The sequence below is a fragment of the Kitasatospora purpeofusca genome, assembly GCF_000718025.1.
Lineage (GTDB): Bacteria > Actinomycetota > Actinomycetes > Streptomycetales > Streptomycetaceae > Kitasatospora > Kitasatospora purpeofusca.
The window spans coordinates 57077-113377 of sequence record NZ_JODS01000012.1 but is presented as its reverse complement, the minus strand read 5'-3'; the positions used below and the strand labels follow the sequence as shown (position 1 = coordinate 113377).

The window sequence follows — 56301 nt, the reverse complement described above, 5'->3', positions numbered from 1 at the left end:
CCCGGGGTGCTGCTGCTCGATCTCGGCATTCCGGTGCAGACCTTCGGGCCGGACTCGCACTACCACGTCACCGTCTGCGCCGACCGGTCGGCCGGACCGGTCCTCGGCGACGGGGTCGGCCTCACCGCCCCGGCCGGGCTGGAGGCACTGCGGGACGCCGACACCGTCGTCGTCCCGGGCTACCAGGACCCGGAGGCGCCGCTCCCCGGCACGGCGCTGGCGGCGCTCCGCGCGGCGCACGCGCGCGGGGCGCGGCTGGTGTCGATCTGCACCGGGGCGTTCACCCTGGCCGCCGCCGGGCTGCTGGACGGCCGCCCCGCGACCACCCACTGGCGCGACGCCGCCGCGCTGCAGCGCCGGTACCCCCGGATCGACGTCCGGCCGAACCTGCTCTTCGTCGACGACGGTGACATCCTCACCTCGGCCGGAGTGACCGCCGGGGTCGACCTCTGCCTGCACATCATCCGGCGGGACCACGGCGCCGCCGCCGCCAACGCCCGCGCCCGGGCGCTCGTCGCCCCGCCCCAACGCCCCGGCGGCCAGGCCCAGTTCGTCGAACGCCTGCGCCCGGACGCATGCGGGGACGAGCTCGCTGCGGTGCGTGCCTGGATGCTCGACAACCTCGCGCTGCGGCAGAGCGTCGACGAACTCGCCCGGCGCGCCCACATGTCCCGCCGGACCTTCATCCGCCGCTTCCAGCAGGAGGCGGACAGCTCCCCGATGGCCTGGCTGACCGCCGCCCGCCTCGACTGGGCCCGCGAACTCCTGGAGACGACCCCGACCCCGGTCGAACAGGTCGCCCGCCTCAGCGGCCTGGGCAGTCCCGCCGCCTTCCGCGCCACCTTCCACCGCCACCTCGGCACCTCCCCGGCGGAGTACCGGGCCACCTTCCGGGCATAGCGCCCGGCGGTGGGCCGGCGGAAACGGCCGGGGTGCATTCCGGATTCCGGGGGCCGGAAATCGGTGCAATGATGCCGACGGGTCCGGCCGGTATCTCCCGGTTTCGTTGAAGGGCGGCTTTTCCTGTTGACGGTGCTGTGCCCGGAGTGTCCGTGCGCCGCTCTTTGCCGAGACTTTCCGTAGGCAGGTCTGGACCACGCGTAATGCCGGTGGAAGAGTGGGCCGCGCCAACGGGGGGCACGAGCCGCCCCGACGACTTTCCAGGGGGAAATCATGCGAATCGGTACCCGTGCGCGCGCGGCCTCGGCGGCGGCCGTGATGGTCGTGGCCGGCCTCTCGTCGGTCATGGTCGGAGCCGGTTCCGCCCAGGCCTCGGCGGCGAGTTGTCCCGCCGGCGGCCAGGTGCTCGGCCCCATCCAGAACATTTCGGTGGGCTCGCAGACGATCGGTAAGTTCTACCTCGGCTGGGACTGCCGGGGTGCCTACACCGAGGTCAATCTGTGGAACACCAACTACGTCAACAACTGGAGTTACGGCCAGGTCACCGTGAAGTCCAGCTCGAACTACTCGGCGAACAACAATCGGCCGATCGCGAACGCAGGCACGTACTGGTTCGACGCCGGCTTCATCCCGGTGACCGGGGTTTCCAACACCCGCCTTTACAAGGGCAACTGGAACTTCACGGCCTACGGCCACTCGTGCTCCGGCGAGACGCCGACGTGGAACTTCTCCAACGGCAGTTACAGCACCGCGGACATGTTCTCGCACTGCAGCTGACACCGTCCGGGCCGGGGTGGCCCCCTTCCTCCGGGACGGGGCCACCCCCGCACGTGCGAGCTGGGTGATCGTCCAGTTCGGCCGGTTCCGGCCGGTGTGCCGCTCCAGTCGTTCCCGTCGGGCGGCGTTGGTGCAATACGGGGGTCGATCCGTCGAGGACACCGGATGCGTGCGGGACTCGTCTCTCCCGGTGCCGGCGGCCGCACTCCGGAAGGAACCCGAACCCCGTGATCCACCGCCCTGCCCGCGCCACGCGTACCGCCGGTTCTGCCCGTCCTGTCCGTCCTGCCCGTCGGGCCCTGCGGGACCGCGGTGTCGTTCCACGGACCGCACCGGGCAGAAATCCTGACGCCGCGTCAGTCAATGCTCAGCTGCTCGCCCTCGACCTGCTCCCGGACATCGACCGTCGTCGGACGGCCGACCTGCTGCGCTCGCGTCGCTGCCGGCCTTCCCCGGGGACGAGCTGGACCCCGCCCGCAGCGGCGGCCACCTCTTCGTCCAGATGGCCGCCGACGACCCGCACGTCGTGGTTCAGGCCCTGCGGACCGTCCGGCGGCTGGCCCGGGGCACCGCCGGCACCCGGTGGCTGATGACGGGCTTCACCCGCGCGCCGGGCCCCGCCACCCGCCCACGTCCGGCTCGCGGCACCCGCGTCCAACGGCGGTGCCACCATGCTGCGTCGCAGTTGGTCGTACTTCGACGGGCTGCGCCAGGACGGCACCCCCGACGCCGGGACGCTCTTCGTCGCCTGGCAGAACGACCCCAGGAGCGCCCTCGTGCCCGTGCAGCGGCGCCTCGCCCGGACCGACGCGCTCGCGCGGTACGTGGTGCACGAGTCGTCGGCCGTGTTCGCCGTGCCCGGCGGAGCGGAACCGGGGGACTGGGTGGGACGGGCACTGCTCGCGCCCTGACCGCCCGGCGGACCCGTTCGGGTGGGGCCCGGGCCGAGGGGCCGTCATTCGGGGCGGGACCGATCGGGTGAAGGACGTCTTCGCAGGTCGGGGCGGGTGTCGCGGCGCGGCGTGATGGCGTGTCACCACCCCGTCGGCGCGGCCGGGGTTGCGAGGGCCGTCGTCCCGGGGCTCCGTGGAGGTGTCAGACCCCGCGGTCCGCGAACCGGACCTCGTCTTCGATCGGAGCCCGTTCCATGCGCAGTACCCAGACCCGTGCCGCCCGTCTCGCCGCCCTCGCCGTCCCCGCCGCCCTCGGGCTGACCCTCCTGACGGGCGCGCCCGGTATGGCCCGGCCCGCCGCGGCGCCCGGCCTCGACACCGCGGCCCAGCAGGCCGGGGTCCTCGGCGCGCTCGCCGGGGTGACGCAGCCGGCCACCGAACTGGTGACGCTGGCCGCGAAGGCGCCGGACGGCAAGGTGTCCGAGGCCGACGCGACCCGGCTGCGGGGCGCGGTCGCCGCCGCGATCGACAAGCTGCAGGCCGCGCTGCCCGCAGCCGCCCCGGCGGCCCCGGTCGCGGCCCCCGGACTGCCCGTCACCCCGCCGGTCGGCGCGCCGGCGGGGGTTCCGGCGTCCCGTGCGCAGGCTGCCCCCGCCGACCTGGTCGCGACCGCCGCCGCGAACCTGAGGAAGTCGGTGGACGAGCTGGCGGCCCCGGCCGCCGCCGCGCCCCCGGCCGTGGGAACCGCCGCCCCGGTCCAGGCCCCGGCGCCCGCCGCCGCCCCGGCCGAGCAGGTCGTCAAGGACACCGTCAACCTCGTCGCCGCGACCGTGCTCGGCAACCCCGCCCTGCCGGCGCCCGACCTGGCGGGTCTGCCCAAGCTCCCGGCACTCCCCGGCGCGACGGGCTGAGCCGCGGCGCCCGACGACGGGACCGGTGGCTGATGAACGGTCATCGGACGTGAGCCGCAGGGCTCGTCGGGCACTCGCCCGCGCGGCGGACTCCGGCATCGCGATCGTGACCCTCCGCCCCGGCGTGCCCGCCGGGGCGGAGGTCGTCCGCCCGGCGGCGTCAGATGTCGGAGCGGCCCTCGCACCCGTCGGTGCCGGTGTCCGCCGTGCCGGCGTCGGCACCGGTCCCGGCTTCGGTACCGGCGGCGGCGCGGGTGAGCGCGGTGTGCAGCCGGCGCACGGCCCGCTCGGCATCGGCGAGGTCGGACGACGAGGGGACGACGGTGCCGAAGGACGACTGCCGGTCGGCGGGCAGCGCGCGCCAGCGCAGCACGGGGGAGAGCGCGGTGCAGGCCTGGGCCAGGTACCAGGCGAGCGGACCGTGGATGCGGGCGAGGGCTATGGCGAGGACGGCGAGGGCCTCGCGCAGGTGCTCCAGGCGGTCGATGGCCGGCAGCCGCTCCTGCGCCGCCGCTTCGCCGACGGCCTCCGCCAGTCCGCTCGCGGTCTTGCGGGCCAGCGCCGCGTCCTCCTCCGTCGGGTCCCACAGGTGCTGGCTCAGCTGACGCTCGGCCTCCGCGCTGAGGTCCGCGATCTGCGCGCTCATGCCCGCATCGGGCGGCAAGGGACGGTAGGTGTTGTGCGGGGGCATGCCATGCCTCTCGTCGGTAGCGCGTAGTGAGCGCGGGGAAGAACTCGGGGAGCGGGCGAACGCGGAGAGGGAACTGCCACGCGGTCTCAACGGTGCAGGCCCGCGGCTCCGCGCACAGCCCCGTGAACGAAGCTCCGGGAGCGCGGGTGGACAGGGAACGAAGCGGCTCGAACCGCTCGCTCCGTCGAGCGGGCGGTGACCCTGCCGCGGCAGCTGGGTAGGCTCGTGCTGGAGAGCACGGGACGGCCGGTGGTGGTGCGGGTGGAGTCGTTGTCGTTCGAGAGCGCGAACGTGGGCGAGACGGAGGAGTTCCTGTCGTCCGCGTACACGCCGATGAGGATCGGCGGGTCCGTCGAGGACGCCAGGGTGCGGATCAGCCGCCGGGCGGCCGGGCCGGTGGCGATGGACCGTCTCGACTTCGGCTACACCATGGCCTACGACGCGGGCGACCTGGGCCGGGTGTGCCTGGTCAGCATGCACGGCGGCACCCTCGCCGACCTCACCGGCGGCCGCGAGGAGGTGTTCGGGCCCGACGAGACCTTCCTCGTCGCCCCGCCCGACCGGCCCTACCGGGGCGAGGTCCGGGCCGCCCGCTACACCATCGCCCTCTTCGACACCGCGCTGCTGGACGCCGTCGCCCCCACCGGCCCGGGAACGCGCCCGCCCCGCCTGACCGGCAACCGGCCGGTCGACAGTGCCGCGAACCGCCGGCTCGCGGCCACCATCGCCTACGTCCGCGACCACGTCCTCGACGACCCGGCGGCCTGCGAGAGCGAACTGCTGGTCGGCACCGCGGCCAGGCACCTGGCGGCCGCCACCCTCGCCGCCCTGCCCAACAGCACCCGCGACACCGTCCGCCCGGCCGACAGCACCGACGCCACCCCCGGCACCGTCCACCGGGCGGTCGCCTTCATCGAGGCCAACGCCGACCGGGACATCGGCCTCGTGCAGATCGCCGCCTCCGCGTACGTCACCCCGCGGGCCCTCCAGTACGCGTTCCGGCGCCACCTGGACACCACGCCGCTGGCCTTCCTGCGCCGGGTCCGGCTCGACGCCGCACACCGCGAGCTGCTGGCCGCGGACCCCCGCGCCACCACGGTGACCGAGATCGCGATGCGCTGGGGCTTCGCCCACCCCGGGCGCTTCGCCGCGCACTACCGCGACGCCTACCGCACCGCGCCGGGCACCACCCTGCACCTGTCCGCCTGAGCGCTCACCGGCGGTGCGGTGCGCCGTTCGGCACCGGCGGTTCAGCGGCGGGGCGGCAGGCGGTGGAGCCGCACCTCGGTGAGCCGCCCGTCGTCCAGCCGGGCGGTGAGGTAGGTGGCGAACGGCTGGCTGCGCCGGTCGGTCGGCGAGCCAGGGTTGAGCAGCCGCAGGCCGCCCGGCGCGAGGCTGTCCCAGGGGATGTGGCTGTGCCCGAAGACCAGCACATCGGTGTCGGGGAACCGGGCCTCGCAGCGCTGCTCCCGGTCCCGGGCGGGGCCGGTCTCGTGCACCACCGCGAAGCGGACGCCCTGGAGTCGCACCCGGGCGATCTCGGGCAGCTGCTCCCGCAGCGCGGCCCCGTCGTTGTTCCCGTGCACGGCGACCAGCCGCTCGGACCGGGACCGGAACAGGTCGAGGGTGGCGGTGTCGACCCAGTCGCCGGCGTGGAACACCACGTCGGCCTCGTCGAGGGCGTCGAGCAGCGCCGCGGGCAGGGCCCGGGCCCGGGTCGGCAGGTGGGTGTCGGAGGTCAGCAGCAGTCGCATCACGGTGAGAACGACCGGCCCGCCCCGGGAGCTCCGGGGCCGTCCCGGGAACCACCCGGTCGGCGTCCCGCGCACGGACGGCCCCGCTGCCGAATCCCCTTGCCCTCGGCGGCGATCGGGGTGATCCTTCGCCAATGGAGATGCCGCCGCGAGTGATCGAGCTGGACGACCTGACCCTTCGCCGTTTCGACCCCGAGGGGGACCGCGCGGAGCTGTTCGAGGTCATCGATGCCGCGCGGGGGCACCTCAGACCGTGGATGACGTGGGTCGACGAGCACAGCCCGGACCGGACCGCCGAATTCCTGGCGCGGCGCCAGGAGGCCTGGGAGGCGGGCCGGGACTTCACCTTCGCGGTGGTGCTGGGAGGGGCGATAGTCGGCGCCTGCCAGCTGTTCCGGCGCGAGGGCGGCCCGGACGGGGTGATGGAGATCGGCTACTGGCTCCACCCGGCGGCCACCGGGCGCGGTGTCGCCACCCGGGCCGCGGGCGCCCTGGTCGCCGAGGCCTTCCGGTTCCCGGGCGTGGAGCACGTCGAGATCGCCCATGACCCGGCCAATCGCGCGAGCGGCGCCGTCGCGACCCGGCTGGGCTTCACCGAGGACCGCCACCGCCCGGCCGGGACCGGCGAGGAGCTGGTCTGGCGGCTGGGCCGCCAGGAGGGGGTGGTCGAGGACGCTGAGGTCGAGAGCGTGGTCGAGGCGAGCGTGGTCAAGGAGAGTGGGGTTCCGGAGGACGTGGTCCAGGACGGGAAATCTTCCGGTTCTCACCCGCCGAAGTGACGGCGTCTCACCGGCGGGTGCTGAAGATCTTCCGGTGGGTGGGGTGTCAGACGGCGGAGCTGCTCGCCGGGTGGCGCTCGGCCCCGACCCCCTCCTCGGTGGCCCGGCACACACTGCAGGTGTGCCACCCCGGCCGGTCCATGCCGGACCGGTGCGGGGCGAGGGTCATCTCGGAGGTGTCCAGCCCGCACAGGGTGCGTGGGCCGCAGACGCCGGAGGCCTCCGCGGGGGCGGCGTGCGCGCGGCGCACCGGCCCCTCGGGATCGGCCGGAGTGAGGCCGGGTCCCAGGACCCGGACATTGGTCGGTGTGTCAGATTCCAGTACGACAACGGTGTCCATCCCCCCACCGTTCCCGTCGGGCCGTCGGGCTGCACCCGCACGTGGCATCCGGACCAACCGGGCGGACGACGGCCGCCGGGGCCACCGGCGCCGGGTCGGGTGCCCGCGCCCCGGCGCCGGTACTACGCTGGCGGGGCCGTCCAGTGGGGAGTGCCCGGGAACATGTTTGTGAAGATCTGCGGTCTGAGCACCGCTGTGGATGTGGCCGCGGCCGTCGCGGCCGGTGCCGACGCGCTGGGCTTCGTGCTGACCGAGAGCCCGCGCCGGGTGGAGCCCGGACTGGCGCGGGAGTTGGTGGCAACGGTGCCCGAGGAGGTGCTGACGGTGGCCGTGTTCCGGGAGGAGCCGGCGGAGTACGTGCGCGCGGCGGTGCGCGCGGCCGGGGTACGGGCGGTGCAGTTGCACGGCAACCACCCGGCGGGTGCCTTCGCGGAGCTGTCCGACCTGGGACTGCCGCTGATCAGGGCCACCTCGGCGGCGAACGCGGCCGGCGCGGACTGCGGGGACTTCGGCGAGGACCTGCTGCTGCTCGACGCACCGGTGCCCGGCGACGGGGACCCGTGGGACTGGGCCGAACTGGGCACCCGCCCGCCGGCCGGGAAGTGGCTGCTGGCCGGCGGTCTCGGCCCGGCGAACGTCCGCGAGGCCGTCGCGGCCGCGAACCCGTGGGGCGTGGACGTCTCCAGCGGGGTCGAGGTCCGGCGCGGGGTCAAGGACCCCGACCTGATCACCGAGTTCGTGCACGCCGCCAAGTCCCGCTGAACCCCGCCGGTCCCGCCCGGGCGCCGGGCGGGACCGACCCTGTGCGCGGGCGCCGGGCCGGAGCGGCGGAACGCGCCCCCGGCCCGGCGGCTCAGTCACCCGGACTGCCCGGCCTCCCCTCCCTTCCGAAGCTCCCCGGGCTCCCCGGGCTCCCCGGACTCCCCGTACTCTCGGGACGCCCGGGTCCGTTGGGCCGGCAGGCCGGTGCGTTCGTTCTGCAGGTCCCACAGCTCCCTGAACCGCCCGGCACCGTCGGCGACCAGTTCGGCGAAGGTCCCCTCCTGGAGGACCCGGCCGTTCTCCAGCACCACGATCCGGTCGGCCACGGCCACATTGGTGAGGCGGTGGGTCACCAGGACGACCGCGCGCTCCCGGGCGACCGACCGCAGGTTCTGGAAGATCCGGTGCTCGGCGCGCGGGTCGAGCGCGGCGGTCGGCTCGTCCAGCACGAGCAGCCCGGCCTCGCGGTGGAAGGCCCGGGCGATGGCCAGGCGCTGCCACTGCCCGCCGGACAACTCCTCGCCGCCCATCCACTCCACCGCCAGCAGGGTGGACAGGCCCCGGCGGAGCTTGGCGACGACGTCGGAGGCCCCGGAGGCGTCGGCGGCGCGCAGCACCGCCGCATCGCCCTCGGGCGTGGGCTGGCCCAGCGTGATGTTCTCGCGGCAGGTCATGGGCCAGCGCGCGTAGTCCTGCGGGACCACGGCGACCTGGCGCCACAGGGCGTGCGGGTCCAGCTCGCGGGTGTCGCGCCCGTCCCAGCGCACCGCTCCGGCGTCGGGGAGGTAGAGGCCGGCCAGGAGCTTGGAGAGGGTGGTCTTCCCGGAGCCGTTCTCGCCGACCAGGGCGAGGATCTCCCCGCGCTCGACGTGCAGGCTCACGCCGTCCAGCGCCTTGCGGTCGGCGGCGGGGTAGCCGTAGCTGAGGTCCTCCACCGCGATCCGCTCCGGTGCCCCTGGCGTTCCGGCGCCGCGCTCGGGCCGGTGGCCGCCGGCGGTGTCGAGGAAGTTCGACCAGTCGTCCAGGTACATGCCGGTGCGGAACAGGTCGGCGCCGTAACCGACGATGCCGCGCAGGCTGGTGCCGACGGCGGCCAGCGCGAACACCGCGGCGCCGCCGCGCGGCAGGCTCATCCGGCCGGTGCTGACCAGCCACAGCATCGCCGCCCACACCAAGGCTGTCCCGAGCCCGGAGGCGGCCGCGCCGACCACCGACACCCTGGCGCTGCGCCGCGCCGCCTGCCGGGAGTTGGCGTCCAGCCGCCGGCCGACCTGGTCGTACTTGCTGAGCAGGAACTCGCCCATGGTGTCGGAGCGGACCTGGTCGGCGTTGCGCTTGAGGTGGATGTACCAGCGCAGGTTGGCCATGATCCGGCGGTCACCGATCGCGGCCCGGTTGGCCAGGAACTGCACCCGGGCGGCGTGCACCGAGGCGATTCCCTGGGGCAGCGCGGCCAGGACCAGCAGCGGGAGCAGCGCGGGGTGGAGCACGGTCAGCACGCCGGCCGCGCCGAGGAGGGAGGCCAGCGAGGCGAGCAGGTTCTGCGCCTCGCCGACGATGTCCACGCAGACTTCGGCGCCCCGGTCGGCGGCCTCCAGCTCGTCGTTGTAGCCGGCGTGGTCGTAGGCGGTCAGCTCGGCCGCGACGGTGGCGCGCAGCACCGAGGCCTCCGCCTCCCGGGAGATCCGCGGCGAGAGGTGGATGGTGATGGACTGGATGGTGATGCCCAGCAGGGACCGGGCGCCGGCGGCCGCCGCGATCACGAGGATCGACGGTGCGGCGTGGGTGAGCTTGGCGCCGACCTGGCCCGGCCCGAACAGGGCCGAGATGGTCCCGGTGGTCGCGAACAGGCCGGCCGCGCCGAGCACGGCGGACACCGCCTGGCAGGTGAGGAGGAGGGCGACGGAGGGGCGGTCGATGCGCCAGCCGAGGCGGAAGGCGCGGACCACGAGTGCGGGCAGTCGGCGGGCCATCGCGCTGACGCTGATCGCCTCGATCGCCTCGATGCGGCGCCCGTCGGCGAGCCACTGCAGTTCCTCGTCGGAGGTCCCGGCCGAGGTCGTCGTGGTGCTCAAGCGTTCGCCTCCTTGTGCGGTCCGCGGGCCGGCGGGGCCGTGACGGCCGGCGGGACGGGCGGGGGTGCGGGCGGGGGTGCGGGGACGGGTGGGAGATGGATCGCCGGGGTCGCCGGGGTGGGGTGACAGGCCACGGGGCCTCCAGTCGCGGAGCGGTGCGCGGACGGGCGGAAGTGCCGGGTCCGGCCATGGCGAAGCAGCACAACTCGGTTGTAAGAAAGTCGAGTTGGCGAATCCGTCACGGGCGGGGTGGGGTCCGATGATGGTGCTGTTCGAGCGCGTCGTTCAAGCGGATTACCCACCGGGCGAGCCCGGGTCGAACGGGGACTTTTCGAGCACGCTCCCGGTGGTCCGGGGCCGCCCCGCGCCGGGGGCGGACGGCGTGTCGGACCGGTGGCCGAGGGTCGGGGCGACCGTCGCCGGATTCACTCGTTCGGATGGTCGAGTGCCGGGGCGGTTTGCGACCCCGTCCAGCCTGACGGCCCGTCGGCGCCGGTGCTCGCGACGGCCGCCCGATCCGACCAACTCCCTTGCGTCCCAGTGGATCCTCGGAGCGGGGGAGCGGCTCCGGCGGATCCCCGGGCGCACGCGGTCGGCGGGCGGCCTCCCTAATTGGTCCAGACCCTCGCAATTGGTCCAGACCTATTGACGTGTCCGGCCGCCCCTCCTACGATCCGGACCGGCACAGCCCCACATGTCCCCCCACCTCACCCAGAGCCGGGCGTCACGCCCCCACGCGTCGGTTTCGTCCCTGGCGCTCGGCGGGAAGGGAGCACAGCATGTTCCGTCGAAGGTCGCGCACCCCGGATCCGCAGCCCCGGGCCACCCTGGAACGCGCAGCCCGGACGTACCGGACCGGCGGCGCCCGGACCGGACCGGGCGCGGTGAACCGCTCCCTCGCGCTGATCAGCGCCGCCGCCGTGATCGGCGCCGGCCTCGTCGTGGCCGGCAATGTCACCGCGGGGGCGGCGGTCCCCAATCTGCTGGCCAACCCCGGCTTCGAGAACGGACTCTCCGACTGGACGTGTTCCGGCGGTTCCGGCGCCGCCGTCGGCAGTCCGGTGCACTCCGGCTCCTCCGCGCTCAAGGCCACGCCGGCCGGCTCGGACAGCGCCCAGTGCACCCAGACCGTCAGCGTGCAGCCCAACTCGCAGTACACGCTGAGCGCCTACGTCCAGGGCAGCTACATCTACCTGGGCGCCACCGGCACGGGCCTGAGCGGCGCCCAGTCCACCTGGACGCCGAGCAGCGCCACCTACAGCCAGCTCAGCGTCGGCTTCAGCACCGGACCGAGCACCACCTCGGTGACGGTCTTCCTGCACGGCTGGTACGGACAGCCCGCGTACTACGCGGACGACGTGGTGCTCAGCGGCCCCGGCGGCACCACCACCCCGCCGACCACCCCGCCCACTACGCCTCCCACGACACCCCCGACGACGCCGCCCACGACGCCGCCGACCACCCCGCCGACTACGCCGCCCACGACGCCGCCGACCACCCCGCCGACCGGTGACACCTGCCCCACCAAGCCCCGCCCCGCGGGCAAGGTGCTCCAGGGCTACTGGGAGAACTGGGACGGCGCCTCCAACGGCGTGCACCCGGGCATGGGCTGGGTCCCCATCACCGACAGCCGGATCGCCGCGCACGGCTACAACGTCATCAACGCCGCCTTCCCGGTGATCCTCTCCGACGGCACCGTGCTGTGGCAGGACGGCATGGACGCCGGCGTCAAGGTGTCGACCCCCGCCGAGATGTGCCAGGCCAAGGCGGCCGGCGCGACGCTGCTGATGTCGATCGGCGGCGCCGCCGCGGGCATCGACCTCGGCTCCAGCACCGTCGCGGACAAGTTCGTCGCGACCGTCGTCCCGATCCTGAAGAAGTACAACTTCGACGGCATCGACATCGACATCGAGACCGGGCTCTCCGGCAGCGGCAGCATCGGCACGCTGTCCGCCTCCCAGTCGAACCTGATCCGCATCATCGACGGCGTGCTCGCCCAGATGCCCGCGGGCTTCGGTCTGACCATGGCCCCCGAGACCGCGTACGTCACCGGCGGCAGCGTCACCTACGGCTCGATCTGGGGCGCCTACCTGCCGATCATCAAGAAGTACGTGGACAACGGCCGCCTGTGGTGGCTGAACATGCAGTACTACAACGGCAGCATGTACGGCTGCTCCGGTGACTCCTACCAGGCCGGCACCGTCCAGGGCTTCACCAAGCAGACCGAGTGCCTGAACAACGGCCTGACCATCCAGGGCACCACCATCAAGGTGCCCTACGACAAGCAGGTGCCCGGTCTGCCGGCCCAGCCCGGCGCGGGCGGCGGCTACATGGCACCGAGCCTGGTCAGCCAGTCGTGGGGAGCCTTCGGCGGCGCGCTGAAGGGTCTCATGACCTGGTCGATCAACTGGGACGGCTCGAAGGGCTGGAGCTTCGGCGACAACGCGAAGTCCCTCCAGGGCCGTTGATGCCCCGCTGACACACCGCCGGCACACCGGCAACGCAAGGGGCCCCGGGAGCACGTGCTGCTCCCGGGGCCCCGTCGTCGTCCTGTTCGGCGAGCCGGGTCAGGCCGGGTCAGACGGTGGCGAGGGACAGCTCGGTGGCCTTGATCAGCGCGACCACGGCGGAGCCGGTGGTCAGGCCCAGCTCGGTCACGGCATCCCGGGTGACGGCCGCTACCCGGGCAACCGTGCGGTTGGGGCAACAGATGCCAGCTGAATCCCCTTGTTCCCCTGGTGGACGCCGCTGTGGTGAGTACCCGGGCGGGTCAGTCGAGCAGGGCGCGGAGGGCCAGGCCGAGGTACAGGAAGATCAGCAGGATCGCGAAGCCGCCGAAGGCGGCGGGCAGGAGCGACTCGGCTCCGCCGAGGCCGACGCCGGTGAGCGCCGGGCGGATCCACAGAAAGAGGAAGGTGGCCAGGACGGGGACGGCGGTCTGGGCGAGGGGCCGCCAGGCCAGGTCGTGCAGCTGGTCCGCTTCCGCCGCGACGGACGGCGGCACCACGAAGCAGACGAAGAACACGCCGAAGAACAGCAGCAGGAACAAGCGCATGCCGCCGTACGTCGTGCCGGTGTCGACGTACCGGGCGAGGTCCGAGGTTCGCACCAGGGGCCCCAGCTGGGGCGCCGACGGGGCCCGCAGGACCTGTACCCGCTCGTCGGTGCGGGGCTCCTCGTAGGTGTCGGCGCCCCAGGCGGTGATCCGGCCGCCGTCGGGGAGCACGAGCTCCAGATCGGAGTCGTAGTGGTTCAGCACGCCGTCGGAGTCCTCGACCGCCTCGGCGTTGGTCACCCCGACCACCGTCGCGGTGGACAGCACCGCGCCCGCGGTTTTGAGCGCGCGCACGTCCTCGCCGCCGTCCATCTCGTGCAGGGCGGCCGGGAGCGCGGCCGCGAACGGCAGCAGCAGGAGGACGGCGGCCAGGCGCACCCGGACCCAGGGGGCCGCGTCGAAGGTCGGCGGCACCCGGGACGGCGCCGGGGTGCGGTCCTTGGACAGGGAGACCCGGCGGCGCTTGCGCCGGGCCCACATCCGGCCGGCCTTGGCCGCCCACAGTGCCGCCACCCGCAGCCAGAGCAGGCCGATACCGATCCGGCCGAGGGTGTCGAGCGTGGTCAGCGGCTGGCGGGTCCCGCCGCCCAGACCGAACGCCCAGACGATCGCGACGGACAGGACCGCCCACGCGCCCAGCGCACTCACCCGCGCCAACCAGACCAGCACGTACCCCACCGCCCCCGATGTCGATCATCCGGGCGGGATCCTCCCACACGAAGGTTTCGGGCCCGCGGTGCGGGCGGGAGCGCTCTCCGGCCCTGGTGAGGGGCGGTCGGTGCCGGTCGGTCAGCGGGTCTCGACGACGACCTTCTCGATCACGACGTCCTGCACCGGCCGGTCGTTGCGGGGGTCGGTCTCCGTGGTGGCGATGGCGTCGACGACCCTGCGGCCGGCGTCGGTGGTGACCTCGCCGAAGATGGTGTGCTTGCCGGTGAGCCAGGTCGTCGTCCCGACGGTGACGAAGAACTGGGAGCCGTTGGTGCCCGGCCCGGCGTTGGCCATCGCGAGCAGGTAGGGCTTGGTGAACGCGAGGTCCGGGTGGAACTCGTCGGCGAACTTGTAGCCGGGCCCGCCGGTCCCGTTGCCCAGCGGGTCGCCGCCCTGGATCATGAATCCCTCGATCACCCGGTGGAAGACCGTGCCGTCGTAGAGCGGCGCCGTGCTCGGCTGCCCGGTGGCGGGGTCGATCCACTCCCGCTCGCCCGTGGCGAGTTCCACGAAGTTCTTGACGGTCCTGGGGGCATGGTCCGGGAACAGCCGGATCTCGATGTCGCCCTGGTTGGTCTTCAGCGTCGCGTACAGCTGTTCCACCATCACAAATCCCTTGCTGGGTCCTACTGGTGCGCCCAGTCTCGCGGGCCGACGGACGGCGCCGGGGCCGGTGGCGCGGGATCTCACCCGTTCGGGTGGTGCAGGGGGTCCGGCCCGGGCCGGGTGCCGGCCGGTCAGAGCGGGTGGCCGGCGCCGTCGGTGTCCAGGCTCTGGGTGTTGAACCTGATCTGCCAGACCACCACCCGCCCGTCCGCGAACTCGCAGACGACGGCGCCGTCCTGCCAGATGCCGTCGGTGTCGTACCACTGACTGCCCGGCGGGTCGCCCTGGTTGAGGTGCACGTCGTGGACGCCGAGGCCGGTGGTGAAGCGCTGGCCGAAGACGTAGATCCGGTCGGCGGAGCGGAGCAGGGGCTCCAGTACGTCGAGCGCGTTGTCGCCGTTGCTGGCCACCCACGGGTACACCGCGACGGGGCGGTTCGGCAGCTTGTGGAGCAGCGCCACCAGCCGGTCGACCACCGTCGGGCCGAACGCCGGCGCGCCGACGGGCTGCTTCTGCAGCAGTGCGACCACCCGCAGCACCAGCCCCCTGAGGGTGCGCAGCCAGTCGGGGTCGCGGAGCAGCGGGCTGCGGGCGTAGTCCAGCGCGCCGGAGCCGGCCGAGGAGTCGAGCCGCTGGAAGCCGCCGGGCAGCTGCTGGAGGGATCCCAGGTCGGAGCGGTGCAGGCCGTCCACCAGCCGGTAGGAGACGCCGACGCTGCCGGGAGCGTCGACGTCGAGGGCGGCCTCGAAGGCGCCGGTGGGCGTCGCCAGGGTCAGATGGCCGTGGTACCACTGGCCGAAGTCGTGCGAGGGGTCGCGGGAGAAGTCCTGGAAGGTGCCGACGGCCACGCCGTACAGGGGAAGGGGCATGGCCCAGGTTCGCACGGCGCGGGCGCGTGCGCGCCCAGGCGCGGCCGGGCGCGCGGGTGACCCTGCCTTCGGGGACCGCGCTGCCCGGGCACCCCCGAGTGCGGGGGCGCCGGGGCAGCGCGGACGGGCTCAGTAGGTGAGCAGGCCCGGGTCGGAGAGGCCGGGGGCGCCGGTCTCGACGTGGCCGGCGAGGCGGCGGACGAAGTCGGCCGTCACGGAGGAGGTGACGGTGACGTCGTACCAGTTGCGGCAGCCGCGCAGGTCCACGGTGTACCCGACGGTCGCGCCGCGGCGGACGGTGACGGTCTGCGGGGAGCCGCCGTAGGCGTTGGCGACGGTGAGGACGGCGTCGGCGCCGGCGGGGTTGGTGAAGGTGAGGTCGAGGTTGCCGGTGGTCGGGTTGTGGCGCGCGGCGACCTCGGGCCCGGCGGTCTTGCCGGGGTTGCGGAAGCGGCGCAGGAAGCCGTTGGGGCCGTGCACGGTGAGGTCGGTGACGCCCTTGGAGTAGCTGGTGTTCCAGGCGTCGGAGATGTTCTTGCCCGCCTCGGCGGTGTAGGTCCACGGGCCGTCGGTGCGGTTGGGCGAGGTGACCAGGAACTGCGCGCCCGCCGCCGCCCCGCCGCTGAAGGTCAGGCGGTACTTGCCGGTCGAGATGTCGGCCGAACCGTCCACGTACGGCGCGTACTTGAGCGGACGGGTGGGCTTGGTGCCGGCCTCCTGCTTCGGCATGGTGCCGACGGCGGGCGGGGCGGGCACGTAGTCCGGGTGCCGGTTGGCGTCCTGCGGGCGGTAGCCGGTGGTGGACGGCAGGGCCGCCGGCGCCGGGTTGGCGGCGGTGAAGTCGAAGGCGGTGGTCAGGTCGCCGCAGATCGCGCGCCGCCAGGGCGAGATGTTGGGCTCCAGCACGCCGAACCGGCGCTCCATGAAGCGGATGATCGAGGTGTGGTCGAAGGTCTCCGAACAGGTGTAGCCGCCGGTGCTCCAGGGCGAGACGACCAGCATCGGCACCCGCTGGCCCAGGCCGTAGGCGCCGGCGCCGTAGCCGACGCTGCCGCCGTAGTAGTCCGCGCCGGTGGCGACGGTCGACAGGCCCTGCGAGGCGGAGGAGGGCGGGAACGGCGGCACCACGTGGTCGAAGAAGCCGTCGTTCTCGTCGTAGGTGATGAACAGCGCCGTCCGGGCCCACACGTCGGGGTTGGAGGTGAGCGCGTCCAGGACCTGCGAGATGTACCAGGCGCCGTAGTTGGCGGGCCAGTTGGGGTGCTCGGTGAAGGCCTCGGGGGCGGCGATCCAGGAGATCTTCGGGAGTGTGCCGGCCTGCACGTCGCGCCGCAGCAGGTCGAACAGGCCGTCGCCCGCCTTGGCGTTGGTGCCGGTGCGGGCCTTGTCGTACAGCGGGCTGCCCGGCTTGGCGTTGCGGTAGTTGTTGAAGTACAGCAGCGAGTTGTCGCCGTAGTTGCCGCGGTAGGGGTCGTTGATCCAGCCCCAGGAGCCGGCCGCGTCCAGGCCGTCGCCGATGTCCTGGTAGATCTTCCAGGAGATGCCGGCCTGCTCCAGCCGCTCGGGGTAGGTGGTCCAGCCGTACCCGGCCTCCTGGTTGCCGAGCACCGGGCCGCCGCCGGTGCCGTCGTTGCCGGTGTGGCCCGTCCACATGTAGTAGCGGTTCGGGTCGGTGGAGCCGATGAACGAGCAGTGGTAGGCGTCGCAGAGGGTGAACGCGTCGGCGAGCGCGTAGTGGAACGGGATGTCCTGGCGGGTCAGATAGGCCATCGTGGTGGCCGTCTTGGCCGGCACCCACTGGTCGTACTTGGCGTTGTTGAACGCCTTGTGGCCGCCGGCCCAGTCGTGGTTGAGGTCCTGGATGAACTGCATGCCCAGGTTGTTCACCTGCGGGCGGAACGGGAGGATCTCCTTGCGGGCGGAGTTCGTCTGGTACCAGACCGGCTTTCCGCTCGGAAGGGTGACCGGGCGTGGGTCGCCGAAGCCGCGCACGCCCTTCATCGCGCCGAAGTAGTGGTCGAACGAACGGTTCTCCTGCATCAGCACGACGATGTGCTCGACGTCCTGGAGAGTCCCGGTGGCGCCGGCCGGGGCGATCGCGGCGGCACGCGCGATGCTCTCCGACAGCGCCGAGAACGCGGCGGTGGCGCCCGCCAGTTGGAGGAAACGGCGCCGGTTCAGCTCAGCCATGGGTGGGAGACCTCTGCCTGTCATGGGGGGTGGAGGAACGGTGCCTGAAGAGGACAGCGGGTACGGGGTACGTCCGGGCCGACCGCCGGTGTCCGGTTGCTGTACGTCAGAAGAACGCCTCGACTTGTATGGACATCCTGTGGCGCCCTCGGGGGAGTGCGGCAGGGGCCGTGCGTCGGTTGTGACGGGCGTCACGCCGCGAGCGGGCGGCGCCGGGGGTAGCTCCAGGGGCGGCCGGGGGTGCGCGGCGGGCCTGCGGACCTGGGCTTCTGTGAGAGGGTCGGCCCATGGAAAAGCGCGTTTTGGGACGAACCGGCCGATCTGTCTCTGTCGTGGGGCTCGGCACCTGGCAGCTCGGCGCCGACTGGGGCGACGTCCGGGAGGAGGACGCCCTGGCGGTGCTGGACGCCTCGGTCGAGGCCGGGGTCACCCTCTTCGACACCGCCGACGTCTACGGCGACGGCCGCAGCGAGCAGTTGATCGGCCGCTACCTGAAGGGCCGTCCGGACGCGGAGGTGTTCGTCGCCACCAAGTTCGGCCGCCGGGCCGAGCAGCGGCCGGAACACTACAATCTCGCCAACTTTCGTGCGTGGTCGGACCGTTCGCGGAGCAATCTGGGCGTCGACCGGCTCGACCTGGTGCAGCTGCACTGCCCGCCGACACCCGTGTACTCCAGTGACGAGGTGTACGACGCGCTCGACACCCTGGTCGCGGAGCAGCGCATCGCCGCGTACGGGGTCAGTGTGGAGACCTGCGCCGAGGCGCTGACCGCGATCGCCCGCCCGGGGGTGGCCAGTGTGCAGATCATCCTCAACGCGTTCCGGCTGAAGCCGCTGGAGCAGGTGCTGCCGGCGGCCGCCGCGGCCGGGGTCGGCATCCTGGCCCGGGTGCCGCTGGCCTCCGGCCTCCTGTCGGGCCGGTACACCGCGCAGACCCGGTTCGCCGCGGACGACCACCGGACCTACAACCGCCACGGCGAGGCCTTCGACCAGGGCGAGACCTTCTCCGGCGTCGACTTCGCGACCGGCGTCGAGGCGGCGGTCGCGTTCGCCGGGCTCGCCCCCGCCGGTGCGACGGCGGCGCAGACGGCGCTGCGCTGGGTCGTCCAGCAGCCGGGCGTCACCGCCGTCATCCCCGGTGCCCGCAATCCCGAGCAGGCGGTCGCCAACGCGGCCGCCGCCGGACTCCCGCCACTGCCGGACAGCACGCTGGCCGCCGTCCGCGAGCTCTACGACGCGCGGATCCGTCCGCTGGTGCACGACCGCTGGTAGGTGCGTGACCGTTGGCTGCGGCTGCGGCTGCGGCTGCGGCTGCGGCTGCGGCTGCGGCTGCGGCTGCGGCGGACGGCCGGGTGGCCGTCCGCCGCGTCTTTCGATGCCCGGATGCTGTCGGTTTTTGGCGTCCGATTTCCGGGTGCTGTCACCCTTGAGGCTTAAATCAGTCGTTTGTCTGGAGTTAACCTGTCATTTAGTAATTAGACTGATTTGCATGCTGTCTGATCATCGCGCACTCCTGGGCTCCGTCACCGCCACGCTGCGCGCGGCGGGGCTCCCGCTGGCCGACGCGATGCTCGGAACCGGTGGTGCCACGGTCTCCGACGGGGTCCACGGCGTGATCGTCTCCTGGCAGGCCGCGACCCGGGGTGCGGCGTCCGACCCGTCCGGCGCGGACGGGTCCGACGGTGCCCGCCCGCAGGGTGGTGCCGCTGTCCGCTCGCGGCACTTCCAGGCCACCCTCCGCGTCGCCGCACTGCTGGCCGAGGTCGGCTTCCACAGTGAGCACCTCGGCGACCGCGTTCTGGTCAGCGGCCGCAGCGCGGGCTGACCTGCCGTTCCGGGGGCACTCCCTCTGTGCCCCGAGCGTCGCGCTCCGGCTGTTGTGATCTGGACGTTTGCGATCCGGACCGGCGGTCCGTATCTTCCTGGAATGAAACGGACCGCTGGTCCGGATCATCTCGGAGGGAGACGTCTGTGACACCCATGCCCGAAAACGCCGGCCTCGCCGCCCGGGGCGCCCGATGACCGCCGCCGCGACCGTCGCCACCCTGGTCGTCGGCGCCACCGGGACCACCGGCAGCCGGACCGTCGCCCGACTGGTCGCGGCCGGTCGCCCCGTCAGGGCCGCCTCCCGCGCTGCCACCCCGCTCCCCGGCGCGGAACCGGTGCGCTTCGACTGGTACGACCGCGCCACCTTCGCCGAGGCCCTGGTCGGCTGCGACCGCGTCTACCTCGTACCCCCGGTGGGGGAGCCGGACCCGGCGCCGGTCATGCTGCCGTTCCTCCGCCTGGCCCGGGCGGCGGGCCTGCGCCGCGCCGTCCTGCTGAGCTCCTCGGCCGTGCCCAGCGGCGGCCCGGCGGTGGGCGCGGTGCACGAGGCGCTGCCCGGCCTCTTCGCCGAGTGGGCCGTGCTGCGCCCGTCCTGGTTCATGCAGAACTTCACCGGCGCGCACCCGCACGCCGAGGGCATCCGCGGCGAGGGGGTCGTCAGGACCGCGACCGGTGGCGGGCGGGTCGGCTTCGTGGACGCCGAGGACATCGCCGCCGTGGCCGTGCACGCCCTCACCGACGAGCCGGCGCCGAACCGCGAACTGGTGCTGACCGGCCCGGAGGCCCTCGGCTACGACGACATCGCCCGGATCGCCGGGGAGGTTCTGGGTCGTCCCGTCGTGCACCGGCGCCTGACGCCGGAGGAGCTGGCCGCCGTGCTGGCCGAGCAGATGCCCGCCCGGTTCGCCGCGCTGCTGGCGGACCTGGACCGAGCCATCGCCGAGGGTGCCGAGGACCGCACCACCGACACCGTCCTGCGGGTCACCGGCCGTCCGGCGAACGGCTTCCGGCAGGTCGCTGAAAGAGAATTGACGTAGCGTCAAGTACGGCTGGTCGCGGCTTGCACCTCGGCCACCCTGCGGGGGGAATCCGCATTTCGTCGTACGACATGTCGCGGGACGCCCGGAGAGGATGGGGTACGGCGCGTTCGCGCCCGACCGGCCGGCGCCGGGCAGTCGCTCCGCCGGCCGTGGTCCTCTCCGCAGGTGCATCGCACCTCCTTTCCAGGCAGGTACTCCGATGAATCTTCGTGTGAATCCCCGTGCCCTGACCGGCAGGCTCCTGCTCGCGGGCCTCGCCGCCACCCTCGGTGGCGTCCTGGTCGCCCTACCCGCCCACGCCGCCGCCCCCGCCGCCGTCGCTCCCGGCGCCGCCACGTCCGGGGCGGTGGCGCCCAGGGCTTCCCTGACCTCGCACGCGCCCGTGCTCGTGGCGCTCTCCAGCGGGATGGACAGCGTCTTCTCCTGGGACGGCGCATCCTGGGCGAAGATCGGCGGCCCGGCCGGCATCGTCGTCAGCGGTGGTGGGGTCGTGGCCGTCGTGCGCCCCGAAACCGGGGACGTCTACCGCTGGACCGGCGGGACGACCTGGCTCCGGATCGGTGGCCCGGTCCGGCAGTTGGCCATCGACGACACCGGCACGATCTACGCGATCAGCGCCGACGGCCAGTCGGTGCTGCAGTGGCTGTTCGGCACGAGTTGGGGGAAGATCGGCGGCCCGGCCGAGACCATCGTGGCGGGCGGGGCCAGTACGCTGATCGCCACCGACCCCGTCACCGGCGACGTCAGCCGCCGGGGCATGAACGGGTGGTACCGGATCGGTGGCCCCGGACGGGAGTTCGCCGTCGACAGTGAGGGCTGGGTCTACGGGATCAGCCCCGACGACTGGGGCGTGTTCAAGTGGAGCGGCGCCGGCACCGACTGGATCAGGGTCGGCTACCGGGCCACCTCGCTCACGGCCGGAGCGATGGGCACCGTGGTCATCACCAACGCCGACACCGGGAGCGCCCTGCGCTACAGCGGTTCCGGCACCGACTGGTACTACCTCGGCGGCTATGCGATCGAGTTCGTCGTGGACGGGCTCGGGCGGATCTACTCGCTCGGCGCGAGCAGCGACCGCCGCATCTCCCGCTCGCTGGGCGGCGGGGCCTGGGAGCAGATCGGCGGTCCGGCGAGCTGGCTCGCCGCCTCCTGAGCCCTGTGGGTCCGTGAGTCCGTGAGTCCGTGGGCCCGTGCGTCCGTGAGTCCTTGAGTCCGTGTACGAGTGACGGGTGAAGTCCGGGGCCCGGTCCTCCCTTCGGGGGCGGCCGGGCCCCGTGCTGTTCCGGGCGGGTCGCCGGAGCGCGGGGCCGGGGAGTTGTGCGCACACCCTTGACGGTGAAAGTAATGTTCCTTAACTTAATGCCCGCGCCGCCTCCTCCCTCCGCTCCGTCCCCCACCTCATGGAGCCCCCAGTGTCCGCAGGCTTCACCCGAAGAATCGGCCTCTTCCAGGCCACCACGATCAACATGAGCCAGATGTGCGGGATCGGCCCGTTCGTCACCATCCCGCTGATGGTCGGTGCTTTCGGCGGCCCGCAGGCCGTCGTCGGCTGGATCGCGGGCGCACTGCTCGCGCTCGCCGACGGCCTGGTATGGGCCGAACTCGGCGCCTCGCTCCCGGGCGCCGGCGGCACCTACGTCTACCTGCGCGAGGCCTTCCAGTACCGCAGCGGGCGGCTGATGCCGTTCCTGTTCGTGTGGACGGCGATGCTGTTCATCCCACTGATCATGTCGACCGGCGTCCAGGGCCTGGTGCAGTACCTCTCCTACCTGTGGCCCGGCATGACGACCGGGCAGGGCGACATCGTCGGCGTCGCGGTGCTCGCCCTGGTGGTGCTGCTGCTGTGGCGCAAGGTCGAGAACATCGGCCGGGCCACCGTCGTGCTCTGGGGCGTGATGATCGTCTCGGTCGGCGCGGTGATCCTCGCCTCCTTCACCGACTTCCATCCGTCGATGGCCTTCACCTGGCCCGCCCACGCGATCGAGCTGACCCACGGCCAGTTCTGGATCGGCTTCGCCGCCGGTCTGACCATCGGGATCTACGACTACCTCGGCTACAACACGGCCTCCTACCTCGGGGCCGAGATCAAGAACCCGGGCCGGGTCATGCCGCGCGCCATCATCCTCTCGATCGTCGCCATCATGGGCATCTACCTGCTGATGCAGATCGGCGTCCTCGGTGTGATCCACTGGCAGGACATGCTCGACCCCGACAGCGTCGCCTCCAGGTCGGTCGCCTCCGCGGTCCTGGAGCAGACCTGGGGCAAGGGCGCCGCCGACACGGTGACCGTGCTCATCCTGATCACCGCCTTCGCCTCCGTCTGCGCCGGACTGCTCGGCGGCTCCCGCGTCCCCTACGACGCGGCCCGCGACGGGATGTTCTTCCGCGCCTTCGGCCGGCTCCACCCCGAGCACGGGTTCCCGGTCGTGGGACTGCTCTCCATGGGCGCGATCACCGCCGGCGGTTTCCTGTTCGCCCGGCACATCGGCAACGTCGCCGCACACCCGCCGCTGACCGTCCTGATCACGCTGCTCACCAGCGTCATGGTGATCGTGCAGGCGCTGGCCCAGATCGCCGCCGTGATCGTGCTGCGCAAACGGCAGCCCGGCCTGGCCCGCCCGTACCGGATGCTGCTGTACCCGCTGCCAGCCGTCGTCGCCGCGATCGGCTGGACGGTCATCTACGGCTACGCGGACAAGGCCAACCCCGGTGTCCACCCCGTCGAATGGTCGCTGGCCTGGGTCGCCCTCGGCTGCGTCGCCTTCCTGGTCTGGTCCAAGGCCGAGGGTGCCTGGCCGTTCGGCCCCAAGGAGATCCGCGAGGAGTTCCTGGCGGCGCAGGTCGACGACGCGGAGGCCGCGCGGGTCGGTTAGGGCGCGATCCGAAGGAGACCCGCCCCGACCGCTCCGACCGTTCGTCCCCGACCGCCGGGCGGCGGGCGGGAGGCGCCCGCACCGCCGCCCGCCCGTCGTCCGGCCACCCACCCGGCCACCACCCGGCCACGACCCGAGGACGCCCTCTTGAGCACCGATCCCGCCGTCCGCCCGGAGCACGAGGCCGTCCCGCACGACCACCCGCGTCGGCGTTCCCGCCCCGACGGCGCCGTCATCGCTATCGACTTCGGCGGCACCAAGACCGAGGTCGCGCTCGCCGACTCCGCCGGTACCCCGTTGCGGCGGATCCGCTTCGCCACCCGGCCCGAGCAGGGGCCCGACCAGGTCCTCGCCCGCGCCGGTGCGGCGGCCCGCGAACTCACCGAGCACGCCCGGTCCGTGCACGGCCTGCCGGTGGTCGCGCACGCCGCGGTCAGCCCGGGCGTCATCCGGCCGGACCGGATCCTGCTCACCCCGAACCTGCCCGGCTGGGAGCGCCTCGCCCTCGCCGACCGGCTGGCGCTCGAACTCGGCGTGCCCAGCGTCGCGGTGGCCAACGACGTCCGTGCCGGAGCCCTCGCGGAACTCCGCCGGGGCGCCCTGCGCGGCGCCGACCCCGGCGTCTACCTCAGCCTCGGCACCGGCGTCGCCGCCGCGCTCACCGTCGGCGGCCGGGTGCTCGACGGCGCGCACCGGGCGGCCGGCGAGATCGGCTACCTGGACCCCGGTGGGCCGTCCGGAGTACCCGGCCGACCCGCCGCCTTCGCCGACGGGCACGCGCCGCTGGAGGAACTGGTCGGCGGCAAGGCCCTGGGCGAGCGCAGCGCCGCCGAACTGGGCCAGGAACTCACCGCCGACCGCCTGTTCACCAGCCCCGACCCGGTCGCCCGGCGGATCGCCCGCGAGGCGCTCGACACCCTCGCGACGGCCGTCGCCAACATCGCGGTGCTGCTGGACCCGGAGCGGATCGTGGTCGGCGGCGGCATGATGGCCGCCGGAGCGGTGATCCTGCCGGCCCTCACCGAGCGCCTGGACCGCGCCGTGCCCTTCCCGCCGACCGTCCTCCCGGCGCGTTTCACCGCCGACGCCTCCCTGCACGGGGCGATCACGCTGGCCATGGAGCACCGCTGCGTCCCGGCGGATTGCTGAGGCCGGCGCGGGCGGGGCGGGCGCGCCGGGGTCGGCCGGACTCCGTGCCGCCGGTCAGTGGCCGCCGGTCCCGGTCCGGTCCGGTGGGCAGCGGAAGAAGAGTTCGGGATCCCCCTCGTCCAACCCGTGCAGCAACCCGACCGCGTGCCACTCCTCGCGCTGGAGCAGCCGCTGCATCGGCAGGTTCGAGACGTTCGTCGAGGTGAACAGCTTCGGCGCGGTGCAGGCCGCCCCGGCGGCTCCGAGCAGGAGCGATCCGACACCGCGTCGACGGGCGCCGCTCGCGACCATCAGCATGGTCACGAAGCCCTGCTCGAAGAAGGTGTACTCCAGCACGCCGTACCCCAGCGGCCCCGACGAGTCCTCCGCCACCAGGACCAGCCCGTCCTCGCACCAGCGCCGGACGGCCGCGCGCCGGTCCGGGTCACCCGCCGCCGCGACCGTGTCGATGCCCGCGATCGCGGTCCAGTCCGAAGGCGCGGCGGTGCGCACCAGGATCCCGCCGGGGTTCTGGATCTCCATGGGACGCATCCTGGCAGTACCCGGCGGCGGCGGTCAGGACGGCCCCGGGGCGGGAGCGTCGGCGGGTTCGGTCGCGTAGCGGCGCATCAGCCGCAGCTGCGCCTCGGGCGTCACGGCCTCGCTGCCGGCGTGGAGGTCGCGCAACTCCTGGAAGTACCGGACGTACGGGTCCGGGGTGAAGGTGCTGAGCATCACGGCCGGTTCGTCGCGGACGTTGGCGAAGGTGTGCGGAGCCCCGGGCGGGACGACGACCAGGGTGCCCGCGACCGCTTCGTGCTGCTCGTCGCCGACGGTGAACCGCACCGAGCCGGAGACGATGTAGAAGCCCTCGTCGTGCCCGGCGTGGCGGTGCTGCGGCGGGCCCGGTGTGTGCGGGGCGATGACGGACTCGGCGATGCCCAGGCGGTGTCCGGTGGTGCCGCCGTCCTCCAGGATCCGCATCCGGGTGGTGCCGAGCAGGACGGTCTCGCCCTCGCCCGGGCCGACCACCGACACGGTCGGCGCGGCGGGGTCGGGGGCGGCGGCAGGTGCGGCGGTGGCGGCGGGTGCGGCGGGGTCGGTGGTGGGTGTGTCGGCGTTCGGTGTTTCGGTCATGCCCCGATTCCACCGCCGGGGCGGGTCGTCCGTCCAAGACCCGTTCTGTGGCGGCCGATACCGCGCGGGTATCGTTGCGGGTATGGAGCTGCGGACGCTGCGCTATTTCGTCGCGGTCGGCGAGGAACTCCACTTCGGACGCGCCGCCGCCAGGCTGCACATGAGCCAGCCGCCGCTGAGCCGTGCGATCCGGCAGTTGGAGAGCGAGCTCGGAGCCGTGCTGCTGAACCGCTCGGCCACCGGGACCACGCTCACCCCGGCCGGGGAGACCCTGCTGACGGAAGCGCGGGACCTGCTGGACCGGGCCGAACGGGCCCGGGCCCGGGTCACCGCGGCCGCCGGCCCGGCGTCGCTGACCGTCGGCATCCTGGCCGACAGCTCCGACCTGGGGGTGAACCGGTTGGCCGCCGCCTACCGGCGGCGCTTCCCCGAGGTGGAGGTCCGGGTCCGCGAGACCGATCTGACCGATCCGACCTGCGGGCTGCGCGCCGGGCTGGTCGATGTCGCGCTGACCCGCGGCCCGTTCGAGGAGACCGGCCTCGCGGTGCGCGAACTGCGGGCCGACCCGGTGGGAGCGGTGCTGCGCGCCGACGATCCGCTGGCGGGCCGTGCGCGGCTGCGGCTGGCCGACCTGGCCGAGCGGCGGTGGTTCCAGTTCCCGGAGGGCACCGATCCGCTCTGGCAGGCGTACTGGAACGGCGGTGAGCGCCGGCAGGGTCCGGTCGTCCGCGCCGTCCAGGAATGCCGGCACGCGGTGCTCTGGAACGGCACGGTCGGGATGGCCCCGCTCGGGCACGAGCCGCCCGCCGGGCTGGCCGTCGTGCCGGTCGCCGACATGCCGCCGAGCCGGGTGGTGGCGGCCTGGAACGCGGGGGACCCGAATCCGCTGGTGCGCTCCTTCGTGCGCACCGCCGCTGCTGTGTACGCGGTCTGACGGTTCGTCGTCGGGGTTGCGGGTTTCGGTGACAGCTCGTCGCCAGGTCGGATGTTGATTCCTGGATTGTTGAACTCTGTTGTACAGCAGCGATGATGACGGATCGTCATGCTCCTGGTGCGGAACGTTCCGGGCCGAACGGAGTGGCGGTAAAGGGCTTCCAAAGAAGATGTGACATGTGCCATGGTACTGATCACCACTCCCCACCGGTCGCGACGGAGCCCCATCAAGGCGCCGTCGCCCTTTGGTCCTCACCTCCACCGGTCACGTCCCCAACGCGACCGACTCAAGGCCCGGAGGCCCCCACGTGAGAACCGCACGTCTGTCGCACCTTCGGCAGTTGGCAAGACTTTTGACGCTAGCGCTCTCCCTGGTCCTGACGATCGGTCTGTTCGCCCCACTCGGGCAGGCCGCACCCGTCGCCGCGTCCCCCCTGGCCGTACCGCCGGCCGTCCGGGAGGCCGCAGGAGCCCACCCGGCTCCGTCCGGCGAGCTCCCGCCGCCCGGTGTGGAGAAGGTCCGGAGGTCCGACGACCCCGCCGCGGTACCCGCCGAGCACAACGGGGACCTCGCGTCGACCGACAGCAAGCCCCGCAACGACTTCGCCCCCTGGCTGGCCGAGCAGTCGGCGGCCAAGTCGTCCGGCCCGGGCGCGGCAGCCGGTGACGGCTCGGCCGAGGCCGAGGCGTGCAACCCGACCGACTTCGGGCGGACGGGCACCGAGCTGGTCAGGCTCATCAAGTCCGTGAGCATGAGGTGCATCGACACCCTGTTCAGGATCGACCCCCGCTACGGGGCCGCCGTCTTCGGCGAGTCCCAGATGCTGACGGTGGCCGCTGCCGCCCGCGAGGCCGCCGTCGCCTACCAGGGCAACAACAGCGGCTCCGTCCAGCAGTTGATGTACTACATCCAGGCCGGCTACGCCGTGCAGTGGGACAACCGCCTCGCGGTCGGCGAGTACAGCGAAAAGGTCCCGGAGGCGATCTTCCCGGCTGTGGAGGCGTTCTTCGCCAACTCGCACGGGCTGGACACCACCGCCGAGAACGCCGGCCCGCTGGCGAACGCGGCCGTGCTCGCCGACGTCACGCGCGAGCCGGTCAAGTACCTGCCGTACGCCAAGCGCCTGCTCACCGCCTACACCAGCAGCGCGTGGGACAAGAACGACCTGATGTGGGGGCTCAACCCGGCCTTCCTGGTGCTCTACCGGGGCATCCAGAGCCAGGACCCGAAGTTCCACGATGAGCTCCAGAAGGACCCGGCCCTGATCGACCTGGTGGCGGCCTTCGCCAACCGGGCCCTCGTCCACGCCGGCGGCGCCTACGACACCGTGCTCACCAACTCGATCAAGGAACTGAGCCGGTTCATGTACTACCCCGAGTTCATCCCTCGGGTGGAGCCGTACCTCAAGGCGCTCACCGCGGGCTTCTCGGTCACCGGCCCCACCCGGAACCAGCGTGCGGCCGCCGCGGTCGGCGTTCGCGCCTACGACCAGGCGCACTGCGCCTCCTACGGCACCTGCCAGGACGCGGAGCTCTTCCAGGACGCCCACCTGACCGGCATCAAGCAGTGCAGCCCGAGCATCCGCATCCTCGCCGAGTCCATGACCCCGGACCAGCTGGACAGCACCTGCACCGTTCTCAACGGCCAGGACGCGTTCTTCCACGCTGTGGCACGGGACAACGGCCCGGTCGCGGACGACCTCAACAGCACCATCGACGTCGTCGTCTTCGATAAGTACGAAGAGTACGACCTGCTCTCCCCGGTCATGTTCGGCAACAACACCAGCAACGGCGGCATGTACCTGGAGGGCGACCCGGCCAAGGCCGGCAACAAGGCGCGGTTCGTCGCCTACGAGAAGACCTGGGGTGAACCGGGCTTCTCGATCTGGAACCTCAACCACGAGTACACCCACTACCTGGATGCCCGCTTCAACATGTACGGCGACTTCCTGGCGGCCGACCGCACCCCCGTCGCGTGGTGGACCGAGGGCCTCGCCGAGGTCGTCGCCGACTCCTACCTCAAGGTCGTGAACACCAAGGCCATCGAGGCGGCCGCCAAGCACACCTACCGCCTGAGCGAGCTCTTCGACAGCCACTACCAGAACGAGGACCGCACCTACCGCTGGGGCTACCTGGCCGTCCGCTACATGCTGGAGCGCCACCGGCCCGACGTGGACACCCTGCTCGGCCTGTACCGCAAGGGCGACTGGGCCGGCTCCCGGACCCTCCTCAAGTCGACCGTCGGCACCCGGTACGACGCCGACTTCGACAGCTGGCTGAACTCCTGTGCGGCCGGCGAGTGCAAGAACACCCCGAGCTTCCCCAGGGTGACCGAGTGCGCGGGCGGCGACCTCCGCAAGCTCGACCGCAACTGCGGCCGGAGCAACCTGTCGGCCGTCACCGGCAACTACGCGCACTTCTACCTGTGGGTGCCGGCGGGCACCCGCCAGATCCGGGTCACCAGCAGCGGCGGCACCGGCAACGGCGAGCTCTACTACAACCCGTACGGCTGGGCGTACACCGACTCGTACGTCACCCGCTCCGCGGGCCCGGACAACTCCGAGTCCCTGACCGTCACCGACCCCCCGGCCGGCTACGTCTTCTTCAGCCTGTACGCCCAGCAGGGCTTCAGTGGGGTGAGCGTCACCAGCGAGTTCTGATCCCCTCCCGGCCGGGGCGCCCCGTGCGCCCCGGCCGAGCACCCAGGACCGCCCCGGCAGCCGGCCGGGGCGGTCCCGTCCGGTTCGGTGCTCAGCCGTCGATCCGGTGCTCCCGCCAGAACGGGGCGAGGTCGACCGGGGACACCGCCCGGGCGGCGGCCTTGAACGCGGCGGTGGTCGAGACGCCGAACCAGTGGGCCCGGGCGTAGTCGCGCAGCAGGGCGGCCATCGTCTCCTCGCCCAGCAGCCGGCCCAGCTCGTGCAGGGCGCAGGAGCCGTGGTCGTAGACGACCGCCTCGTACCGGCCGGGGTGCGCGTCCCAGTGGCTCATGGGCGAGGTCAGCCGCTCGTCCTCGGACTCCCAACGCGGTGCGGCCGCGCAGTCCTTGTCGGCCCCGCCGAGCACGAGGTCGGTGGCGTACTCGCTGAACGACTCGTCCAGCCAGGGCGCGCGGTACTGGTCGTCGCCGACGATGCCGTACCACCACTGGTGCGCCAACTCGTGGACCAGCGCCGAGGGTTTGACCCGGTCGAGGACGAAGCCCGGGTACTCCATGCCGCTGAACCAGAAGGCGTTGTCGAGGACGACGGCCAGCTCCCCGTACGGGTAGGCGCCGAAGCGGGCGGAGTGCGCGTCGATCGCCGTGCGCGCGAGCTCCAGCATCCGGCTCGCCTCCTCGGCGGTGATGTCGGGGGTCGCGAACACGCCGATCCGCACGCCGTCCGCCGACCGGCCGGTGAGCCGGGTGAACGGACCGGCGGCCCAGGCGAAGTCGCGGACCCGACGGGCGGTGACGGCGGTGACGGTCCGGCCCGGCTCGCCGGGCGTGTCCACGGCGCTGCCGGTGGCGGGGACCAGCAGGCCGGAGGGGTGGTCCAGGGTGACGGAGTAGTCGGCCGCGACGGAGTAGAAGGACTCGCCGTTGCGGGTGTACGGATCGAGGTGCCAGCCGTCGCCGTCCAGGACGGCGAGCGTGGGCAGGGCGTTGCCGAGGATGGTGTACGCGCCGTCGCGCCCGAAGCGGTCGAGGCCCTCGGGGACGTCGACGGAGAGCTCGAAGTCGAGGCTGCCGGACTCGCCCTGACGCAGCGGGCGGGGCAGCGGCACCTCGAGCGTGGTGCAGTCCGCCGTGGCCGTGCCGGTGATGCCCGTCAGCCGGACGGCGGGCGCCGCGCACCCGCCGCGGGCGTTCCCCCAGAGCCGCAGGTACACGGCGGACAGCGGCTCGGGCGCGACCTGGGTGAAGTCGACCCGCTGGCGCCCCCGCCAGGCGGCACCCGTCGCATCGCTGCGCAGCGTCAGGGTGTGGGTGACGACCGCCGGGGTCCGCAGGTCGTCGCCGGGCGGGCGGGACCCGGCGGGGCGGTGACCGGGCGGGGCGGCGGCCACCAGCGACAGGAGCACGGCGAGCACGGCGAGGACCGCTGGGACCGCGAGGACCGCTGGGACGGCGTTCAGGGCGGGCGGGCCGTGGCGGCGTCGCATCGGTCGTCGTGGCTCCTGTCGGCGGCGGCTGGTGTGAGGTGGGCGGGTCGGCCGGGCGGGTGCGTCAGGTCAGGCGGGTCGGGCGGCGCCGCGGTGGCGGGCCAGGACCCGCTGGACGGCGCGGTCGACGGCGGGCAGCGAGGCGGCGAGGTCGGTGTAGACCACCTCCTCCACCTCCGCCACCGTGTGCAGCCCCTGGACCAGGAAGGTGTACTCCCGGCCGCGTTCGAGCAGCAGCACGATGGGCTTGCCGAAGGCGCTGGCCCAGCCGATCTCGATGTGGGTGCCCGGGGAGGCCGGGGAGCCCGGCAGGGCGACGAAGAGCTCCGCCTTGCGGATCTCCTCCTGGTCGAGCGCGGTGCACTGCTCGGGGCGCATCAGCTCGGCGCCCCAGGCCTCCCGGCGGTGGGCGTTGTGGACGGCGACACCCTGCGCCTCGAAGTGCTTGATCAGCAGATCGAAGGGCTCCCGGGCTCCCGGCGGCATCTCGCCGGTCTCCGGGTCGAGCAGCTGGATGAACGGCCCGGCCAGGAAGAGGGTCCGGGGCAGCTCGGCGAGGTGGGCGGTGAGGTCGGTGGTCATGGCGCTCAGTCCTTGAGGAAGCACTGGATGTAGGCGTCACCGCTGGTGCCGTGGGTGTACTCGGTGGTGTCGTACGCGGTGTAGGGGTGGCGCTCGACCCGGATCGAGCGGAAGTGCGGGGTGTACTGCCAGCGCAGCTCGGGCTTGGTGCTGAAGAAGGGGATGAACACCCCGCCCGGGCGCAGCACCCGGACCACCTCGGGCATGGTGCGGGCCCACAGCTCGGCGTCGGTCCACACCTCCATGTCCAGGGCCGGGTCGAAGAACATCCCGTCGATGCTCTCCGAGGGCAGCTCGAAGATCCGCCGGAAGAAGTTCCCGCGCTCGACGGTGAGGTTCTCGGGTACTTGGGGGTGCTCGGCGCGGAAGAGGTCCTCGACCTCGTCGAAGAGTTCCAGCACGGTGTGGCGGCGGGTGGCCGGGTTCTGCGCGATCCGCAGGGCGGAGAGGCCGAGGCCGAGCCCGACCTCGTAGAAGTCCTGGCCGTACTCGCAGAGCAGGTCGGCGCTCGCCCACATGAGGTCGCGCTCCCAGGCCTGCATGGCCTGCTCTCCGCCGATGCTGAGGGTGACCTCGCCGTTCTGCTCGATGAGCTGGATGTCGGGCTTGGCACCGGGCTCGGTGCTGGTGGGGGTGCTGGTCATGGCAGTGGGTGTCCTCGGGGTGTGCGGTCGGGGTGGCGGGTCAGCCGGGCAGGACGCCGAAGTGGCGCCGGGCCGTCGAGACGGCGAGGTCCTGGACGGCGAACACGGTGAAGTAGTACGCCTGCGGGGCGGTGGCCGGGTCGAAGCGGACCCGGAACGCGACGTCCGTCGGCCGGCCGCCGACGGCGCGGACCTTGGCGTGCTCGGGCTCGACCGTCACGTCCGCGCGCAGGTAGGTGGGGACGAACAGGCCGAGCCGGACGGGGCCGGTGCGGGCTGCGGTGAGTTCGGCGCGCACCTCCAGGACGCCGCCCTGCCGGACCTCGTCGGCGCTGTGGGCGAGCAGCGAGGGTGCCTGCGGCAGCCGGAAGGTGACGTCCCCGCAGCGCATGCAGACGGCGCAGACGGTGTCGAGGATCTGCGGGAGCAGGCCGCGCCGGGTGAACTCCTGGGCCGGGCGCCCGCAGTGGCAGGTCACCTCGCGCACCTCGGGGTCCAGCGAACTGCGGTCGCCGAAGTGCGCCGGGTAGTTCATCAGCTCGTCCTCGGGGTCCGCCGCGACCTGCCCGGCCAGCACATGGTCGAGGGACTGCAGGTCGGCGGTGAGCGAGGCCTGGATCTCGGCGGCGGACTGGTCCGCGAGGTGGGTGGGCCGGGCCACCCAGAGGTCCACCTTCCGGGCCAGCTTGGTCAGCCGGGGCCGCAGGGCGTGGTTGTGCGGCAGGAGTTCGGAACCGAGCAGGGCGTTCAGCCGGCGGCCGACGGTGAGCAGCAGCGGGTCGGGCCGGTGGTCGGCCGGCTCGGGCGCGGGCGCGGTGGCGTCGGGCAGGCCGAACCGCAGGAACGCCGGGTACGGGTGCGAACCGGCCAGGCTGGCGTTGAGGGTGTCCACGGTGTCGCCGCCGGTGAGGGCCGCGCGCATCCAGGCGACGTTCTCGGGCCGGTCGGAGTCGTGCACCGACACGGCGGCGACCACGGTGCGGGCCGGACCGTCCAGCGCGTTGAGCAGCAGCTGGTACTTCGGGTCGTACAGCGCGAGGTCGGCCAGCGGGCCGCTGTTGCAGGCGCTGAGCACCACCTCGACGGCCGGTACCCGGTGCAGCGGGACGAGCTTGTCCTCGGGCTTGTAGCAGGGCAGCCCGTAGGAGCAGCGCGGGCCGAGCAGCCCGGGCCGGGCCTCGGCGGCCGGGCTGAGGCCGCAGATGGTGAACTCGCCCAGGTTGACGCTGTCGTCCTTGCCGTGGCCCTGGAAGGCGACCTTGCGCCAGTGCGTGCCGAGGATCGCGGCCTGGATGTCGACCCGCTCGAAGTCCCGGTCGTCGTGGACCTGGACGCCGGGCAGGTGCGGCGGCCGGTCGGTGTCGGTGAACAGCCCGACGGCCCCGACCGCGGCCGCCGGTCGGGCGTACTGCTTGGCGATGCTCCAGGAGAGCGAGGCGGCGTCGCGCCCGCTCAGCAGGGTCAGGGCGTGGGTGCGGCTGCGGTAGGTGGCGAACAGCAGGGAGCGCACCGGGTCGAGGGTGAGCCGGTCGTAGCAGCCGACCAGCAGCAGGCTGCCGGGACGGTCGCGGAGGAAGGCGGCGGTGTCGGCGAGCCGCTCCTCGGGCAGCCACTCGGCGGCCAGCGGCCCGGCCAGCTCGGCGAGGCCGTCCGGGAGCCGGTCGGCGCCGAGGACGATGCCGAGGTCGAGCGGCCGGGGGCGGTGGAGGGTGTCGTACAGCTGCTCGGCGAGGTCGAGGCTCTGCGCCAGGTCCGCGCGGCCGTCGATCGGGACCGGCACCCCGACGGTGGCCGGGGCGAGGCGGGGGGCGGCGGCCGGGGAGGTACCCGGGGAGGTGCCCGGGGCGGCGTCCTCGGTGGTGTCCTCGGTGGTGTCCTCGGTGGTGTCCTCGGTGGTGTCCGTGGAGGCTTCGGAGGAGGCCAGGAACTCCTTGACGGCGGAGGGGAACTGGGCGAGCTTGACGGGCCGGAACAGCTGGCCTTCGGGCTTCATCGTCGGTGACCTCGTGGGCGGGAGGGGAGTGGTGGGTGGCACGGGGCAGTGGGCGGCACTGGTGCGGGGGCGGGGCGGCCGGTCATGCGGCGCACTCCGCGGCGGTCGCGGCCGCGGTGCCCCGGTCGAGCAGCGGGCGGACGGCGAAGGCCAGGACGGCGGCGCCCAGCGCGACGGCGAAGGCGACGGCGAACACCCCGCGTGCGCCGAGCGGCTCCACCAGCAGCCCGCCGGCCTGCTGGCCGACCGCGTCGCCGAGCACGGTGGCCAGCGAGGCCCAGGTGAAGGCCTCCGCCAGCGAACCGTTCGGCGCCACCGCACCGACCAGGGTCATCTCGACGGCCGACACCAGCGCGATCGGAGCGCCGCCGACGGCCAGGGCGAGGGCGAGCAGCGGCTGCGAGGTGGCCGCCAGCGCCAGGCCCGTCCCCAGCGCGTAGGCCAGTACCAGTCGGGGGAAGCGCACCGCCGCCGGGACGTCGGACTGCGAGCGCCCGAGCCAGATCGCGCCCAGCGCGCTGCCGACGCCCCAGCAGGCGTAGACGAGGCCGGTGCCGCCGGGGGAGCCGTGCGCCGCCACGAAGGCGGGGATGCCGAGGGTGAGCAGCCCGATCGGCACGGCGCTGGCCGCCATCACGGCCGTGAGCGCCAGCATCGGCGGGTTGCGCAGCGGGCCGAGCAGGTCGCGCCGCTCGGTGCCGGGGTCTGGGTCCGTGCCCGGCGGGAGCCGGACCAGGGCCAGCCCCAGCGCACCGGCGCCGCCGAGCGCCGCCACGGCGGTGACGGCCAGCGCGGCCGAGCCGGCCAGCATCAGGGCGGCCAGCATCAGCGGCGCCCCGATCACCAGGAATTCGGTGAGGATCGCCTCCCAGAGGTAGGCGGTGTCCCGCTCGCTGTCGGCCAGCGGCAGTCGCGCCCAGAGCGAGCGCATACAGGCGTTGGCCGGCGGCAGGGCGATCCCGGCGGCGGTGGCGGCGGCCAGCTGCCCCCAGGTGCCGGGCCGGGTGGTCCAGGCCAGCGCGGCGAGCGCCGCCGGGTAGCACAGGCCGGTGGCGAGCAGCACCGGCCGGCGGCCGGCGCGGTCCAGCCGCCGGGCGACCAGCGGCCCGCCGACCGCCATCCCGGCGGTGTAGAGCGCGCTGGTCAGGCCCGCCTGGGCGAAGCTGCCGCCCTGCTCGCGGACCACCAGCACGGTGGCCAGCGACATCAGGTAGACCGGCAGCCGGCAGACCAGGCTCCACCCCGCCACCGCGGGCACGTGCGGGCGGCGCAGCAGCGTGCCGAAGCGGTGGGCCAGGGTGTCCCGGGCCGGGGTGGAGGTGCTCACCTGGTTCAACGGGCTCCTTCCCGCGCGGGGGCCGGACCGGTCGCGGGGGCCGCATCGACCACGGGAGCCGCATCGACCACCGGGACCAGGTCGACCACGGGGGCCAGGTCGATCACGAAGGCGCCGAGCACGTCGCGCATCCGCCGCTCCACCTCCTCGATCGAGGCCCCGACCACATGGACGTACCCCGAGGCGTTGTGCGAGGCGCGCCGGGCGGAGACGGTGTCGCCGACCCCGACCTTGAGAACGGCGTCGACCACCCCGGGGACACGCAGCAGCTCCTCCGCCGGGGTGATCCGGCGGACCGTCCCGGAGCCCGGCAGAGGCAGCAACAGGTCGCCCGCGCACCGTCTCTGACGATAGCTCAGATCCGGCGCGAGCCCCCGGTAGACGTCCAGGGTGACCCCGAAGACGTCGAAGCCGTACGCGTGCCCGTGGTTGGCCGGGATCTCGCAGCCGGCCAGCCGCAGCCCGATCTCGCCGGCGTACAGCTCGCCGTCGACGAGGAAGAACTCCATGTGCGCGTAGCCGTGGTCGATGTCCATGCCGGTGACGACGGTCTGCAGCAGCGACCGCAGGTCCACCGGCGGCGCCTCGTCGGTGCCCACGCTGATGTTGGCGTTCATCGCCCCGTCGACGATGTCCAGCGGACGGCAGGGCATCGCGCTCGGCCAGGCGTCCAGGACCTCGCCCCGGTGGACGACCGCGCACACCTCCCACTCGGTGCCGCCGAGGAACTCCTCCACCATCCAGTCCCGGGCGGTGAGGTCGAGGCCGGACAGCGCCTCGGGACCGTCCAGCCGGTGGGTGTCCACGCAGGCGAAGGAGTCCACCGGCTTGAGCACCAGTGGCCAGCCGTACTCGGCGGCGAAGGCCGTGATCCCGGCGGCCTCCCGGACCCGGGCGAACGCGGCGGTGCGCAGGCCGAGTTCGCGGAAGCGCTGCTTCATCGCGGCCTTGTCGCGCACCCAGGCCACCTGCTGCTCGGTCAGGTGCGGCAGCCCGGCGAGGGCGGCGAAGCGCTGGGCGAGCGCCTGCCTCGGCTCGGACGGGTTGCAGAACCGCTCGGGCACGGCCGGGAGTTCGGCGGCGGCCCAGGCGCGGTAGCGCTCCGCCTCCCGCTCCAGCGGCTCCCCGGCCCGCACCCAGAAGGCGGGCAGGTGGGAGGTGCGGCGCAGGTGCTCCTCGGAGAGGTCGGCGCGCAGCTCCTCGAAGCGCAGCAGCACGAGGTGCTCGGGGAGCGTGCGGGCCGCGTACCGGGTGAAGGTGGACGGCCGGTCGTCCACCATGAGCAGCACCGGGCCGGCGCCGCTCACACCGTCTCCAGGACGCGGCGGATCGTCTTGACCGCGGCCGCCTGCTCGGCCTCCGGCAGTTCGGGGGAGAGCGGCAGGCACAGGGTGCGGTCCAGCAGGTCGCGGGTGCGGGCGAAGCCGTCCCGGCTGATCAGGAGCGGCCCCTCGGGGGCGTGGTTCCAGGGGAACCCGTCGGCGTACAGCGAGCGGCGGCCGGTGAGCACCGGGTGCTCGGGCAGCAGGTACTTGCCGAGCGTCCAGTGCGCGATGCCCTCGGCGGTGAGGGCCGCCACGGCGGCGTCCCGCAGCTCCCGGGACTCGCAGCGCAGGCGCATGCTCACCTTGACGTCGCCGCGGGCGCGCGGCAGCGGCCGGATGTCCGTGCGGCCGGGCAGCTCGGCCAGCGCGAGCGCGTACATCCGCTCCAGCCCGGCCAGCACCTCGTCGAGGTGCCGGAACTGCTGGCACTGGACGGCCGCGACCTCCTCGCTGGTGACGAAGTTCTCGCCGTAGTGGGCGTCCTGGTCCCAGGTCGGGTAGTGGCCGGGAACCCGCGCCGAACCGTGGTCGTGGTAGCAGCGCATGGTGGCCCCGGCCCGCTCGTCGCCGGTGACGACGAGGCCCCCCTCCCCGGAGGTCAGCACCTTGTTGTGGTGGAAGCTGAACACCCCGGCGTAGCCCGTCGTGCCGACCTCCCGGCCGTCCGGGAAGCGCCCGCCGAGGGTCTGCGCGCAGTCCTCGATCAGATAGGGCACGCCCTCCGGCAGGGTGGCCACCGAGCCCTCCATGTGGGCCACGATCACCCGCTGGGCGTCCGGCGGCAGCAGGGTCCGGTCCAGGGCGAGCGACTCGTCGGCGTCGACCAGCACCGGGATCAGCCCGCAGGACAGCACCGCTCCGGCCACGGCGACGAAGGTGACCGCCGGGATGTACACCGGGTCGCCGATCGAGGGGCGGGTGGAGATCAGCGCCAGCCGAAGCGCCTCCGTGCAGTTGTGCACGGCCAGGGTGTGGGCGACGCCGAGCCGCTCGCTCACCCGGCGCTCCAGCCGGGAGGCCATGCTCTCCTGCTCGGTCTGGTACCGGAACAGCACCTGGTGGTCGATCACCTCCTTGAGCTCCGCCATGTCGGACCAGTCGAGGTAGTTGGCGCCGTAGGGCAGGAAGCGCTGGCCCTGCCGCTGGTGGAGGGTCATCGGGCGTCCGTCTCCGTGATCGGGTGCGTCGAGGCGTCGACGAGCAGCTGCTGGCCGCGGAAGTTGTGCAGCAGCAGGCCGCCGTCGGGCGTCTCGGTGAAGGAGGGGCGGGAGACCGGGATCTTGCCGATCTTCGTGGTGAGCACGTACTGCGGGACGCCGAACCCGGTGATGTGGCCCTGGAGGCCCTCCATGATCTCCCAGCCCTTCTCGACCGAGGTCATGAAGTGGGCGACACCGGTGACGTTGTCGCAGTGGTACAGGTAGTACGGGCGGACCCGGATGCGCAGCAGCTCGGTCATCAGCCGGCGCATGGTCGCGACGTCGTCGTTGATCCCGCGCAGCAGCACGGTCTGGTTGCCGACCGGGATGCCGTGGCGCAGCAGCCGGTCCACGGCGGCGGCGGACTCGGGGGTGATCTCCTTGGGGTGGTTGAAGTGGGTGTTCAGCCACACCGGGTGGTAGCGGGAGAGCATCGTGCACAGTTCCTCGGTGATCCGCTGCGGCAGCAGCACCGGGAAGCGCGAGCCGATCCGGATGATCTCCACGCTGGGGATGGCGCGCAGCCCGGCGACGATCTCCTCCAGCCGGCCGTCCTGGTAGGAGAGCGGGTCGCCGCCGGTGAGCAGCACGTCCCGGATCTCCGGGTGCTCGGCGATGTAGCGGAGGTCCTCGTCGTAGGCGCCGCCCTCGTCGTCCCGGAAGTAGCTGCCCTGGAGGTCGGTGGTGTGGAACTTGCGGGTGCAGTGCCGGCAGTAGACCGGGCAGGCCTCGGTGACGAGCAGGATCACCCGGTCCGGGTACTTGTGCACCACCCGGTTGGTGCGCCGGTAGAGGGTGTCCCCGACCGGGTCGACCTCGGCGCCGGGGAACTCCAGCAGCTCCTCGGCGGCGGGTACGGCCTGCTGGCGGACTGGGCAGAGTGGGTCGTCCGGGTCCATCAGCGAGGCGTAGTACGGGGTGATGCTCCAGCGGTAGCGGCCGGCCACTCCGGCGATGGCCCGCTCCTCGCCCTCGGTGAGGTTGATCCACTCCCGGGCCTTCTCGACGGTGTTGACGCGCTTGCGCATGTGCCAGCGCCAGTCGTCCCACTCGGCCTGCTCCGGGGCGGGCCTGGCCGGGGGCGGTCCGGTGGTGTCTTCGCGGTCGGTGGGGGCGGTGTGGGACATGGCGTGGCTCCGTACGAGGGGGGACGTCGGGCGACGGCGGTGGGCACGGCGGCTGCGGCTGCGGCGGTTGCGGCGTGGACTACGGCGTGAGTGGGTTTCGGCGTGAGCGGACTTCGGGGTGAGCGGACTACGGCGGCGCGAGCAGGAGTTGGCGGACGGTGCGGGCGACGCCCTGCGCGCCGCGCAGATCGTCGAGCCCGGGGCCGACGGCGCCCCACTGCTCCTCGGGCGAGGGCGGCTGCCAGAGCGCGGGATCGGTGGGGTCGGCGGCGCGGGGCACCTGAACCAGCCGGGTGACCCGCTCGGCGAGGTCCCGCTGGGCGGTGCCGAGCGTCGGGAGGAAGGCGAGCGGTGCGCGCCGGGCCTGGGCCAGTGCGACGGCCGCCCAGGTCGGCGAGGCGAGCAGGAGTTCGGCGCGGGCGTGCAGTTCGTCGGCGTCGACCTCGGTCGCCGCGTCGACCGTCACCCCGGGCAGGCCGGCGGTGGCCTCGCGGACCGGGTCGAGCCCGGTGTCCCCGACCACGGCGCAGGAACCGGTGCGGCCTACGGCCTCCCGGACGAGCGCGGGCAGCGGCCCGGTGGCGAAGGCCTCCGCCTCGGGCGGCGGGACGCCCCAGAACGAGAGCAGCAGCAGGGTGCCGCGCCGCTCCCGCCGACGGCTCAGCCGGGCCGGCGCCAGCAGCCCGGTGGGCCGCTCGCCGGCCGGGTGCTCCAGCCAGCCGGGCCACTGGGCGCGGGTGAGCATCCGGTCGACGGGGAGCGGGGCGAGGGCGGCGCCGGGGGCCGAGCGCAGGTGCAGTACCGGCACCCCGAGCCGGGCCAGGCGCGCGGTCGTCGCCTCCTCGTCGCAGACCAGCGCGGCGCCGGGCAGGGTCTGGTCCGGCAGCGCGTGCCCGTTGTCGGTCGACCGGGGCAGGTCGCCGAGATGGGCGGCCACCCGGCGCAGCGCCAGCACGGAGTCCAACTGCTGCTCCCGGCAGGCGAGCAGCACCGTCGGGCCGGCGGTCGTCACCGCCGGAGCGGTCGTCAGTACCGCCACGGTGCCACCTCTCCGAGCCTGGCCACGTCGTCGCTGTAGCCGGCCGCCGTGGTCGAGCAGCCGCTGCACACTCGGGGGCCGTTCTCGCGGAAGTGCTCGACGTGCTCCCGGAAGGCCGGGGTGTCCAGCAGCAGCACGCCGTTCTCGCGGATCGGCGCACCCCCGGGGCCGTCGGCGTCCTCCCGGTGCGGGATGCAGCTGCAGGCGTGCATCCGGCCGCGCCGCCCGTCGATGTAGATCACGTCGTCGGTGACGTGGCAGAGCGGCAGCGAGGCCCGGGGCGGGGTGGACTCCTCGAAGTAGCGCCACTGCTCCTCCGGGGTGTCGCCGTAGAAGCGCTTGCCCATCGGGACGAGCCCGCTCTGCGGACCGGCCGCGTAGAGCGGGTCGCAGACCTCCCGCACATGGTCCGGGTCGGGGTAGCGGATCGAGCGGTCCAGCTTGAGCGCGGACAGCTCCCACTGCCGCACCCCGGCCTCCGTCAGCACCCGGCGCAGCTCCGGCATCTCGGTGTAGTTGTGCGGCCCCACGACGGTGTTGACGCGCGGCAGCACCCCCATCTCGCCGGCCAGCCGCAGGCCCCGCAGCCCGGCGTCGAACATCCCGGGGGAGCGGCGGTAGGTGTCGTGGGTGGCCGCCGAGGCGCCGTCCAGACTGACGATCACCTGGGCCAGCCCGGCCCCCGCGAGGTCCTTCACGAGCTTCGGCAGCTGCGAGCCGTTGGTGATCAGCGACATCCGCATGCCCGCCTCGGCGCCGGCGCGCACCAGCTCCACGACGTCCGGGTGCATCAGCGGCTCGCCGCCGGTGAAGCGGACGTACCCGACCCCGGCGGCCCTGGCCTGAGGCAGAAGCTCGGCGAAGTCGGAGCGGGAGAAGCGGAACGTGTCGCGGGAGAGCGCGAAGTCGCACATGAAGCAGTCGGCGTTGCAGGCTTCGAGGATGCGGATGAACAGGTAGCGAGCGCGCGTTGGCGTGGGGGCGGACACCCGGACCCTTTCGTCGAAGGTGGTGGTCGGAGCGGTCGGACGGATCAGCGGGCGGGGCCGGCGGCCCCCAGGACTTCGACCAGCGCGCCGGCGACCTGGGCCGCACCCCCGGTGCCGACCTCGGCCGTCAGCGCGCCCCAGTCGGTGCCGGGCTCCCGCTCCACCCGGCGCAGCGCCTCGGCGACCAGGCCCCGCACCGCGGCGGAGGTGGCGCGCCGGTGCTGCTGGGCGGCCCGGGCGATGCCGCCGTAGATGAGGTCGAGCGCGCGCCCCTCGCCGCCGGCCCGCAGGGCCAGCGCCTCGTCCTCGGCGAACACCTCCTTCGGCCAGACCACCCGTGACCCGGCGCCCACGGCCCGCTCGTGGAAGCGGCCGTTGAAGATCTGGCTGAGGTTCTGCGGCGGCAGGCAGACCGTCGGCACGGCCAGCCGGCCGGCCTCCAGCAGCGTGGTCAGACCGGGGGAGGCGAGCAGCACGTCGCACTCGGCGAGGCGGTGGAGGAAGTCCTCGTGCGCGAGCGCGCCGACCGTGGTGGCCGCCGGCACCGGACAGGAGTCCACCAACTGCCCGGCCAGCCAGGCCGGGAGGTTCCCGGCGACGTGCACCTCCTCGACCCCGGACGCGGCCAGCGCCTCCAGCGCGGCGGGCAGCACCAGCTGCGGATAGCTCGCCCAGTCGTCGAGCTGGGGCGCGCGCAGCCCGCCCAGGCTGACCAGGGCCCGGCGCGGACGCGGCCCGGGAACGGCGCGCCGGTCGGCCCCGCCCCCGGCGATCACCGCGTCCACCCAGCGCAGCCGCCGCACGTCGGCCAGCACCCCGGTGCACTCCGGCGGGAGGTCGACGCACCGCTGCGCGCAGTAGACCTCGGCGTCCAGGGGGAGTTCGGCGCGGTCCCCCTCCGTCCAGAGGAACGGCAGGCTGTCCACGAAGACCACCGGGACCCCGCAGTCGCCGAGGGCCCGGGCGAGCCCGCCGTCCAGCACCACCAGGGCCGCTTCGACCCGCTGCTCCCGGACGATCCGCGCCAGCTCCCGCTCCGGCTCCGTGTCCGGCAGGTCGAACCAGCGCTCCACGGGCGAGCCCGCCAGCACCGGCCGACCCAGCCCCGAGGCCAGCCCGACGAACCTGGTGCGCTCGCCGCCGCGGGTCTGCAGGGCGGCCAGCACCGCACTCAGCTTCCCGGAGCTGCCCCAGCCGAAGTCCACCCCGGCCACGGCAACCGTCCGGCTCTCCCCGCCCGCTCCACTCACCCGCATCCGCCCCGCCTCCTCCCGTGCCGGCCCGTCCCGGTCGACCGTCGCGCCCTGTCGCGCATGCTTCGTAGTCTTAGCACCCCTACAGGACAGGATGGTTGGCCTACTGACGGATTCGCCGGCTACTCCACCCCGGCAGGTGAACTTCGTCATCGCCGTGTTGACGTACGGCCGTTGGGCCCGGCGCCTCCCGGGCCCGCCGGCCGTGCGGACGCGCCTCCCGCAGCCGGTCCGGGGGTACCGCAGGTCGAGGCGGGTCGCCCCGGGGCGGCGCACCCGTGTCCGCAGGCGGTCTCGCGCGTTTCGCGCGTGTGCTCCGGCGCGCCCCCGAGCGCCCCCGGCGGGCCGCTTGTCGCCCTGGGGGTGCGCGAGTTCAGTGAAGGAGCGTGCGGTGCCGATTCCGCGCCGTCCGGCTGAACGGCCCGCGCGCCCGACTCCCGTGTGCGCCGCCTGCCGAGGGGAATCACGATGCGACCGGTCCCGCCGTCCACGGTCCTGCCGTCCGCGGTCCCGCCGTCCGCGGTCCACCGTTCACGCGCTCCCCGGCCGCGGCGGCCACCCGGGTCGACCGCTCGGCCATGACGCTCGGCCGCCCCGGCCTCCCGGGGTGGCGAGCACGGGGCAAAGCTTCAACGGCGGGGACATGACATCTTGATGATCGCGACCTGTGAAACGTCACATAGCACCAGGAGACGCCCTCCGCCGACTGCTAGCTTCCCGGCTGCCGGAGCCACCGGCGACCCGGCCGACCACAAGTCGGCACCACCACCGCACCGTTGACACGAAGGGACCCTCCACGTGACCGTGCGCAAGCTGACGCTGTCAGCCGCCGCGACAACGACCGTGCTCCTCCTCTGCGGCAGCGTCCTGGGCGCGACCTCGGCCACCGCGGCCGGCCCGGCGCCCACCACGACCAGCTCGACCAGTACGACCACCGCGCCCGCCACCACCGCCTCCGCCCGCGCCGAGGCCCCCGAAGCCCCCGGTTCGCCCGGAGCCCCCGGCGTGGCCGACCTGCCCACGAAGCTCGCCCCGCCGAGCACCGACACCACCCCCGAGGCCACCGTGGTGAGGCCGGCGCAGGGCAGCGCGCCCGCCACCACCACCGCCGCCCCGGCACTCGCGCTCTCCTCCTACGACCCGAAGGCCGGCACCGCCGTACTCGCCCCGGCCGGGACGGAGTCCGCCGAGGGAGCGGCGAAGACCGAAGCGGCCCCGAGCGGATCCGCCGCGCCCGCCGCGGCCGCCGTCCAGCCGGGCCAGCTGATCGACAGTCCGCCCACCCCGGCCGCCCCGCACGGCGCACTGGTCGCCGTCACCGGCGTCCAGCCCGCCGCCGACGGGACGGTCGCCGTCACCACCCGCCCGGCGACCCTCCCCGAACTGCTCGGCGCGACCAGCGCCGACCTGCACAGCGCGATAAGCCCCGCCGCCTTCGAGGTCAAGCCCTGGATCAGCGGCCTCCAGGTCACCAGCGACATCGGCCCGACCTCCGGCAGCGGCTCGGTCTCCGGCGGCCTCGGGCTGAGCGCCGACGCCACCGTCCCGCTGCCGGGCGGCTCCTCGGCCAAACTCTCCGGCTCGGTCGAACTCCACCCCGCCGTCGACTTCTCCTACCGGGGCGGCCTCGGCCTGATCGACCCGCAGCAGGCCCGGATCGGCTTCACCCTGGGCGCCCACGCCGACTGGCACGTCAGCGCCGCCCTCACCGGCAGCACCGGCCCGGTCCGGATCGCCCTGGCCTCGTACAGCGCCAGCCCGGTGGTCATGGTCGGCGTCCTGCCCGTGGTGATCAACCTGGCCTTCACCCTCTACGCCGACATCAGCGCCGACGGCACCGTCACCCTCGACGCGGAGCAGGCGTACGACGGCACCTGGGGCGTCCACTCCGACTACGTCAAGGGCCCGGGCTGGACCACCACCACCGACCCCGGCACCTCCACCGTCTCCCCGCTGCGCCTCGACCTCCGGGGCTCCGCCACGGCGAAGGCCGGGCTGCTCGCCGAAGCCTCCGTCGCCCTCTACGACACGGTCGGCGTCAAGGCGTCGATCGAGCCTTACCTTCGGGTGGCGGTGAACGGTTCGGTGCTCCTGGACGCCACCCACCCCGAGCCGGAGGTCAACGGCACGATCGCCCTCTACGGCGGACTCGACATCAACGGGGCGCTGATGGCCCGCCTCGTCGTCCTCGGCACGCCGGTCCTCGAACAGGACCTGCCGTTCCTCGCGTTCCACCGCGAGTGGCCGATCACGTCCTGGAGTGCCGGGCAGTCCCCGGTGCCGCTGGTGAACTGGACCACGCTAAGCGCGGGTCTGATCGACGACAACCAGTCCGCTTACCTGCGGACCCGGCCGGACTGGGACCCGTCGGCCCTCAAGGCCTCCTGCCCCGACGGCACCCGGCTGCTGGGCCTCGCCCACGGCAGCGACAACGGCCTGTGCAGCGACGTCACCCGCGCGAACCTCTGGGGCGCGAACCACGGCTACGTCGTCGACCACGGCGGGACGTACGTGAACACCGACTGGGCGCCGGGCTACGCCAAGGCGCAGTGCCCCGCCGGCTCCTTCGTCTCCGGCTACAGCCGCAACGGCCGGACGCTCGGCGTGCTCTGTGCCGAGTCCGCCACCCCGCTCGGCACCGCGAGCCGCACCCTGTGGTTCGACAAGGGCGACAACCGCCCGGCGGTGGCCGGTGGTGGCGACTTCGCGTACGGCTTCGGCAAGGGCCAGTGCGCGGACGACGAGTTCGTCGCCGGGGTGGCCTACAGCCAGCCCTGGTGGCAGCTCTGGGCGGCGCGGCCGTACGCGCTGCTCTGCCAGAAGCTCGCCTGACCCGTCGGCCACCCGTAGGCCACCCGTCGGCCACCCATCGGCCGTCCGTCGGCCACCCGTAGGCCATCGGGCGGCCACCCGGCGAGGGTCGGTCCGCCGACCGCCGCCGGGTGGCCGGGGGAAGAATTCTCGACCCGTCCGCCGCTGCCCGTCCGGACCGCACAGGCAGGTCGACCGTGCTCAACTCGAATGTGCCGGGCGCGAGTTGCGGGATCAACGGCATTGTCGGCGACCGGGCCCGCGATCGAGGATGACCGCACCCCCGGCCGGTCCGGCCGGAGGGACGGTACCCAGGAGGGGATCCTCGATGCGTTCGACACTCGCCCGTGCGGCGACCGGCCTCGCCGCCGCCCTGTGCGCCTTCGCCGTGACGGCACCGGCAGCGGTGGCCGACCCGCCGGCCGGTGTCGTGCCGGCCGCCACCGATCTGGTCGGCGTCGGCGTCGACACCACCCAGCGGTTCATGAACAGGACCTCCGTCGACTACAACGCGGCCGCCCTGCCCGGACTGCCGCGCCTCTACAGCTGGGACGTGACCGGCACCAACCCGATCACCCCCAAGGCCGGCGCCTTGTCGATCAACCGGCCCGACGGCTCCGGGCCGGGCTTCACCGCGCTGATCAACACCACGATCAGCACGCTGGACTTCGCCCGCTCCTCGCGCAGCGTGTCGCCGGGCGACCCCAAGCCGTACTCCTTCGTGCCGTTCGCCAGGGACGCCGTCACCTGGTCGGCCAAGGCGGGCGGCCACGCACCGGTCAACCTCACCACCGCCCAGCTCAAGGCCGTCTACGAATGCACCGCCACCAACTGGCTGCAGATCGATCCCTCCCTCGCCAACGCCACCATCAAGCCGTACCTGCCGCAGTCGACCTCGGACACCCGGGTCGCCTTCCTGAAGGCCCTCGGCGGCGGTACGGCGATCGTCCCCGGTGCCTGCGTGACCTCCGGGCCGCGCAACGACCGGGGCACCGACCCGGTGCTCGACGACATCGACGTGGTGTTCCCGTACTCGGTCGGCGTCTACATCGACCAGGTCCATCGGGGCCACGGCACGGCGGTGGAGTCGCCCGGGCCGCTGACCCTGCGCAGCGTCAACGCGATCGCGCCCGTCGACGCCTCGCAGAACATCAACGCGCCGTTCCTCGCGACGCCCTACGGCCGATCGCTGTGGCACATCTTCCGCTCCGCCGAGTACACCGGCACCAACACCCACGGCGTCGCGCTGCGGAGCGTCTTCGGACCGCAGGGCTGGATCTGCGCCCACCCGGCCGTGATCGTCGCCTACGGCTTCGTCCCGATCGCCAACTGCGGCAGCATCACCAACACCTGACGCCACCGCGTGGCCGGAGGGACGGCGACGCGCTGTCCCTCCGGCCACGCGGCCTGGCCGGAACCCCGGTGACCTGCTCCCGCGGATCAGTCCGCGGTGCCGTCCGGCATGCCGTCCGGTCCGGCGAACCGGACCGCGAGGCCGGGGTGCCGGGCGAGCAGGGCGTCCAGGTCCGTGCGGAACTTCGGCGAGCGCGCCATGTGCTCCGGCACGACCAGGTGGCCGCCCTGCTCCGGCGGGACGAGGCCGGCGACCAGCTCGCTCTGCACGACCCGCTCGTGCCGGGTGTCCGCACCGGTGCCGCGCAGCGGGTCGCGGGACGGGGCGACCACGCCGCCGCGCGCCGACAACTGGTCGAGATCCGGGACCAGTCGCCAGATCTGCTGCGCCTGGTGGCTCTGCACCGAGCCGGCCAGGTTGGCCTCCAGGCCGCGGGCGTGGCACAGGTCGACGAAGAAGCGGATCTCGTCGAGGGTGAGGATGCCCCTCCGGGTCAGGCCGTGGGCGTCGGTGTCGTGCGCGTCGAGGTCGACCACCTCCTCGTTGCCGGCCGTGGAGATCAGGCCGATCCTGGCGACCTTGAGCAGAATGCTGGTGTCGATCATGATGGCGTCCGCGCCGGCCGCCGCGCTCGCCTCGACCATGGCGCGGATCGCCTCGCGGTCGGTGCGGCGCTGCCGGGTCAGGCCGTGATCGGCGTGCGCGAAGGGCTCGTTGACCGTGACGTGGGTGCCGCCTGCGGCGGCCGGCAGGGCCCCGCGGGCCTTGAGCTCTGCCTCGGTCGGGCGGGTGCCGGGGGCGTCCGGGAAGAGCGGGAGGCCGTCCTCGGCGAGCAGGGCGTCCGCGAGGCCGGCCAGGTCGAAGGCACCGGGGGCGTCCGGCGCGGACGGGTCGTACTCGCGCAGTCCGACCAGGGCGCGGCGGACCTGCGGTAGGGTCTTCCGCGCGTCCCACAGGTCGAGGTCCTGGGCGAACAGCACGGACATCACCCTGGTCCGGCGCAGTCCGTCCACCCGGCGCAGGGTCGCGGTGATCTCGCCCAGCACGTCGCCGAGCCGGTCGACGTCCATGCCGTCGAGGCCGACCTTCACGATCGGGCAGGGGTGGACCAGGGTGCCCATCGCGGCGGCGACACCGAGGGCGGCCTGGGCGGCCTTGCCGACCGTCTCGTAGGGGGACTTGGCGACGGCGAGGCCGTTTGCCGCGCGCCGGTGCAGCAGCTGGTCCTCGCCGATGTTGGTGCTCAGCTGCACCGGCAGGTCGCGGCGGGCGGCGAGCACGGCGTCGGCGATGTCCATGATCCGGCACGGTTTGATGGTGCCGAGGGCGCTGCGCGGGTCCTCGCTGTCGATGATCCTGGCTCCCCCGAGCACGGCCTCCCGGGCCTCCTGCGGTCCGAACACGCTGACCAGCAGCCGCCGGTCCGCCTTCACTGTGCTGTGCACGCCACTCCACCCCTCCGAGTCGATCACGGTCGGCGGCGACGCTATCTCGCCGCCATGTGCACGCCATCGGGGTGATGCGAAGTCAGTTCGTCGTACTGATCAACCCCGTATGATGCGCCCTCACTCGAAGGGGTGAGTGTTTGCCACGCCCGCGTGCCTTTCCGTGCTGCCGCGGCCACCGGGGACGACGACCGACGGATACATTGCGGCCACTGCGAGTGACGCTTGGAGGTCTCCGTCATGACTGTGACGAGTCGGTACCTGGGTGCCTGGGAGGGGTTCTGGCGGGATGCGCCGGACGAGCCCGGGGCGGTGATCTGGGACGCGGAGGCGGCCCTGGTGGCGGAGCGCCACCTCGCGCTGTTCCGGCCGGGGCTGGTCGACCCGGAGCTGCCGCTGGTCGACCTCGGCTGCGGCAGCGGGACGCAGACGCGCTTCCTGGCCGGACGGTTCGCCCGGGTGCTGGGGGTCGACCTGTCGGAGGCCGCGGTGGAACTGGCCCGGCGGAACGACCCGGCCGGATCGGCCGAGTACGCCCGGCTGGACGCCACCGACGCCGGAGCCGTCCGCGCGCTCCACGACCGCCTCGGCGATGTCAACCTCTATCTGCGCGGGGTGATCCACCAGAGCGATCCGGCCGACCGGGGGCCGGTCGCCGAGGCCGTCGCGGTGCTGGCCGGGCGGCGCGGCCGGGCGTTCGTGGTCGAGCTGGCCGAGGCGGCCAAGCGGTTCCTGGCGGACCTGGCCGGGGGGCCGGCGGGGCCGCCGCCGAAGCTGCGCCCGGTGTTCGCCCACGGGCTGGCGCCCGCCGAGGTGGCCGACGCGGCCTTCGCGAAGCTGTTCGGCGCGGCCGGGCTGGCGGTCCTGGACTCCGGTGACATGCCGCTGGCCACCACGGAGTTCACGGCGGACGGCGACCGGATCGAGCTGCCGGCGCGGTGGCTGCTGGTGGGCGTGGACGAGGGGGCGGGCGGCGCCTGAGGTGTGCCGCCTGTGGCGTCAGCTGGCGCCGAAGTGGCGCCAGTGCTGCCACTGCTGTTCGGAGGACGGTGTCGGTCGGTCCGGTCGGGTCAGGGCGCCGTCCCAATGCCCTGGTGCCACGGGCGCGAGGGTGCCGTCTTCGCCCGGACGGAGCAGATGTCGCCAATCCAGTGCCACTCGGGTGCACAAAAGGCTTGCGCTTGGCGTCATCATGGTGCCATCATGGCGTCAATGAACCTCAGCGCCCATGCCGGGAGCCCGCGGCGCGAGGTCGGTCCGGTACGCCGGTAGCACCGTCAAGCGGTGGCGCCGGCCGCCGGACCGACCCGCCGGGCCCCCACCGGACACCCCCGAGGACGGGATCACCATGCCTTCGTTCGACACTCCCGACCCGATCGCCGTCACCGCGCACGTCGAGGCCGGCTCCATCCACTTCATCGCCGTCGACCGGCCGGACACCGTCGTCGAGGTGCGGCCGCGCGATCCGAAGAAGGACCTGGACGTGCGGTCCGCCGAGCAGACCGAGGTCTCCTTCGCCGCCGGGGTGCTCACCGTCCGGACGCCCAAGCCGCGCTACCTCGTCGGCCGCGTCGGCACCGTGGACGTCACGGTCGAGCTGCCTGCGGACTCGCGGATCGAGGTGGGCGGCGCCTGGGCCCAGGTGCTGGGCGAGGGGCGGCTGGGCGAGACCGAGGTGAAGACCTCCTCCGGGGACGTCCGCTTCGACACCACCGGCCCGCTGCGGCTGGCCGCCGCGCACGGCTCGGTCACCGTGGAGCGGATCGAGGGCGAGGCGGAGGTCACCACCAGCTCCGGCAGCCTGCGGATCGGCCGGATCGACGGCCCCGCCGTACTGAAGAACACCCACGGCACCACGACCGTCGACCTCGCCAACGGTGATCTCCGGGTGAGCGGGGCCAACGGCGACATCGAGGTCCGGCGGGCCGGCGGTTCGGTCGCCGCCACCACCGCCCACGGCACCCTGCGCATCGGCGAGGTGGCCCGGGGCAGCGTCCAACTGGAGACCTCCTACGGCGCCATCGAGGTCGGCATCCGGGAGGGCACGGCGGCCTGGCTGGACCTCGGCTCGGCCTCCGGCCAGGTCCGCAACATGCTCTCCGCCTCCGACGCCCCGGGGAAGTCCGAGGGCACCGTCGAGGTCCGCGCCCGCACCCGGTACGGCAACATCGACGTCCTCCGCGCCAAGCCCTGATCCCGCGGCCCCACCCCGCGGCCCCTCCCCACGACTTCGCCCCCGGTCCGACCTCCGCACGCACGCCCCGAACTGCCCCTCCGCGCACCAATCAGTCGTCACCGAGTCCCCGAACGGGAGGACCACATGCCCTCGTTTGTCATGCCCGCATCCAGAAAACCCGACTCCACCCCGGCACCCGCCGCCGTCACCGCGGTCGGCCTGCGCAAGTCCTACGGCGACCGGACCGTCCTCGACGGCATCGATCTGCGGATCCCGGCCGGCTCGGTGTTCGCGCTGCTGGGGCCCAACGGCGCCGGCAAGACCACCACGGTGAAGATCCTCTCCACCCTCGTCGGCGCCGACGGCGGCCACGCCCAGGTGGGCGGCCACGACCTCGTCACGTCCCCGGACGGAGTACGCGCCGCGATCGGCGTCACCGGGCAGTTCTCCGCGGTGGACGGCCTGATCACCGGGGAGGAGAACATGCTGCTGATGGCGGACCTGCACCACCTGCCCCGCGGCGAGGGCCGCCGGGTCGCCGCCGAACTCCTGGCGCGGTTCGACCTGGCCGAGGTCGCCAGGAAGCCCGCCTCCGGCTACTCGGGCGGCATGAAGCGCCGGCTCGACCTCGCCATGACCCTGGTCGGGAACCCGCGGATCATCTTCCTCGACGAGCCGACCACCGGCCTCGACCCCCGCAGCCGCCACACCATGTGGGGGATCGTCCGCGAACTCGTCGCCCAGGGCGTCACCGTCCTCCTCACCACCCAGTACCTGGACGAGGCCGACGAACTGGCCGACCGGATCGCGGTGCTCGACGGCGGCCGGATCGTCGCCGAGGGAACGGCCGAGGAGCTGAAGCGGCTGGTCCCCGGCGGACACGTCCGGCTGCGGTTCACCGACCCGGCCGCCCACCGCGCGGCCGCCGCCGCGCTGGCGGACGCCGAACGGGACGACGCGGCCCTGACCCTGCGGATTCCCGGCGACGGCAGCCAGCGCACGCTGCGCGCGATCCTCGACCGCCTGGACGCCGCCGGCGTCGAGGCCGACGAGCTGACCGTCCGCACCCCCGACCTCGACGACGTGTTCTTCGCCCTGACCGGCGGTCCCACGCCGCCGCACCGGACCCAGGAGGTCGTCCGATGAGTTCCCTGTCCCTCGCCGTCCGCGACTCGTCGACCATGCTGCGGCGCAATCTGCTGCACGCCCGGCGCTACCCGTCGCTGACCCTGAACCTGCTGCTCACGCCGGTCGTCCTGCTGCTGCTCTTCGTCTACGTCTTCGGCGACGTGATGAGCGCGGGCATCGGCGGCGCCGGTGCCGACCGCTCCGCGTACGTCGCCTACCTCGTGCCGGGCATCCTGCTGATGACCATCGGCGGCACCACGGTCGGCACGGCCGTCTCGGTGTCCAACGACATGACCGAGGGCATCGTCGCCCGCTTCCGGACGATGGCGATCCACCGGGGGTCGGTACTGACCGGGCATGTCGTCGGCAGCGTGCTGCAGGCGGTCCTCAGTGTCGTGCTGGTCGGCGCCGTCGGCGTGGCCATCGGCTTCCGCTCCACGGACGCCACGGTGCTGGAGTGGTTCGCCGCGTTCGGGCTGCTCACCCTGTTCGCCCTGGCGCTCACCTGGATCGCGGTCGGGATGGGCATGGTCAGCCCGAGCGCGGAGGCGGCCAGCAACAACGCGCTGCCGCTGATCTTCCTGCCGCTGGTCTCCAGCGCCTTCGTCCCGCTCGACGCCATGCCGGGCTGGTTCCGGCCGATCGCCGAGTACCAGCCCTTCACCCCCGCCATCGAGACCCTCCGCGGACTGCTGCTCGGGACCGGGATCGGCCACAACGGCTGGCTCGCCGTCGCCTGGTGCCTGGGCCTGTCGGCGCTCGGCCACCGCTGGTCGAAGCGGGTCTTCGACCGCGACCCCCGGTGAGCCGGTACGCGCGACCCCCGGTGAGCCGGTGCACGCGACCCTCACCGGGGCGGCAGGCGCCGGCACGGCCCCGAGCGTGACCGCCCCGGGGAACCCGATCAAGATCCGGTGAACCGCGGAAGGGTCTCGAATCGTCCTATTCGGTATGAACGATGTGTTGATCCACCCCGGACGGGGCCGTTCCCGGGCCGCGGTGGCCGCCACGGCCCCGGCCCTCCGCCGCTCCATACGCGGGGCCGTCGCCCGGTGGGCCGGGTGACGGCCCGGCTGCCCGCAGGGCGGGCGAGGTACGGGGCGATCGCCCTGGTGGTGGTCGCCGCCGTGGCGGCCGGCACCTGGTGGTGGCGCCCGTGGGCGGACGCCGCGCCGAAGGCCCTGGCCTTCACCACGGCGCCCGGCGGCACCGAGCGGGTCGGCACCGGGGAGCACCTCTACCGGTACAAGGTGCGGGCGGAGAACGGGCTGAAGGTCACGCCCGCGCAGTTCGCCGCCGAGGTGGACGCCGTGCTCGGGGACACCCGGCGCGGCTGGGCCGCCGGCGGTGAACGGTCCTTCCAGCGGGTGGACGCGGACCCGGTGGACTTCACCGTGTACCTGGCGACCCCGAAGTCCACCGACCGGATCTGCGGACAGTACGGGCTGGACACCGGCGGCTGGGTGAACTGCGCCGCGGGCAAGCAGGTCGTCATCAACCTCAAGCGCTGGCAGGAGCTGTCCGAGTTCTACACCGGCAAGCCCGAGCTCTACCACGCGCTCGCCGTCAACCACGAGGTCGGCCACATCGTCGGCGAGGGCCATGTCGACTGCCCGGGCCAGGGCGCGCCGGCGCCGGTGATGATGCAGCAGATCAAGGGGCTGCACGGCTGTGTGCCGAACGGCACACCGTACGCCGAGGACGGCACCCTGATCACCGGCCCGCCGGTGGCCGCCTCCACCGCGACGCCCGTGCCCTGACGGCGGGGAGGGTCGCGCCGGCTCCGGCCGGGGTCAGCCCAGGGCGGCGGCCTTGCGCAGCAGCACCGACCGCTCGCGGGTGTTGCGGCACATCCGGGCGGCGAGCTCCAGCTCCGAGCGCGCCTCGGCGGTACGGCCGAGACGGGTGAGCAGCTCGCCGCGCACGCCCGGCAGCAGGTGCGAGCCGGACAGCCGCCCGGACTCGGCCAGCCCGTCGACGATCCGCAGGGCCTCCTCCGGGCCGGCGGCCATGGCGACGGCGACCGCCCGGTTGAGGTCGACCACGGGGGAGGGCGCGATCCGGCCGAGCGCCTCGTAGAGCACCACGATGCGCGGCCAGTCCGTCTGCGCGACCGACGGGGCCCCGGCGTGGCAGGCGGCGATCGCCGCCTGGAGGCCGTATGGGCCCAGGCCGTGGCCGGTGGCGATCGCCCGGTCGAGCGCGGCCAGCCCGCGGCGGACGGCCGAGCGGTCCCACCGGCGGCGGTCCTGGTCCTCCAGCAGGACCGGCTCGCCGTCGGGCCCGGTGCGCGCGGGGAAGCGGGCGGCGGTGAGCTCGAACAGGGCGAGCAGGCCGAAAACCTCCGGTTCCCCGGGCAGCAGCGCGGTCAGGGTACGGGCCAGCCGGATCGCCTCGTAGGCGAGGTCGGTGCGCAGCAGCCGGTCGCCGCTGGTCGCCGTCGAGCCCTCGGTGAAGAGCACGTAGAGCACGCTCAGCACCCCGCCGAGGCGCTCGCGCCGCTCCTCCGGCGGGGGCACCGCGAAGGGGACGCCGGCGGCGGCGACGGTCTTCTTGGCCCGGGTGATCCGGGCCTGGAGGGTGGGCACCGGCACCAGCAGGGCGCGGGCGATCTCCTCGCTGGAGAGCCCGGCGACCACCCGCAGGGTCAGTGCCGCGCGGGCCTCGGGCGACAGCACGGGGTGGCAGGCGACGAACATCAGCGCGAGGACGTCGTCCTCGATCAGGTCCGGGTCCCACGGCAGGTCGTCCGGGTTGCCGGGGGCGGGCTCGGCGCCGGAACTCGCCCCGCCCTCGGTCAGCCGGCCGGCGAGGGCGGCGTAGCGCTCGTCGAGGGCGGAGCGGCGGCGGAACCGGTCGATGGCGCGGCGCCGGCCGGTGGCGAGCAGCCAGCCGACCGGGTTGGCCGGCTCGCCGTCGCGCGCCCAGGCGACGAGCGCCTCGGCGACGGCCTCCTGGGCGACGTCCTCGGCGAGGTCGAACTCGCCGGTGAAGCGGGTGAGGGCGCCGACGATCCGCGCCGACTCGATCCGCCACACGGCCTCGACGGCCCGCCGGGCCGCCTCGGCTCCGGGCCCGTGGGGCGCACCGTCGACGCCGTCGGGCGCACCGTCGGGGCCGCCCGGTACGGAGTCGGGTGCGGAGTCCGGGCCGTCGCACTCGTCGACCGGCCCGGGGGAGCCGGGCGCCCCGGACGGGCCGAGCGGCCCGTCCGGGGGCTCGGGGCTCAGAGCTGTCCGGTCCGCTCGCGCCATGCCCGCTCCCTGACGATCCACTCGTTGTCCTGGGGGAACTCGTCGATGCCCGGCACCCGCCGGATCTCGATCTTCGTCCCCGGGAAGGCCGGCAGTCGCTTCGCCCAGGCGACGGCCTCGTCCTGCGAGGCCACGTCCAGGATGTAGAAACCGCCGAACAGTTCCTTGGTCTCACCGTACGGGCCGTCGGTGACAATCGGCGCCTCCCCGGTGCGGTCGACCACCACGCCCTTCGACGCGTCGTCGAGGCCCTCGGCGGCGACCAGCACCCCGGCCCGGATCAGCTCGTCGTTGTAGCGGCCCATCAGTTCGAGCATCTCGTCGAAGGGCGTCTCCATCATCGTCGCGGTCGACTCGTCGTTGCCGCGCATGATCAACATGTACTTCGCCATGGCCTGTCTCCTTGGTACGGGGAGTCGCTGTCCGACCCTCTCTACCCCAGGTCGAACGGGACGGCGCGGGATCGACACGACGGGGGCGCCCGGAGCGAAATTCTCCCCGGACGCCCCCCGGCGTTCCTCCTGAAGCCCGCGTGCGGCGCGATGCCCCCGCTACACGCCCGCCCGGTCCACCGGCGGCACCGGCCGGACGGCCGCGGCCGCGCCCCCGGAGCCCTCGGCGTCCAGCGCCCGGAGGATGTCCTCCACGCTCTGCTTGGCGTCGCCGAACAGCATCGCGCTGTTCTCGCGGAAGAACAGCGGGTTCTGCACCCCGGCGTAGCCGGACGCCATCGACCGCTTGAACACGACCACCTGCTCCGCCTCCCACACCCGCAGCACCGGCATGCCCGCGATCGGACTGGCCGGATCGTCCATGGCCGCCGGATTGACGGTGTCGTTGGCACCGATGACCAGGACGACGGTGGTGGCGGCGAGGTCGTCGTTGATCTCGTCCATCTCCAGCACGATGTCGTACGGCACCTTCGCCTCCGCCAGCAGCACGTTCATGTGCCCGGGCAGCCGCCCGGCGACCGGGTGGACGCCGAAGCGGACCTCGACCCCGCGCTCGCGCAGCCGCCGGGTCAGCTCCGCGACCGGGTGCTGCGCCTGCGCCACCGCCATGCCGTAGCCGGGCGTGATGACCACCGACTTGGCCTGCGCGAGCTGCCGCGCGGCCTCCTCGGCCCGGATCTCCCGGTGCTCGCCCTGCTCCTCGGCCCCGCCCGCGGCGGCCTCGATGCCGAAGCCGCCCGCGATCACCGAGAGGAAGGAGCGGTTCATCGCCCGGCACATGATGTAGGACAGATAGGCACCGGAGGAGCCGACCAGCGCGCCGGTGACGATCAGCAGGTTGTTGTCGAGCAGGAAGCCGGCCGCCGCCGCGGCCCAGCCGGAGTAGCTGTTGAGCATGGAGACGACGACGGGCATGTCGCCGCCGCCGATCGAGGCGACCAGGTGCCAGCCCAGTGCCAGCGCCAGCACGGTGACCGCGATCACCGCCCCCAGGCCCGGGCTGACCGTGAACCAGACCGTCAGCCCCACGAACGCCGCCAGCGCGCCGATGTTGAGCGCGTTCTTGCCGGGCAGCACCAGCGGCCGGGAGGCGATCCGGGCGGACAGCTTGAGGAAGGCCACGATCGACCCGGTGAAGGTCACCGCCCCGATGAAGATGCCGATGAACACCTCGGCGTGGTGGATGCCCAGCAGGTCCCCGGAGACGGCGGTCTGCGCCGCGCCGTGCGCCTCCACCTCCAGGTAGCTGTTCCAGCCGACCAGCACCGCGGCGAGGCCGACGAAGCTGTGCAGCACGGCGATGAGCTCCGGCATCTGCGTCATCTCGACCTGCCGGGCCCGCCACAGACCGGCCGCTCCGCCCAGCGCCATCGCCAGGACGATCAGGGCCACCGCCCCGGCACTGATGCTCCTGGACGCCACCACCACGGTCGCGACCAGGGCGAGCGCCATCCCGGCGATGCCGTAGACGACCCCGGCGCGGGAGGTGCGGTGCTGGGACAGCCCGGCCAGGCTGAGGATGAACAACAGGGCGGCGACGAGATCCGCGGCGTGGGCCGCCGTCGTGGACGTCATCGGGCTCAGCGCCTTTCCGGGGACGAGGAGAACATGCTCAGCATGCGGCGGGTGACGGCGAAGCCGCCGAAGATGTTCACACTCGTCAGCAGGATCGCCACGAAGGAGAGCACGGTGACCGTCGCGCTCCCGTGCCCGATCTGGAGCAGGGCGCCGATCACCACGATCCCGGAGATCGCGTTGGTGACCGACATCAGCGGGGTGTGCAGGGCGTGGTGGACCT

General features: G+C 73.5%; 50 protein-coding genes and 1 pseudogene (2 of these 51 only partly in view). 24 read left to right on the top strand and 27 right to left on the bottom strand.

Annotated elements, in window-relative coordinates:
* The 5 genes and pseudogenes from IF01_RS0119015 to IF01_RS0119000 all read left to right on the top strand — a co-directional run.
* Positions 1-900 carry the 3' portion of a GlxA family transcriptional regulator gene (locus IF01_RS0119015; RefSeq protein ID WP_030394641.1) on the top strand. It extends 48 nt beyond the left edge of the window, so only the last 900 of its 948 coding nucleotides appear in the window; the start codon falls outside the window, past its left edge; the stop codon is at positions 898-900.
* Between the two features lie 273 nt (positions 901-1173).
* Positions 1174-1677, top strand: a complete 504-nt coding sequence (locus tag IF01_RS0119010; RefSeq protein ID WP_030394640.1) for a hypothetical protein — start codon at positions 1174-1176, stop codon at positions 1675-1677.
* Positions 1678-2116: 439 nt separating this feature from the next.
* Positions 2117-2218, top strand: a pseudogene (locus tag IF01_RS51365) (hypothetical protein); the annotation flags it as partial.
* 130 nt (positions 2219-2348) lie between these two features.
* Positions 2349-2588, top strand: a complete 240-nt coding sequence (locus IF01_RS51360; protein WP_030394639.1) for a Dyp-type peroxidase domain-containing protein — start codon at positions 2349-2351, stop codon at positions 2586-2588.
* A 236-nt stretch (positions 2589-2824) separates the two neighbouring features.
* A complete protein-coding gene (locus IF01_RS0119000) occupies positions 2825-3481 on the top strand; it encodes a hypothetical protein (RefSeq protein ID WP_051755653.1) in 657 nt (218 codons plus the stop codon).
* Between the two features lie 160 nt (positions 3482-3641).
* Here the strand turns inward: IF01_RS0119000 and IF01_RS0118995 are convergent, their stop codons facing one another.
* Positions 3642-4127 (bottom strand): hypothetical protein, encoded by a 486-nt coding sequence (locus IF01_RS0118995; RefSeq protein ID WP_063764247.1) that lies wholly within the window; start codon positions 4125-4127, stop codon positions 3642-3644.
* 270 nt (positions 4128-4397) lie between these two features.
* Between IF01_RS0118995 and IF01_RS0118990 the strand changes: the two genes are divergently transcribed.
* The gene (locus IF01_RS0118990) at positions 4398-5381 is read left to right on the top strand and encodes a helix-turn-helix transcriptional regulator (protein WP_233290438.1); all 984 of its coding nucleotides are present in this window, start codon (positions 4398-4400) and stop codon (positions 5379-5381) included.
* A gap of 41 nt (positions 5382-5422) precedes the next feature.
* Here IF01_RS0118990 and IF01_RS0118985 read toward each other — a convergent pair whose 3' ends face one another.
* Positions 5423-5926 (bottom strand): metallophosphoesterase family protein, encoded by a 504-nt coding sequence (locus IF01_RS0118985; protein WP_030394635.1) that lies wholly within the window; start codon positions 5924-5926, stop codon positions 5423-5425.
* A gap of 134 nt (positions 5927-6060) precedes the next feature.
* On the opposite strand from IF01_RS0118985, the gene IF01_RS0118980 reads away from it, so the two are divergent.
* Positions 6061-6705 carry a GNAT family N-acetyltransferase gene (locus IF01_RS0118980; RefSeq protein WP_078880088.1) on the top strand — a complete coding sequence of 215 codons (645 nt, stop codon included), beginning with the start codon at positions 6061-6063 and terminating at the stop codon, positions 6703-6705.
* Between the two features lie 46 nt (positions 6706-6751).
* Here the strand turns inward: IF01_RS0118980 and IF01_RS0118975 are convergent, their stop codons facing one another.
* Positions 6752-7045: a hypothetical protein gene (locus tag IF01_RS0118975; protein WP_043475541.1), complete on the bottom strand. Its 294-nt coding sequence runs from the start codon at positions 7043-7045 to the stop codon at positions 6752-6754.
* Positions 7046-7207: 162 nt separating this feature from the next.
* Here IF01_RS0118975 and IF01_RS0118970 point away from each other — a divergent pair, with 162 nt between their 5' ends.
* On the top strand, positions 7208-7807 hold the full coding sequence (locus tag IF01_RS0118970) for a phosphoribosylanthranilate isomerase (protein WP_030394632.1): 600 nt from the start codon (positions 7208-7210) through the stop codon (positions 7805-7807).
* Positions 7808-7902: 95 nt separating this feature from the next.
* Here IF01_RS0118970 and IF01_RS0118965 read toward each other — a convergent pair whose 3' ends face one another.
* Positions 7903-9882, bottom strand: a complete 1980-nt coding sequence (locus tag IF01_RS0118965) for an ABC transporter ATP-binding protein (RefSeq protein WP_063764245.1) — start codon at positions 9880-9882, stop codon at positions 7903-7905.
* Positions 9883-10661: 779 nt separating this feature from the next.
* Here IF01_RS0118965 and IF01_RS0118960 point away from each other — a divergent pair.
* A complete protein-coding gene (locus IF01_RS0118960) occupies positions 10662-12350 on the top strand; it encodes a carbohydrate binding domain-containing protein (protein ID WP_030394630.1) in 1689 nt (562 codons plus the stop codon).
* 109 nt (positions 12351-12459) lie between these two features.
* On the opposite strand, the gene IF01_RS45655 is transcribed toward IF01_RS0118960, so the two are convergent.
* The 5 genes from IF01_RS45655 to IF01_RS0118935 all read right to left on the bottom strand — a co-directional run bounded on the left by IF01_RS45655 (position 12460) and on the right by IF01_RS0118935 (position 17313).
* A complete protein-coding gene (locus tag IF01_RS45655; RefSeq protein ID WP_078880087.1) occupies positions 12460-12594 on the bottom strand; it encodes a TOBE domain-containing protein in 135 nt (44 codons plus the stop codon).
* Between the two features lie 58 nt (positions 12595-12652).
* The gene (locus tag IF01_RS0118950; RefSeq protein ID WP_157855276.1) at positions 12653-13606 is read right to left on the bottom strand and encodes a hypothetical protein; all 954 of its coding nucleotides are present in this window, start codon (positions 13604-13606) and stop codon (positions 12653-12655) included.
* Between the two features lie 120 nt (positions 13607-13726).
* Positions 13727-14254: a peptidylprolyl isomerase gene (locus IF01_RS0118945; RefSeq protein WP_030394628.1), complete on the bottom strand. Its 528-nt coding sequence runs from the start codon at positions 14252-14254 to the stop codon at positions 13727-13729.
* A gap of 131 nt (positions 14255-14385) precedes the next feature.
* On the bottom strand, positions 14386-15123 hold the full coding sequence (locus IF01_RS44030; protein WP_051755652.1) for a DUF2278 family protein: 738 nt from the start codon (positions 15121-15123) through the stop codon (positions 14386-14388).
* A 129-nt stretch (positions 15124-15252) separates the two neighbouring features.
* Complete coding sequence (locus tag IF01_RS0118935) at positions 15253-17313, bottom strand: phosphocholine-specific phospholipase C (protein WP_030394626.1); 2061 nt, start codon at positions 17311-17313, stop codon at positions 15253-15255.
* 287 nt (positions 17314-17600) lie between these two features.
* Between IF01_RS0118935 and IF01_RS0118930 the strand changes: the two genes are divergently transcribed.
* The 6 genes from IF01_RS0118930 (at position 17601) to IF01_RS0118905 (ending at position 24201) form a co-directional block, all read left to right on the top strand.
* A complete protein-coding gene (locus IF01_RS0118930) occupies positions 17601-18584 on the top strand; it encodes an aldo/keto reductase (protein ID WP_030394625.1) in 984 nt (327 codons plus the stop codon).
* A 217-nt stretch (positions 18585-18801) separates the two neighbouring features.
* A complete protein-coding gene (locus IF01_RS0118925; protein ID WP_030394624.1) occupies positions 18802-19137 on the top strand; it encodes a hypothetical protein in 336 nt (111 codons plus the stop codon).
* A 193-nt stretch (positions 19138-19330) separates the two neighbouring features.
* Complete coding sequence (locus tag IF01_RS0118920) at positions 19331-20176, top strand: NAD(P)H-binding protein (RefSeq protein WP_030394623.1); 846 nt, start codon at positions 19331-19333, stop codon at positions 20174-20176.
* 202 nt (positions 20177-20378) lie between these two features.
* Positions 20379-21332 carry a hypothetical protein gene (locus IF01_RS0118915; protein WP_167349758.1) on the top strand — a complete coding sequence of 318 codons (954 nt, stop codon included), beginning with the start codon at positions 20379-20381 and terminating at the stop codon, positions 21330-21332.
* A gap of 247 nt (positions 21333-21579) precedes the next feature.
* Complete coding sequence (locus IF01_RS0118910) at positions 21580-23052, top strand: APC family permease (RefSeq protein ID WP_030394621.1); 1473 nt, start codon at positions 21580-21582, stop codon at positions 23050-23052.
* A 147-nt stretch (positions 23053-23199) separates the two neighbouring features.
* Entirely contained in the window at positions 23200-24201 is a 1002-nt protein-coding gene (locus IF01_RS0118905; protein WP_078880086.1) for an ROK family protein, read from the top strand.
* 54 nt (positions 24202-24255) lie between these two features.
* On the opposite strand, the gene IF01_RS0118900 is transcribed toward IF01_RS0118905, so the two are convergent.
* Positions 24256-24723 (bottom strand): GNAT family N-acetyltransferase, encoded by a 468-nt coding sequence (locus IF01_RS0118900; RefSeq protein WP_051755650.1) that lies wholly within the window; start codon positions 24721-24723, stop codon positions 24256-24258.
* A 33-nt stretch (positions 24724-24756) separates the two neighbouring features.
* A complete protein-coding gene (locus IF01_RS41960) occupies positions 24757-25317 on the bottom strand; it encodes a cupin domain-containing protein (protein WP_078880085.1) in 561 nt (186 codons plus the stop codon).
* Positions 25318-25399: 82 nt separating this feature from the next.
* Here IF01_RS41960 and IF01_RS0118890 point away from each other — a divergent pair, with 82 nt between their 5' ends.
* On the top strand, positions 25400-26251 hold the full coding sequence (locus IF01_RS0118890; RefSeq protein WP_030394617.1) for a LysR family transcriptional regulator: 852 nt from the start codon (positions 25400-25402) through the stop codon (positions 26249-26251).
* 340 nt (positions 26252-26591) lie between these two features.
* Positions 26592-28910, top strand: a complete 2319-nt coding sequence (locus IF01_RS0118885; RefSeq protein ID WP_167349757.1) for a M9 family metallopeptidase — start codon at positions 26592-26594, stop codon at positions 28908-28910.
* Positions 28911-29001: 91 nt separating this feature from the next.
* On the opposite strand, the gene IF01_RS0118880 is transcribed toward IF01_RS0118885, so the two are convergent.
* The 11 genes from IF01_RS0118880 to IF01_RS0118830 form a co-directional block, all read right to left on the bottom strand.
* Positions 29002-30396 carry a M1 family metallopeptidase gene (locus IF01_RS0118880; protein WP_078880083.1) on the bottom strand — a complete coding sequence of 465 codons (1395 nt, stop codon included), beginning with the start codon at positions 30394-30396 and terminating at the stop codon, positions 29002-29004.
* Between the two features lie 69 nt (positions 30397-30465).
* Positions 30466-30978 carry a TIR domain-containing protein gene (locus tag IF01_RS0118875; RefSeq protein WP_051742680.1) on the bottom strand — a complete coding sequence of 171 codons (513 nt, stop codon included), beginning with the start codon at positions 30976-30978 and terminating at the stop codon, positions 30466-30468.
* A gap of 5 nt (positions 30979-30983) precedes the next feature.
* Positions 30984-31622 carry a class I SAM-dependent methyltransferase gene (locus IF01_RS0118870; protein WP_030394613.1) on the bottom strand — a complete coding sequence of 213 codons (639 nt, stop codon included), beginning with the start codon at positions 31620-31622 and terminating at the stop codon, positions 30984-30986.
* 40 nt (positions 31623-31662) lie between these two features.
* Entirely contained in the window at positions 31663-33615 is a 1953-nt protein-coding gene (locus IF01_RS0118865; RefSeq protein WP_037780261.1) for a hypothetical protein, read from the bottom strand.
* 82 nt (positions 33616-33697) lie between these two features.
* Positions 33698-34942, bottom strand: coding sequence for an MFS transporter (locus tag IF01_RS0118860; protein WP_078880101.1), 1245 nt, complete (start codon positions 34940-34942; stop codon positions 33698-33700).
* Positions 34943-34947: 5 nt separating this feature from the next.
* Positions 34948-36258 (bottom strand): ATP-grasp domain-containing protein, encoded by a 1311-nt coding sequence (locus tag IF01_RS0118855; RefSeq protein WP_244215554.1) that lies wholly within the window; start codon positions 36256-36258, stop codon positions 34948-34950.
* Entirely contained in the window at positions 36255-37433 is a 1179-nt protein-coding gene (locus IF01_RS0118850; RefSeq protein ID WP_030394609.1) for a DegT/DnrJ/EryC1/StrS family aminotransferase, read from the bottom strand. The genes IF01_RS0118855 and IF01_RS0118850 overlap by 4 nt, the downstream gene beginning before the upstream one ends.
* Entirely contained in the window at positions 37430-38602 is a 1173-nt protein-coding gene (gene blsG / locus IF01_RS0118845) for an arginine 2,3-aminomutase (protein ID WP_051742677.1), read from the bottom strand. Before blsG ends, IF01_RS0118850 begins: the two co-directional genes overlap by 4 nt.
* A 127-nt stretch (positions 38603-38729) precedes the next feature.
* Complete coding sequence (gene blsF / locus IF01_RS0118840; protein ID WP_244215553.1) at positions 38730-39641, bottom strand: CGA synthase-related protein; 912 nt, start codon at positions 39639-39641, stop codon at positions 38730-38732.
* Positions 39629-40630 carry a cytosylglucuronate decarboxylase gene (gene blsE, locus IF01_RS0118835; RefSeq protein WP_030394606.1) on the bottom strand — a complete coding sequence of 334 codons (1002 nt, stop codon included), beginning with the start codon at positions 40628-40630 and terminating at the stop codon, positions 39629-39631. Before blsE ends, blsF begins: the two co-directional genes overlap by 13 nt.
* 44 nt (positions 40631-40674) lie before the next feature.
* Complete coding sequence (locus tag IF01_RS0118830; protein ID WP_030394605.1) at positions 40675-41886, bottom strand: hydroxymethylcytosylglucuronate/cytosylglucuronate synthase; 1212 nt, start codon at positions 41884-41886, stop codon at positions 40675-40677.
* Positions 41887-42681: 795 nt separating this feature from the next.
* On the opposite strand from IF01_RS0118830, the gene IF01_RS51040 reads away from it, so the two are divergent.
* Positions 42682-44715 (top strand): hypothetical protein, encoded by a 2034-nt coding sequence (locus IF01_RS51040; protein ID WP_030394604.1) that lies wholly within the window; start codon positions 42682-42684, stop codon positions 44713-44715.
* A gap of 307 nt (positions 44716-45022) precedes the next feature.
* Complete coding sequence (locus IF01_RS0118820) at positions 45023-46048, top strand: substrate-binding domain-containing protein (protein WP_030394603.1); 1026 nt, start codon at positions 45023-45025, stop codon at positions 46046-46048.
* Positions 46049-46134: 86 nt separating this feature from the next.
* Here IF01_RS0118820 and IF01_RS0118815 read toward each other — a convergent pair whose 3' ends face one another.
* Positions 46135-47493: a (5-formylfuran-3-yl)methyl phosphate synthase gene (locus IF01_RS0118815; protein ID WP_157855275.1), complete on the bottom strand. Its 1359-nt coding sequence runs from the start codon at positions 47491-47493 to the stop codon at positions 46135-46137.
* 240 nt (positions 47494-47733) lie between these two features.
* Here IF01_RS0118815 and IF01_RS0118810 point away from each other — a divergent pair, with 240 nt between their 5' ends.
* The 5 genes from IF01_RS0118810 (at position 47734) to IF01_RS0118785 (ending at position 52557) form a co-directional block, all read left to right on the top strand.
* Positions 47734-48474 (top strand): class I SAM-dependent methyltransferase, encoded by a 741-nt coding sequence (locus tag IF01_RS0118810; protein ID WP_030394601.1) that lies wholly within the window; start codon positions 47734-47736, stop codon positions 48472-48474.
* Between the two features lie 367 nt (positions 48475-48841).
* Positions 48842-49687, top strand: a complete 846-nt coding sequence (locus tag IF01_RS0118805) for a DUF4097 family beta strand repeat-containing protein (RefSeq protein ID WP_030394600.1) — start codon at positions 48842-48844, stop codon at positions 49685-49687.
* A gap of 126 nt (positions 49688-49813) precedes the next feature.
* The gene (locus tag IF01_RS0118800; protein WP_375340987.1) at positions 49814-50815 is read left to right on the top strand and encodes an ATP-binding cassette domain-containing protein; all 1002 of its coding nucleotides are present in this window, start codon (positions 49814-49816) and stop codon (positions 50813-50815) included.
* A complete protein-coding gene (locus tag IF01_RS0118795; RefSeq protein WP_030394598.1) occupies positions 50812-51603 on the top strand; it encodes an ABC transporter permease in 792 nt (263 codons plus the stop codon). Before IF01_RS0118800 ends, IF01_RS0118795 begins: the two co-directional genes overlap by 4 nt.
* A 246-nt stretch (positions 51604-51849) precedes the next feature.
* Complete coding sequence (locus IF01_RS0118785) at positions 51850-52557, top strand: DUF3152 domain-containing protein (RefSeq protein ID WP_082558940.1); 708 nt, start codon at positions 51850-51852, stop codon at positions 52555-52557.
* Between the two features lie 33 nt (positions 52558-52590).
* On the opposite strand, the gene IF01_RS0118780 is transcribed toward IF01_RS0118785, so the two are convergent.
* From IF01_RS0118780 to IF01_RS0118765, 4 genes are all read right to left on the bottom strand, one after another.
* Positions 52591-54051 (bottom strand): RNA polymerase sigma factor, encoded by a 1461-nt coding sequence (locus IF01_RS0118780; protein ID WP_078880080.1) that lies wholly within the window; start codon positions 54049-54051, stop codon positions 52591-52593.
* Positions 54024-54443 (bottom strand): YciI family protein, encoded by a 420-nt coding sequence (locus IF01_RS0118775; protein WP_030394595.1) that lies wholly within the window; start codon positions 54441-54443, stop codon positions 54024-54026. The genes IF01_RS0118780 and IF01_RS0118775 overlap by 28 nt, the downstream gene beginning before the upstream one ends.
* A 159-nt stretch (positions 54444-54602) precedes the next feature.
* Positions 54603-56078, bottom strand: a complete 1476-nt coding sequence (gene pntB / locus IF01_RS0118770) for a Re/Si-specific NAD(P)(+) transhydrogenase subunit beta (protein WP_030394594.1) — start codon at positions 56076-56078, stop codon at positions 54603-54605.
* A gap of 5 nt (positions 56079-56083) precedes the next feature.
* Positions 56084-56301, bottom strand: the final stretch of a protein-coding gene (locus IF01_RS0118765) for a Re/Si-specific NAD(P)(+) transhydrogenase subunit alpha (RefSeq protein WP_030394593.1). The gene runs 1354 nt beyond the window's last position; the window shows 218 of its 1572 coding nt (coding positions 1355-1572); the start codon falls outside the window, past its right edge; it ends in the stop codon at positions 56084-56086.

Excerpts from the sequence above, each read along its gene's own strand:
- IF01_RS0118875 (WP_051742680.1), bottom strand. The coding sequence starts at position 30,978 with ATGACCACCGACCTCACCGCCCACCTCGCCGAGCTGCCCCGGACCCTC.
- IF01_RS0118775 (WP_030394595.1), bottom strand. The coding sequence starts at position 54,443 with ATGGCGAAGTACATGTTGATCATGCGCGGCAACGACGAGTCGACCGCG.
- IF01_RS0118910 (WP_030394621.1), top strand. The coding sequence starts at position 21,580 with ATGGAGCCCCCAGTGTCCGCAGGCTTCACCCGAAGAATCGGCCTCTTC.
- pntB (WP_030394594.1), bottom strand. The coding sequence starts at position 56,078 with ATGACGTCCACGACGGCGGCCCACGCCGCGGATCTCGTCGCCGCCCTG.
- IF01_RS0119010 (WP_030394640.1), top strand. The coding sequence starts at position 1,174 with ATGCGAATCGGTACCCGTGCGCGCGCGGCCTCGGCGGCGGCCGTGATG.
- IF01_RS0118925 (WP_030394624.1), top strand. The coding sequence starts at position 18,802 with ATGCTGTCTGATCATCGCGCACTCCTGGGCTCCGTCACCGCCACGCTG.
- IF01_RS0118800 (WP_375340987.1), top strand. The coding sequence starts at position 49,814 with ATGCCCTCGTTTGTCATGCCCGCATCCAGAAAACCCGACTCCACCCCG.
- IF01_RS0118900 (WP_051755650.1), bottom strand. The coding sequence starts at position 24,723 with ATGGAGATCCAGAACCCCGGCGGGATCCTGGTGCGCACCGCCGCGCCT.
- IF01_RS0118930 (WP_030394625.1), top strand. The coding sequence starts at position 17,601 with ATGGAAAAGCGCGTTTTGGGACGAACCGGCCGATCTGTCTCTGTCGTG.
- IF01_RS0118880 (WP_078880083.1), bottom strand. The coding sequence starts at position 30,396 with ATGCGACGCCGCCACGGCCCGCCCGCCCTGAACGCCGTCCCAGCGGTC.
- IF01_RS44030 (WP_051755652.1), bottom strand. The coding sequence starts at position 15,123 with ATGCCCCTTCCCCTGTACGGCGTGGCCGTCGGCACCTTCCAGGACTTC.
- IF01_RS0118995 (WP_063764247.1), bottom strand. The coding sequence starts at position 4,127 with ATGAGCGCGCAGATCGCGGACCTCAGCGCGGAGGCCGAGCGTCAGCTG.
- IF01_RS0118945 (WP_030394628.1), bottom strand. The coding sequence starts at position 14,254 with ATGGTGGAACAGCTGTACGCGACGCTGAAGACCAACCAGGGCGACATC.
- IF01_RS0118920 (WP_030394623.1), top strand. The coding sequence starts at position 19,331 with ATGACCGCCGCCGCGACCGTCGCCACCCTGGTCGTCGGCGCCACCGGG.
- IF01_RS0118970 (WP_030394632.1), top strand. The coding sequence starts at position 7,208 with ATGTTTGTGAAGATCTGCGGTCTGAGCACCGCTGTGGATGTGGCCGCG.
- IF01_RS0118890 (WP_030394617.1), top strand. The coding sequence starts at position 25,400 with ATGGAGCTGCGGACGCTGCGCTATTTCGTCGCGGTCGGCGAGGAACTC.
- IF01_RS0118865 (WP_037780261.1), bottom strand. The coding sequence starts at position 33,615 with ATGAAGCCCGAAGGCCAGCTGTTCCGGCCCGTCAAGCTCGCCCAGTTC.
- IF01_RS0118795 (WP_030394598.1), top strand. The coding sequence starts at position 50,812 with ATGAGTTCCCTGTCCCTCGCCGTCCGCGACTCGTCGACCATGCTGCGG.
- IF01_RS0118870 (WP_030394613.1), bottom strand. The coding sequence starts at position 31,622 with ATGACCAGCACCCCCACCAGCACCGAGCCCGGTGCCAAGCCCGACATC.
- IF01_RS0118780 (WP_078880080.1), bottom strand. The coding sequence starts at position 54,051 with ATGGCGCGAGCGGACCGGACAGCTCTGAGCCCCGAGCCCCCGGACGGG.
- IF01_RS0118850 (WP_030394609.1), bottom strand. The coding sequence starts at position 37,433 with ATGACCCTCCACCAGCGGCAGGGCCAGCGCTTCCTGCCCTACGGCGCC.
- IF01_RS41960 (WP_078880085.1), bottom strand. The coding sequence starts at position 25,317 with ATGACCGAAACACCGAACGCCGACACACCCACCACCGACCCCGCCGCA.
- IF01_RS0119000 (WP_051755653.1), top strand. The coding sequence starts at position 2,825 with ATGCGCAGTACCCAGACCCGTGCCGCCCGTCTCGCCGCCCTCGCCGTC.
- blsG (WP_051742677.1), bottom strand. The coding sequence starts at position 38,602 with ATGTCCCACACCGCCCCCACCGACCGCGAAGACACCACCGGACCGCCC.
- IF01_RS0118960 (WP_030394630.1), top strand. The coding sequence starts at position 10,662 with ATGTTCCGTCGAAGGTCGCGCACCCCGGATCCGCAGCCCCGGGCCACC.
- IF01_RS0118810 (WP_030394601.1), top strand. The coding sequence starts at position 47,734 with ATGACTGTGACGAGTCGGTACCTGGGTGCCTGGGAGGGGTTCTGGCGG.
- IF01_RS0118915 (WP_167349758.1), top strand. The coding sequence starts at position 20,379 with ATGAATCTTCGTGTGAATCCCCGTGCCCTGACCGGCAGGCTCCTGCTC.
- IF01_RS0118820 (WP_030394603.1), top strand. The coding sequence starts at position 45,023 with ATGCGTTCGACACTCGCCCGTGCGGCGACCGGCCTCGCCGCCGCCCTG.
- IF01_RS0118935 (WP_030394626.1), bottom strand. The coding sequence starts at position 17,313 with ATGGCTGAGCTGAACCGGCGCCGTTTCCTCCAACTGGCGGGCGCCACC.
- IF01_RS0118980 (WP_078880088.1), top strand. The coding sequence starts at position 6,061 with ATGGAGATGCCGCCGCGAGTGATCGAGCTGGACGACCTGACCCTTCGC.
- IF01_RS0118830 (WP_030394605.1), bottom strand. The coding sequence starts at position 41,886 with ATGCGGGTGAGTGGAGCGGGCGGGGAGAGCCGGACGGTTGCCGTGGCC.
- IF01_RS51360 (WP_030394639.1), top strand. The coding sequence starts at position 2,349 with ATGCTGCGTCGCAGTTGGTCGTACTTCGACGGGCTGCGCCAGGACGGC.
- IF01_RS0118805 (WP_030394600.1), top strand. The coding sequence starts at position 48,842 with ATGCCTTCGTTCGACACTCCCGACCCGATCGCCGTCACCGCGCACGTC.
- IF01_RS0118975 (WP_043475541.1), bottom strand. The coding sequence starts at position 7,045 with ATGGACACCGTTGTCGTACTGGAATCTGACACACCGACCAATGTCCGG.
- IF01_RS0118985 (WP_030394635.1), bottom strand. The coding sequence starts at position 5,926 with ATGCGACTGCTGCTGACCTCCGACACCCACCTGCCGACCCGGGCCCGG.